We start from the raw sequence: 57671 nt of genomic DNA, 5'->3' as shown, positions 1-57671 counted from the left end.
CATGAAAGAGTCGGATTCCTTCAGCTTGGACGAGAAAGGATACGCCTAGGTCTGTTGAATTATAGGCCTTTATTTTTAAGTTACCTATTTCAAGCTTCTCGTAGGGAGCTAGGAAATTAAGGTTTTTAATAGTTTGTGAAACATTAATATCATGGCTTAAAATATATTGAATATCGGGTCTGTCTTTTTGCCATTCTAGGATCACTGGATTAAAATGGTCAGGATGACTATGAGAAGAAAAGATAACGATATTTTTAAGACTTTCTTTGATTAAGTTTTCTGCACTGCCTTGATAATAATCAAAGAGCAGCAAATTTTGATCCGTTTCTACTAAAAAGCCGCTGTGATATAGATATTTGATTTTAATGTTTGGATTCCCCATTGTTGTCACCTCGTAATGATTATACAATAAATATGGATACTTATGAGTGAACTAGCAAGTTATAGAATAGGCTTTTTTAACAGAAAATAATTGTTAGCGAACGATGAGAGGAAGGATTATAAAATTATGAAATTTAGATTTGACCATAACAACATCAATGTTTTTAACTTGGAAAAGAGCTTGAAATTCTACAAGGAAGCTTTAGGGTTAATCGAGGTTAAAAGACATGTCCCGGCGGGTGGCGAATTTATCCTTGTTTATCTCGGAGATGGTACTACTCAACATAGCTTAGAGTTGACTTGGTTGAGGGACAGAACCGAAACCTATAACTTAGGCGAGAATGAATTCCATGTTGCTTTTAAGGTCGACGATTTTGAAGCAGCTTATCAACATCACAAGAGAATGGGTTGTATCTGTTACGAAAACAAGGAAATGGGCATCTATTTCATTAATGATCCAGATAATTACTGGGTAGAAATTATCCCTTGATCCGCACGAGAGAAAAAGCAGCCTCTTCCAAACTGGAAGGGGCTGCATGTGTATGGCACGTAGATAAAATGATGCTCTTACCGTCGAGCTTCGTCTTTTTTTTCCGCTATGAAAGCATTAATACTTGATTTGCGGCGATCATTTTTAGCTTCAATAGCTTGCTTCTCATCAGATGGAATCTCATCTGCATGGTCATCTAAGTAGTCCTCTGCTTCCCGCAAATTAGCTAAAGTGTGGTCGATATGATTTTGTAGGTGTACTTCATTATCCGCTCGATTATCCGGTTTGGCCAAGTATAATCCCTCCTTTACAATCATGACTACTCATTTATGATAATCTAAATCGAGAGATTCTATACTAATAGATATTAACCTAGCTGTTATTGTTTGCAAAATTGATCCTGCGACAACCAAAGACAGGTTTCCCCTTACTTCGCAGGAAATTTATGAGATGATTGAGGTCCTATGTGTTGAAGTGTGATGTGAACTCATTTTTGTTAAAGGCCGATGATATAGAAAATTAAGGAGGTCTTGCTATGAAAAAGACTATTAATTCCATGTATTTTAGCGCGACAGATACGACTAAAAAAATAGTATCCGGAATAGCAAAGAGAATTTTAGAGAATATGGATAGGGAAATAACCATCAACAATATCGATTTTACGTTACCGGGTGTTAGATTAAAGTCAGTGTCTTTTTCAGAAGAAGATGTCGTCATTATTGGAGTTCCAGTCTATGCAGGAAGAGTTCCTAATGTATTACTAAACTATTTAAATACTATTAAAGGTAATGGTGCCTTAGCAATCCCTGTAGTTGTTTATGGTAACAGAAACTATGACGATGCTTTAATAGAATTAAAAGATATTCTTGAATTTAACGGATTTAAAGTTATTGCAGGGGGGGCATTTATTGGAGAACACTCATTTTCACTAACTCTTGCCAAAAACAGACCGGATGAAAAAGACATGAACATTGTCGGTGATTTTGCCGATCAAATACATACAAAAATAACAACTCTAGATGAATTTCTAACTGTAGTTGTGAAGGGAAATCAACCGTATAGAAAACATTATATGCCTAAAAATAAAGATGGTAGTCCTGTGGATATTAGAAAGGTTGCACCAAAAACTAATAGTCATTGTATTGACTGTAAACTGTGTGTCAATGTCTGTCCTATGGGTTCCATTGATTTTGAAGATGTTTCTACCTTAAAAGGAATTTGTATTAAATGTGGGGCGTGTATCAAAAAATGTCCTAACCAGGCAAAGTATTTTGATGATAACGATTATTTAAGACATAAACAGGAATTAGAAATCGAGTTTGCTTCTCGAAGAGAACCGGAATTATTTATATAAATTGCTAGCGTTGGGCCTCTCGCAGTTTTGGCAGTTCTTGCTCAAATTGTATTCCAACCTAACGTTATCGTGAAGCGAACGTTTCAGATGATGATGTGGTTCGGCGTAATCGTCGGTGTCGTGGGTACCTTTTTTCATCTAACCGGCAATGCCACCTCAAGTCAGGAGAGTCTACACAGCCTCCTGATTGAGGGCTCTCCCATAGCTGACCCGATTGCTTATGCGATTGTAATCCGTCACGTAAATCACGAGATCCGCCAAGAGTAGTAAGGAATTTTCCGCCTGCTTATTCCCGCTCTCAATGGAATCAATTCCAGAAGTGTCAATAAAACTTAGACCCTCCGGAGTAGCCCAAAAAAGCTCCAAGTATTCTAAATTTGGATCCTGACATAACGCCTGGAACTGCTCACGATCTATATTTAATGATTTTCCCGGTCTGATGTACACTGAATTCATACTTGAAGACAGTGGACTAACTGGCAGAAGGTTATCCTCATCCATTAACACGTTTAGTAACCTAGATTTGCCTGAAGAAACATAGCCATAGCACGCTACAACAACTTCTTGACATTCAAGTTTTAATCTAAGCGTATTAAGAATCTCAGCATTCGGCTTGTCTCCGTACCCTATAAAGGTTTCATAGAGATTAACCAGATATGAAACCAAGTTAACTTGACTAGGTTCTTCAGTAGCCATAATTACCCCCATTTTCATTTCTGCCTATTCATCAGTCACATTTCTTTTTGTTTCAGCCAATATTGACTATCCCGTCCGTATATTTTCGCTATAAAGCTACAATTTACCTTCATACTTAGCCTACAGTACCTAATCTGACCTGAAGTTTCACCAACACCAGGCAGGCATACTTGTCTACGCAGGGATTATGTAAAATACATCTGCAGAAGCGGTCAAGTTATTAATAAAGCATGGGGTATAGAATGACAAGCAACTTACCCTTATGGGAAGGCTGCTTGTCGGAATACTTCCATCGGTTATCACATCTTATGAGGGGGAAATATTATGTTCGGCTGCTTTATGGGTGCAAAACTTCAGGATCATTATCTAGGTTCGTCAAAATTTCTTTGGCTGGATCACCATTTTCCTTATCTTCCAATGCATAAATAGTACTAGTCTTTGTTAAAGCGCCATGTTGAATCTCAGATACCAGTGTTTTCAAGTTACTAATCAATCGTTTTCCTTTCTGAATCCAGCTCTTACTGGTATTAACCGTAACTTGGGTTTTGTCTTCGACATTTTGCCAAGCACTCAGTGCCTTGTCTTTAATTTCAACGGCTTTTTCTCCTATTTCGTGGGCCTGTTCTATAAGATCTTGGCGCAATTCCTGTCCGCTCTTTGGTGCAAGTAATAAGCCCATCGCTGCTCCTACAACACCTCCAAACATAGCCGCCTTAATTACCTTTTTACCCTTGTTATTATTTGCCACCTCTTATCCACTCCTTTTAATCATTCCGTTTTTTCGCCATGAAACAACCAATTTATACCTCGATATTTTCTTGCAGTCATCGGATCCACCATAGTGTTCACAATTGATATGTGACTGGCTCAAGAGGGGCCACCACTATGCAAATTCAGAACTTGCACCGTGGTAGCATATTATCATGGTCATTTATTTTCGGCCTTATTTATTATATGCTCTCCTCTGGAAAACGCCTCTTATCTAGAGGTGAGTTATAAAGGTTAAATGCGAGTTTAAGAAATATCTGTTGGTTGCATGAAAATGAACATTACATCAGGAGAGGACATAAAATGAAGTTAGAAATTATTTAACTTGTTGTCCGGATGTAGGAGGCTGACAATGTTAAACAATGATTTTACTAGGTCAGATAGCCGGAGGGGACACAAATGTCCCTTTACAAGTGTTGTGATACTACAAAAGGATTTAACCGGGATAGTTCATGCTTGTCCGGTTTCAGATGTTAATATAATAGGAAGTCGAACATATTCGGTGAAAGGTGTAACAAAGCAACTTTCTTCCAACGTTATTGTACTTGGAGGGGAAGATTCATCAACGCCAGTACAGGTGACTAGTGTCTCTTCGGCTAAGAGAGTGAATAGGGTGCTATGTATCCTTATAACAGTGGGTGGTATTTTGTTATTTACCAGACATAGAAGGCTGATTGGGTTAGCAAAAGCTTGGGCAGGATATTTATTATTGCGGTAATGGTTTAGAAAAAATAGCGAGCTTTTTTCTGAATTGAAACTCGCTTAATTAAAGAACGATAGAAAAAAATGAGCTCTTCGCTTACTTAAGTAGCAAAGAGCTCTCTTTAGTACTCGGAGGCACTTGTAGTGAGCCGTCTTTTAAGGTTGAGCCAAGACTGAGTTATCATAACTTGGTGAAAATTAGCAAGCAGATGGGAGTTTAGACAAATTCCATAATTCTTTCATAGGAACGTTTAGTATCCTCGTATCCCTGGTGAAGCAGTCTGTAAAGCTTTTGGGGATCCTTTTCTAGTCGCCCGACCTCTAATTCTTTGGTAGGCCTTATTACAATGGCCTTGCCTTCGTCTTCAAGGTGTTCGATATAATCCAAGGTTTCATTGTAATTCTTATAACGGTTTTGCATGGTTTCGATTAATTGAGGGTATTTTCTATAGGTTAGTTTAAGTAGAGCGTTGAATTTTCCAGGACGCTTTCTATAGCCTTTGTTTCTGGTTAAAACAATAATATTCTTGGTATTGCCATCTTCGATGGATTTTTTTATGGGTATGGAATCGGATATTCCACCATCTAAAAGCTCATAACCCTTATAGTTGACAATAGGCGATAGCATTGGCAGAGAAGCGGACGCCCTTAAAGCCTGGAATTGAGCGCCTAAATCGTCCTTATTCAGATATAGCGGTTTACCAGTTTGGCAATCAGTTGCTCCGACCAAAAAAACACCAGGTGATTCATAAAAGGTCCTAAAGTCAAAGGGAACATGCTGATTGGGAATTTCGTCAAAAATGAAATCCATACCAAAGTATGATTTGCTCAAGATTAAATTTCGTAAACTCATGTACCGCCAATTCTTAACGAACCCAATAATGACCTTTTCATTTCTCCTCTGCTGCCTAGAAATATAGGAAGCTGCATTACATGCCCCAGCTGATACTCCTATTACATAATTGAAATATAACTGGTTTTCCATAAAATACTCCAAGACTCCACAGGTATATAGTCCCCTCATACCTCCGCCTTCGAGCACAAGCCCTACATTTTCCATATGAACACCCCACTATTTTATCCCACTCCGAAAAGGCCGGAGAAGTAGGCAATAAAAAAATCACTAAATCAAGCTACTACATTAAGCAAAGTGGGAACCACTAGTCGATCTCAATTATTTAGTAGCCCCGAAACCTAAAACAACTATAGCATGGCAACATTTAACATACAACCATAGGTAACCGTTCTGATTTGGCTTAAAAAGCACCCCGAGGGTGCTTTTCGTCTAATCTATGCCCTTATACCTTTATAGACAATAATACCTTTCTAGTTTATACCGATTAATTTTGCAAACTCTTCGACATCCTTGACATTCTGAGTTGGGTTATCATCTTTATGCTGGTCATAATATTCATCAAATAGCTTGGGATAATCCTTACGATAAGGAATCTGGCTGACAGCCGGAGTTCCTAATGGGGAGCCTTCAATAGTTACAGGCGCCTTAGTTGTATCGGGTATAAAGGCTTGGGTTATATCTCCGGATACCTCATTAAAGTCGGGTAACATTTTGTCGCCTGCAAGAACCTGTTTCATTCCATCCTGCAGAGAAGGATTAATACTATAAATATACGCCATAATTTCTTTAATCTGTTCAGACGTCAATCGTCCAATCCAGGGTTGCATTTTGAATGGAGCATATTCCTGATTGCCAATGTCTGTGGGGTCATCATACATAGAGCGAATTACGGCATGTTCAATTTCCTGTTTTAGAATAATTGGATAAAAGACATTGTTGGCGGCTAAGTCTTCACCATCCCAAGCTGGGACGACTAAATCCTTAGATCCTGGATTTTCAACGCCACCTTTTCCTTCAGGGCCATGGCAGGCAAAACATCCTTCTTGGGCAGCAACTTGTTTCCCGGCAGCTATCATCTGTTTTCCGTCCTGTTGAAGTGCAACCTGATTAGCCATGTCCATCTTCATAAAGGATCCGGGAGAGTAATTAGTTGCAAAATACCATACACTCCACAACGGAATGACGATATAGAGAACTTTCAGGATCAGAGGAATCCGATTCTGGGCCATTGTAATTCCCTCCTTTTATCTCAATGTTTGCAGGTAGGCGAGTAAATCATCTTGATCCTTGTCACTTAAATAACTAAACGGTGGCATCCAAGTACCTGGATTTAATTGTTCGGGATTTTGAAAATGCATTTTTTGCCAAGTTATTGAAGGCCAGCGCGTCCATACATGACTTAGATCCGGTCCTCGTCGATGTTGTTCAATCAGCACTGGATTTTGTGCTGCATACCACGCAGGTGTAGTTACCGATCCTATTTCTCCTCGGCGAAAGAATGTGGCCAAATTTTCCTCACCGGTTCGCACGACCTGAGAGTGACACCACACACACCCTTCACGCATGTAAATTTGTCGACCCGCATTTTGTTGATCAGTATAGTGTACCGTTTCCGCTGTTTCTTTAATATTCTGCGCACTGATTTCAGGAACGATATAGGTTGTCACGACAGCAAAGGAAAAAAACAACAGAAATCCTAACAATAAATAGCCAAGATGTTCTTCATACTTAAACATTCAAACCAGCCGCCTTTCGGAGATTCACAGGAGAACTTGCATTCATCCTCAGGCTCATAAGGTAATTTACCGCAAAAATCACTTGTGCAATGCCAAAGGCTATCCCACTAATCGCTAGAACGACCATATGGGGATGAACAGCTCGAACCGTTGCATCAATCCAGTGCATCCCGGCATTGGTATTTTGCCAGTTAGCTCCTTGGATTAGACCGGCAATCGTAAGACCTGAGAAAATCCCTAAGATCCCAAAGAGGGATAGACCAAAGTGCCAGCTCTGAAGTCGTCGGCTATACCACTCTCCGCCAAAAATTTCGGGAGCAAAAAAGTAAATTGCCCCAATAAGAATAAAGGTAAATCCTCCACCTAAGGCCAGCATGGCATGAGCCGGAACCCATTGGCTAAAATGCAGATACTCAGAGACAAAGCGCAAGGCCTGAAAAGATCCTTGTAAACTGACCACAAAGTAAAAAAACAACCCAGTCGTTATAAACGCAAAGGCTGGTTCCTTGAAAAATAGATCCCATTTAGAACCAATCGTTTTGTGGATATTCCAAAGAGCGGATGTCACAGGGATGACCATAAGTATACTGAAAACCGTCGCTTCAGTCATGAGCCAGGTGGGAACTGGTCCGGCCAGAGTATGATGTGCCCCAACTGCAGGATAGCACAGCACCAACGTCCAAAATCCAATGATTGATAATTTGTGATTATAGATCGGATTTTTAGTCATTTGTGGGATAATAAAATAGGAGGCCCCAATTCCTAGAGTCGTAAACCAAAGTCCCAAAATATTATGTCCTAAAAACCAATTTGCCACATTATCAAAAACACCAAAGAAAGGGTTGGAGAAGAAATCTAACCACAGGCCTTTTCCTAAAATAATGATAAGTGGCATCCAAACAATTGAACCGGCAAGATACCATAAAGCGACATTAAGTCTCTTTTCTCTGCGTAGGATTAACGTCTTCCATACAACAATGTTTAAAAGAATAAACGACAAAATCATAAGGGCGTCACTGGGCCAGATCAGAGATGCATACTCACGAGCGCGTGATTTTCCCATATCCAAGGCAATAACCCCAATCAGGATTGCCAGATTCCATGACCAAATTGCTGTAATCGCTAAACGAGGTTTAGCTAACGCTACGCCGGTCAGCTTTGGGACAATGGCCAGTAAAGTTCCTATAAACCCAATTGAAAGCCAGGCAAAAGCCAATGTATTCACATGAATCTGTCTAAGCTTACCAAATTCTACAAAGGGTCTTAGCCACACGGGCAAGGAGTACATAATCTCTGGATGAGCATAAATTATCGACTCCCACGCCCCAATAATCACTCCGAAAATCAACCAGACTACTGCACTTGAAAAAGCCAAACGGACTACTCGACGATTTTCTTCAGTCATTCCCAATTCTCCTTTCATTCAATTTTCTTCACAATAATTAATTCGACAAATAATATAGAATCCCTTCCAATTCATATAAATACTTAAATTAGAATCATTCACTCTATGCGATAACATTTCTCACATTAGCTGCGTGGAAATTCTCTAAGCGGGATATATAAGCTTGGTTCGAGACCCATGAATTTGTTCCTCAAGAAAGAAATTGAATCATGATTCATCACTCCAAAAACAAGGCTGGAAGCATGAGACTTCCAGTCTTGTTTCGATATATGCAGCCACGAGTATTGGACAAGGTAGTTGAATATATAGATGGGAAATTATAAGATAAATTCAAATTAACGATTGGAAGGAGTCGATAAGATGATCATTGAAACTATTCTGGATATCATTGGAAATACACCCGTGGTTAGTCTAAAAAAACATACTGGATTGAATATTTTTGCGAAGGCAGAATATTTGAATCCTGGCGGAAGTATCAAAGACAGAGTGGCGAAACATATGATTGAACAGGCAGAAATTAGAGGAGTATTAAAATCCGGTATGACAATTATGGAACCTACTTCGGGTAATACGGGGATTGGCATTGCTTTGGTCGGAGTCCAAAAAGGATATAGGGTAGTCATTGTTATGCCGGAAAATATGAGTGAGGAACGAAAAAAGATTGTTTTGGCTTTGGGTGCGGAGCTTGTTTTGACTAAAGCCGAAGAAAGCATTGGTGGATCAGTGTCGGAAGTTGAGAGACAAAAGTCAAAGGATTCTAGTATTTTTGTTCCCCAGCAGTTTGAAAATCCTGATAATCCTCAAATTCATTATCTATCTACCGCTTCAGAGATCTGGGATCAAATGGAGGGCAAAGTTGATGTTTTCGTTTCTGGGTTGGGTAGCGGAGGAACGCTGGCAGGGGTTGGCGGATTTATTAAAGAAAGAAATCCAAGGGCTAAGATAATTGCAGTAGAACCTAAGAATGTTTCTGCACTTCTGGGGCACGAGCCGGGATTACATAAGATTCAAGGGATCGGTGACGGTTTCATTCCCAAAGTGCTCAATGTAAATCTCATTGACGAAGTCGTTGAAGTTACTGATGATGATGCAATTAATACAGCTAGGGTTCTGGCTAGAGCTCAAGGTATTCTAGCAGGGACTTCATCAGGTGCAAATGTTTGGGCTTCTATTAAAATGGCTCATTACTATGGTGCGGATAAAAACATTGTCACCGTTTTGCCTGACAGAGTTGAACGATATTTCAGTACATCCCTGATCTAAAAAGAAAAAAACTATATTAAAGAAGCAATCTTCAAGAAGCACTTGGAACCTAAATTCCTCTTTGAAAATAATACTGTATAATTTATGATTATGGTTTGTTCACTGCCACCTGATGTGGTATATTGCCTAAAGAGTGTTATGGGATATATTTCAGTTTATTATAGCACCTGAATTGTTCTAACAAGCAAATAGTCAGTTAGCATAAGGAGGTAGCAGCACATGCCAGATTCTATAAAAAACATAGTTTGCGTTGGTCGCAATTATGTTCAACATGCTCATGAACTTAATAATGCGGTTCCGCAAACCCCTTTGTTGTTTACTAAGCCAACCCATGCTTTAGCTGAGGCTAATGGACGTGAGATAATCTTTCCAGGAGATCGGGGCCAAATCCAATATGAGGTAGAACTTGTATTCCATATTGCGAGGGAATATGAGCTTGGGATTAAGGTAGATGACCTTGTGGACCAAATGGCAATCGGTATTGATTTCACTTTGCGTGATGTTCAGACAGAGTTAAAAGGCAAAGGTTATCCCTGGGTGCTTGCCAAAGGGTTTATTAACTCAGCCGTAATTACCCCTTGGCAGCCTTTTCCAGGACTTAAGGCTATGATGAATTTTGACTTTTCTTTAGACAAGAATGGACAAGAGGTTCAACGGGGTAATATAAAAAATATGATTTTTGACTTACCGACAGTCATTGAATATACCGCAAAGCACCTTGGACTGGGTCAAGGGGATATCATTTTTACGGGTACTCCTGCGGGAGTAGGACCTGTATTTGACGGAGATCTGTTTTCGAGTAAATTGGCAGATAAAGAGTTGGGAAACTGTATCATAAAGCTCTCGAAGTAATTCGTTCAGCTAGATTGGACCACTCTTTATTGTACCCTGTCGTTACCTTCATTCCTTTGCCTCGGTTATTTCAGAAAAGGATTATGCAGCTTGTCTTAACCTTGTTGATGAACTATTAAAGGATCTCCCGCGTATGCTTGTGGTTAGCTCGATCGACGAGGAGGAAAATGTGTAATGGATTTGGATTATGCAATGCTTGGACAGTTAACCCAGATATTTGGTCCGTCCGGTTCCGAAGAAAGGGTCGCGGAATTCATCTCCACCCAACTGCGCTCTTACTGTGACGAACTAAAGTCAGACACTTTAGGCAATCTCATGGTCCGGCGTCATGGAACGGGTAAGAGAATTATGGTTGCTGTGCATATGGACGAAATCGGGTTGATGATTACCCATATTGATAAAGACGGGTTCTTGCGTTTTACCCCTCTCGGAGGAGTGCGTATCCCCAACCTTGTGGACAAAGAGTCAAGTTTAGCAGTGGGAAGGTCGGAACGATCGGGGTTGAAAAATTAAGAAACCCAGTGATTTTAAGCTGGATAAACTCTATCTCGATATTGGGGTATCCTCTCGGGAAGAGGCTGAACAGGTTGTCCGCATCGGGGAAACGGCGGTTTTTGTGGGGGATTTCGTAGAATCTGGATCAAGAATTATTTCCAAGGCCCTCGATGACCGCATTGGATGTTTTATAGCGATGGAAGCACTTAAACGGACCAAGTCCACCCATGAATTAGCGTTTGTCTTTACAGTACAAGAAGAAATTGGGACTCGCGGTGCTAAAACGGCAGCCTATGCTCTCGAACCTGACTTGGCAATTGCTGTGGATGTCACAGCGACCGGGGATACCCCCAAAGCACATCCTATGTCTATAGAACTAGGGCTAGGCGTTGGGATTAAGGTGCTTGACCACTCCATGATTACATCGCCTCAGGTTAAACGTTGGATGGCCATGGTTGCCACGGAAAATAACATTCCTTTCCAGTGGGAGGTTTTGGAGTATGGAGGAACGGATTCAGGCGCGATTCATCTGTCTAGGGGCGGGGTGCCTTCAGGAGTTCTTTCGATTCCCACGCGATATGTTCACAGTCCTGCAGAAATGCTTGACAAACGTGATGTTGAATCAGCTATAAATTTACTTGTGGCATTGTTAGAACGAGCAACTGAATTATAGAGGGGACCGTTTATCCAAGTTTAAATATCCCCACTGAAATAAGTGGGGGTATTTCGTAAACCTAGTATTTTACAGAGTCATGCGACGGCTCTTTGTTGAGGATTTTTCTGTGTTTTCTTATGGGAGGCACTTGACAGAGAGCCAAATTAAGTTATAATAAAGGTAGAAAGACTTAATTATAAAGATTCAGGTTGCAAATAACTTATTGGTAGCGTGCTAGGTAAAGTTTCGATTCATCGAAGGTTTAAGCATTGCAATTAGTTAAGTTTTGATGCTGAATTTTCGAAGAATTGGAGCCACCTAGAAGGGTGGTTTTTGTAGTTTAAAAAAAAAGTTTTCCCGCAAAGTTCCTCTTCTCATTTAGAAGTAAGTCAGTTGGTCATTAGTAGTTTGGTCATCGGAAACTCTGTTAGTGGTTAGTGGTTAGTGGTTAGTTAAAGTTGGTGGTTAGTAATCAGCAGTCCGTTTTGTTAGACAAAATGGTTAGTCAGAATTTGTAGCTAGGAAGAGTGGTATGACTTTCGAGTGTAGGATCGAATCGAAGTTTTCCCTGTGGTGACTTTTTTCAGAATTAAATCCCAGTTAGACCTAAAGTCATTGAAGAAATAGTGGAGGATTTGTCCAGATTAGTTTCATTACCTTTAAAACTATAGTTTTTGACTGGTTCACGTTAGTTAGGTTAAGTGGATTCCCTTACTGGTTGGTTAGAGCAGATCATTTATCTGGTTTAGTTTTCGTAGTTGTAAGGTGTAGTTGTTACGAACCTCAATACTCCGGTTAATAACGTTTTGTAAGTTTGTTGAAGATTAATCTAGAGCCGTGTATCCATTAATTCTGGAGGAACTTTGCGGGATTTAATTTTAGAGGTAAAGGCTATTCGACGAGTAGCCTTCTTTTTTATTCGTAGAAATGAGGTGGGTGGTATTCGCTTTCAGAGGTCGATGTGAGGCTGAAAAAGCTACTCACAGGCTAGATTGAGGTGGAGGTGTCTGAAAATGGAAACTAATTATCGAGTTGCTTATGATAAATACTGGCAGGATTTAAAGAAGAAGGTGCCTGAAGAAATCGCAACACAGCTGGCGGTTACTTATTATAGTGATACCCGTCAATTTGTCGTTACGTTCTTTAATTCCGAGTATATTCTGGATTGTAATACCGAAACAATCTGCAGGAAAGTTGACGGACACGTACCAGAAATTATGGCATCGATCATAATACTTAATTACTTGGCCTATGCAAGACCACCTCGGAAAACTGTTAAAAAATGGGTTAGCCTTAAAGAAATACCGAACGGTGGCATGTTGTTCTATCCAGCGTTTCATAAAAATTCGATTATTGGTCTCATCAAGACGTTTGGACTGCAATCTAAACAACTATTAACATGTGCAGCTACCTTGGGGGGGCAACCTGCATCTTTTGGTGATGCGTCCGCCATTTTCCAGGCCTTTCCTGAAATCCCCTTGTGTGTGATTGTTTGGGAAGGAGATGAAGATGTTCGAGCCAATGCCACCATTCTATTCGAGCCCTCCATTGAAAACCTGTTGCACATTGAGAGCGTTATTGGCCTGGGTATGTATTTGGCGAGAAAATTAATGCGGGGGGCAACTACATAGTACCCAAAGCTAGGATAGTCTCTGCCTGTTTGGGTATGATCATTTTTGAACGCATTATTCTGACCTTTCAGGGCAAGCTAAGTCTGATGGAGGGTCTATATGGACAGTTCTTGGGTTTCTCTCTTACCCTTTCTCGTGGTTATTCCTATTGCAATACTATCCAAACAAGTTCAACCGGGATTATTTGCGGGTTTAATCTTAGGGTGTTACCTTATACAGCCGGATCTTTTTGGCGGAATTAAAACATTGATCTCCTATATTACGGTCAACCTAGCTAAACCCAACAATATCCGTATGATCACGTTCCTCTATGTGTTTGCAGGACTTATTAGCTTAACGAAGATGACGGGGGGAATTAAAGGCTTTGTTGACCTTGTGGGGCGTAGAGTAAAAACCAAACGAGCTGCTATGTTGCTCATTTGGGTTTCAACATTAGGAACCTTTAATAATCCTAACTTTAGGATTGTAACTATTGCACCCATTATGAAGATTTTAAAAAAGAGATTACCTATTTCATCTCAGAAGATAGGGTTTGCCATTGATGTTACCTCAAATCCTGTCGTTGTGCTCGTACCTATTGCGACAGCCTTCGTCGGTTATATGGTGTCCTTGATCGGGACAGCCCTGCAGAATGTTGGTATCAATGATCGACCTTACACTATTTATATTAGGAGTATCCCCTTTAATTTCTTTTCTCTTGTCATTATTGCTATGGGAGTTTACTATAGTTTCTTCAAAGACTTAGACAACGTTTCAGAGGGGCATGATGAGAAAGACCCTGATGCTCAGAAAGAAGAAGAAGAGCTTAAAAAATGTCTGCAGGCTTATGAAAAGGATACCCCTAGTAAGCCTTGGAACCTCTTATTGCCCCTTAGTATTGTACTGTCGATGACTCTTTTTTTGAGTTGGTGGGATGGGCACACGCAGGCGAGTGGGTTTATTGACGCGTTTGTGAAAGCAGATCCACTGAGTGTCATGCTCGAGGCGTTGTTTATTACATTGATCGTATCCATCTTTTTTTATCTCATCCAGCGCTACAGCATCGCCAAATTAGTGACTCATTTCGTAAACGGGGGTAACGAATTAGTTCCCGTTATCCTCATGTTGACCTTGGTTTGGGCTTTGTCAGCAGTGTCTGAGGATTTGGGTTTTTCCAGTTATATTGCAACCCATTTGAATGGCTGGATTCCGCCCGCTTTGATAGCCCCTGTAGTTTTTTTATTAGGATGCGTCCTTTCTTACTTTATTGGATCATCCTGGGGGACTTGGGGGTTGTTAATGCCCCTTGGGGTTACACTTGCCTATCAGGCTGGGTCCAATATTGTTCTGGTTATTGGGGCTATCTTTGCCGGCGGTACGTTTGGGGCTTTTGCTTCCCCTTTAAGTGATAATTCTGTAGCATTGTGTTCAATTCTTGAGGTTCCCTTGATGGGATATGCCCATTTCAAGTTGAAGCCGTCACTGATCGCTGCAGGCATTAGCGTCATTTTATTTGGGATTGCTTCCTATTTTTAAGCAAATTCTTCAACAGACCCTTTCGAAGTGAAAAAGAAAGGGTCTGTTTTCTTCAATCTTATAAACTATTGTTATTGTACTTCATTGCATTCCATAAATATTAGACAAGTTAGCATTCATTTGTAAGAAGTTAAAGGAAATAACACTTTTATGCCGAAATACTATTATAATTTGTAGTAAGGGTTTGGGAAATTAAACTGATTTCTATTGGAGGAAACAAAGTGCGAGAAGTAAGTGTTGGGCGCCTTAATGAAGGTGATGTCTTAGCAAAGGAGATTTACACCTCAAACGGTAAGATATTACTCGGTAAGGGCGTGGCTCTGACCGTACCATTTATTAATCGCTTGCGGGATTTAGGTGTCCATGGTATATATATTGATGATGATTTGACCAGTGATATTATCATTGAGGATGTTATATCGGATCAACACCGTTACGAGGCTATGGCTACCATTGAAAAATCTTGTAAAGCTATTCAAATAGGAAAGGATAACGAATCAGATCTACAAGGATCAATAAGAAATATCGTGCAGGATATTCTCTTTCAAAAGGAAATAATGATTAGCCTCATGGATATTCGTAATATAGATAATCGATTATATGCTCATTCTGTAAACGTCTGCGTATTAGCTAGCGTGCTTGGCAAAGGGCTTGGCTTACCTGTTGATAAGCTCAATGAACTTGCGTTAGGTGCCTGCTCCATGATGTAGGAATTGTCAATTTGCCGAAAGAAATTGTTAATAAGCGAGGCCCCTTAACACAGGAAGAAAGGGAGTTATACCAAACTCACACAACACAGGGCTATGATCTACTCCGTAAAAAGAAAGACTCTAGTATTTTTATTGCCCATATGGCTTATCAACATCATGAATGGACAAATGGCAAAGGTTATCCACGACAGATAAAAGGCACGGCTATTCACCCTCAGGCTGAGATTGTTGCGGTTGCTGATTTCTATGATTGTTTGATCCATGGTTCTCCTGGCATTCCAAGAGTATTACCCCATGTAGCCTGTGAAATTATGATGGCAAACGCTGGGGTGCGTTTCCGCCAGGAGCTAATTCGGATATTTTTACAGTATATTGCTGCCTATCCAACCGGATATACTGTTAAGCTTAATAATGGTGAGACGGGTGTTATTGTCGGACAAAACAAAGGGTTACCAACTCGCCCAATCGTTCGTGTTTTTGAAGGTAAGATAAATCTCAAGCAAGTGCGGGTTCTCGAACATAATCTCGTGAATGAACGAACCCTTTTTGTCGAATATATTATTGAATAGTTTAGAAGTGAGTGTCACAGCGACTGGAGAAAATGAGGATAGGAATCGTAGAAGGGTTTCAGGAAATTGAAGCTAAAGGGTTTGAAAAACATGACAGAAGTAACTGCCGCCATTATCTTAAGAGATAAAGCAATACTCATAGCCCAACGGGCGCTAGACCAAAATTTAGCTACCAAATGGGAGTTCCCGGGGGGTAAAATTGAGTCTGGAGAGACTCCTCAAGAATGTTTAAAACGAGAAATTAAAGAAGAATTAAACGTAGATATTGAAGTTTTAGATTTCTTCGCTGAAAGCATCTATACATATAATAGTGGTACAATTAAGCTAATGTCTTTCTGGTGTAAGTGGCTTTCCGGTGACTTGACATTGAACGTTCACAGTCGCATTGAATGGGTTAATCGTCATGAGTTAGACTTATATGACTATGCCCCTGCAGATATACCACTTGTGGAAAAGCTAAAGACAATTATGAGTTAAACGAAGCCCCTCCTCTTATAGTAGGGAGGGGTTGAAAATTGGATAAAACAAAAGGGAGTCCTAAAAATGTACAGTTTTAAGAACGACTACAGTGAGGGAGCGCATCCAAGAATATTGGAGGCCTTGATTGAATCAAACTTTAAGCAGGATGAAGGGTATGGAGAGGATTGTTATACGAGGAAAGCAGTTGATCTGTTAAAGGAAAGAATGGGGAGAAACGACCTCGATATTCATCTGCTCTCAGGGGGTACGCAAACAAATCTTACCGCTATTTCGGCATTTTTAAGGCCTCATGAAGCTGTCATTGCCGCCAATACGGGTCATATTTTGGTACATGAAACCGGAGCAATAGAGGCCACTGGGCATAAAATTATATCCATAGAAGTAGAGGATGGGAAACTTAACGATTCCCACATCAAGGCGGCACTTGATTTACATACTGACGAACACATGGTGAAGCCCAAGTTGGTCTATATTTCAAATCCGACGGAAATCGGCACAATTTATAATAAGTACGAACTGGAACAGCTAAGTAGGTTCTGCAAGGAAAACAATCTTTTTCTGTTCATGGATGGAGCTAGGTTAGGTTCAGCTTTGTGTTCAGAAGAGAGTAACCTGGAACTCTCTGATTTAGGAAGACTTGTGGATGCTTTCTATATTGGAGGAACCAAAAATGGAGCACTTATTGGGGAAGCGTTAGTGATTTGTCGCCAATCGCTTAAGGAAGATTTCCGATTTCATATGAAGCAAAAAGGGGCACTCCTCGCTAAAGGAAGACTCTTAGGAATACAATTTCTTGAGCTTTTTAGAGATAACCTTTATATTGATCTGGCCAAGCATGCCAATAAAATGGCAGACATACTCAGGGCGGAAATTAGCAGAGCAGGCTTTAGGTTCTTAGTAAACTCGCCATCAAACCAACTATTTCCTATACTACCCAATCGATTGATTACAGATCTACAGAAGGATTACGCATTTTTTGTTTGGTCAAAGGTTGATGCTGAAAACTCTGCGATCCGCCTTGTCACCTCTTGGGCGACGAAAGAGGAAGCGATATTAGCCTTTATTGAGGACATGGAAAAGGCCCTTGAGGGTGATAATGTCATTCTAAAATAATGGCTGCGACCGGGCAATTTTTTGCCGCTTCTCTAGTGGATTCTTCAGAAGCTTGTGGAATGGGATTGAGATAAGCTTCAGCAATCTCGTAGCTATTCATCCTGAAAACCTGTGGACAAATCTCTTCGCAGGCACCGCAACCAATACAATCTGAATTTACGATAGCATACATAGTGTCAGGCTCCTTTCTAGTACAATCGGTTAATTATTGCTAGAATACGTGGAAACTTGTTCGTAGTCAATGCCAAAAAAGGAAACAGTGGAAACATGGGGACAGGGAAACATGGGGTAGGGGGAAACGCGGGGACAGGGGGAAACGCGGGGACAGGTACACTGTTTCCTCATGAAACAGTGTACCTGTCCCCGCGTTTCCACAGTTTCCCCCGTGTTTAGTAATCTCATGTAAAGGGGATTAGAATTTGTTTATTATTGAGCGCTTTGAAGGAGAATGGGCGATCATCGAAACGGATTATCGTCGCACGTTTAATTTACCCCGATGGGTTTTGCCGCAAGGTATTAAAGAAGGGGATGTAATAAGCATTCAGGTGGGTATTGACTTTGATGCGACAAAGGAACGTGCAGAAATATCTAAACGCATGTTAGATAACCTGTTCGATGAGTAGGGAGGAGTACTTCATTGCTATTTCATAACAGGCGGTTTATCCTACCGCTGATTATCATGTCTTTATTGCTTCTTGCTGGCTGCAGTACAGCAAAACCGATAACTCCTAGCATAGCGTCCAACCAAACGGATAAAAGCAGCCTTTTACAAGTTCATTTTATTAATGTTGGCCAGGCGGATAGTATTTTAGTGATTGCTCCTAACGGTCAGACAATTCTTGTCGATGGTGGAAATACGGATGATGGACCCGGGGTAGTAAGTTATCTTAAATCCCAAGGAGTCAAGGAGCTTTCTGCCGTTGTCGCCACTCACCCTCATGAAGACCATATTGGTGGGCTAGATACCGTGATTCACAGTTTTCCACCAAAACAGGTTTATATGACCAATGGTCCATCTAATACAAAAACGTTTGAGGATTTTTTGACAGCAGTTAAAGCCAGTGGTGCTAAAGTAATAAGAGTTAAGGCTGAAGTTAAGTTGGATGTTCCGGGAATATCGGGAATATTCCTAGCACCTAATAGTGATCAATATGAAGATCTCAATAACTACAGTGCTGTCTTAAAGATCACCTCTGGTAAGGTTTCTTTTCTATTAACAGGGGATGCCGAAGATATTTCGGAAGCAGAAATGCTGAAACATGGGCTGGATTTACAGGCCACAGTGTTAAAAGTTGGACACCATGGGAGCACGAGTTCAACAACAAATGCATTTCTAAAAGCTGTTTCTCCAAAGTACGCTGTGATTTCTGTAGGACTTAATAATGATTATGGGCATCCTACACAAGTTACGTTAAGTAAATTAGCCAATGCTAAAGTGCAAGTCTATCGGACGGATCAGGATGGAACGGTCGTTGCCACTACGGATGGAGATACACTAACATTCACGGCATCCGGTTCCTCGTCCTCGTCCTCATCCTCATCCTCATCCTCATCCTCATCCTCAATCGCTCAACCTGTACAGAACGCTCCAAATATATCTTCAGGTTCGGTGATGATATCAAGCATAGATTTAAGAAACGAAATTGTTACCATAAAGAATAGTAGTGAGAAAGTGATCGACCTAACTGGATGGAAACTAGTTAGTGAACAAGGCAATCAGACCTATACTTTCCCTTCGGGTTTAACCTTGTCAGCGGGTGAGACTCTAAAGGTTGTCAGCGGAAAGAATGCACAGGCTGAAGCAGGAACCAATGTCTTAGTTTGGACAGTATTGAATATTTGGAATAATCAAGGTGATTTGGGATCACTTTATAATGAGCAGGGGCAGTTGGTATCCCAAAAATAAGAAACTATTGCAGGGATCTAATAGTACAAATAAGGGGAGATGGCAGGAATGGAGTTATCTAATCACCAAGAAAAAGTTGGACAACCTAAGATAAATAAGAAATTGGCTAAAAGACAACTATGGATTGAGTACGTAAAAGGAGCTGTAACAGTATTAGTTTTTTTAGCCGGATTAGCACTAGTTAGTAATTACATTAATATTTATTTTGCAATAAAATATGGTTTTGTTTTGACCGCGCGGCCATGGTACAGTAATTTAGTGCTTTTATTTTGCGTTGTAGCTTATATCTTTGTGTTTTTCTCTATCTATAAAAAACTTGGGTTTAAATTAACGGAAAGAATAGATGATCTTAGAACAATGATAGATCGCATGGAATAAAATCATGATGGACTAGTACCTCAAAAGTACAGAAAAATGGATTTTGTCCTCTACTAAAGATAAGGAGTGTAAGTATGTTTTTTAAAAAGAAGATCAGTTTAAGCTTATTCATAAAAATGATTGCTGATGAGGTTTTAAAAGTTCCGTCCTACACTTATGATGATTATTTAGCGATTGACCCCGATTCTTTATTATCACCAAAAGAGTTTGAAGATTTCATTGGCAGCCTATCTTCTTTAAGGCTTTTGATCCTCTATGCAATGTTAGTAGATCATAAAAACAAAGGACAACTTAAGGCTTTGAGGAATAATCTAGATAAGACCTTCATCGAAGCATTGGCGTTGTCGTATCAGGATATTGTCGTTGACCATGATGAAGCACAGAGGCTTTCAGAGGGCTTCAGTTTAGAGCTAGATCATCTCAGGAGTTATTTGACGGGCCTATCTGAAAAGGATTTAGCGGAAAAAGGATTCACCCCTTATGCTTGTTTGTACTTTACGTCTAAGTTTGCTGAGCCCTCAGAGGAAAGTGTCAAAAATGGAGTATATATAGCGCTCATTAACACTCAGAGGAAAATAATGAAAGAGTATTTTGGCAAAGCCATTGAAAAAGTGAAAATCATAGACTAGCTGAAGCTGGACCCTTAATATAAGCTCGGTACTTATATTGCTGGGAGAAATTATTTGCCATAGTATTTTTTTATTATTCCATTAAATAAAGGAATTAATGAGAGAAAAGCGAATTACTTTCCAAAGACATTATTTGGGGGTTTTTTTACAATGTTAAAAGACCTATTTTATAACGTTACTACGATTATTGCGGTTATTAGCATTGGGAATCAAATTCTCATAAATGAAGAAATTACTCCCTCTTCGCCTTTGAAATTAAGACTATTTTTTAGTTCAATGGCAGGTGTATTAGGGATACTTTTGATGGTCAACAGAGTCCAAGTCATGTCGGGTGTAATTTTAGACTTCCAAAATATAGCAATTATGCTATCTGCAACATACTGTGGTTTTGTTGCTGCATTTATGACAGGTTTAATCATTGGGGTTTTCCAGTTGGTTTATGTTGGTTTAAACTATTCATCTGTTATAACAGCCATTACAGTCATTTTGACGGGTATAGGTTGTGGACTAATAGCTAAATACACTGCAAGTAAATTGAAAACCTGGGTATTGATGAGTATCTATGTTGCAATAATACTTAGTTTGTCATATGTGGTTTTGATCGAAAACCAATGGATATTACTTGAAACAATCACCACCTACGGGATTGGGACAGCCGTAGCGTCAACCCTACTTTATCTTTTCATTAGACATCTTGACTTATCAAGATTTCTTTATAGGAAATACCAAGCTGATTCTATAAGAGATCATCGTACAGGACTTAATAATGTCAGGCAGTTTGATAGTGAGCTTAATAAAATAATGAACCAATTAACGGATCGTAGTATCATAACATTACTGTTTATTGATATTGACTTCTTCAAGAAAATTAATGACAATTATGGACATCAGAATGGGGACAAAGTTCTTGAGGATTTAGGTAAAATCTTATTAAGCTCATGTAGTTATTCCGATATATTGTCTCGAAATGGTGGGGATGAATTTTCAGTTTTAATGACTGATTGCCCAAGAGATAAAGTATTGGAGGTGGCAGAGAGGATCCGTTCAGGCGTACAAGAGCATAAATTTTATTTAATTAATGGACAAATCATAACTATCACGGTGTCCATTGGAGTTGCAATCTATCCAGATACTGTTCAGGATATCAATAAAATAGTAGAGCAGGCAGATTGGGCATTATATGAGGCTAAACAGGCAGGTAGAAATAGAGTGTTTATGGAAGTACCTGCGCTTTAATGGGTAGTTTTTTGCGAAGTATGGCATAGTATATTACAAGTGCTAACAGAGCAAAGATAGCCGAGCCGCCGTACATATATACGTAGCCCATTTTTTGTGCAATAAAGCCAAGAGTAACGGCTCCTAGTCCAATGCCTAGGTCCATGGCAACGGCAAAGGTTGCGTTAGCTGACCCTCTACGTTCGGGCGGCGATAAGGATATTACTAGGGCGTTTAAAATTGGCTGTACTGTTCCAAAACCAAGGCCGTAAACGACAGCAACGAGCAGAAATACGGGCAAGGAAGATGCCCAAGCCAGTAAAAGTAGGGCTGCAGCAATCAGTACTATTCCAGGCACCAGGAATTTCCGGGCACCATATTTGTCCGCCAGTTTTCCGATGCTCGGACGGCTAACCAACAATACCAAGGCATAAACCGTAAAAAATATCCCTATGTTTTTAACTCCTCGGAAATCTGCGTAGGAAGGTAAAAAACTTACTATTCCACCGTATGTTAAGGTGATAAAAAACAAAACCAGAGCCGGAGGAATTGCGGATTTTTCCAAAATCACACCTTTTGCAAGTTTGGCTTTTTCATCTGGCTGATGCTTAATGGGTGTTTCATAATTGATAAAAAAAGAGCCAACCAATCCGAGGGTGGCTAAAATTGCTGCGCCTGTAAACAAGACAAAGTAACTGCTGTACTTCACTAGGAATAGACCCAATGCTGGCCCAACGGACATGGCGATGGTGGCTGCTATTCCGTAATAGCCCATTCCTTCAGCCCTTCTGTCAGCGGGTATCACGTCTGAAGCCATAGTTCCAGTAGCCGTAGTAGATGCACCCCATCCAATACCGTGAACGACTCTTAGCGAGAGTAAGGTAATAATTGAGAAGGCCAGGTTGTAAGCAAGTGCTGAAATAAGGAAAATACCAACCCCGATGATGAGTATTGCTTTTCTTCCCTTTTTATCAAGTAAGTTTCCAAACCAAGGACGTACCAAAACAGCCGAGAGAGTAAACAAGCCAACAATTGTGCCGGCAACGGTTTCATTACCTCCTAGGGTTTGGGCATATAAGGGAAGCGTTGGCAGGAGCATGTACATTGATAAAAACATTAAAAAAGATACTGTCAAAATTAAAAAGAAGGTCTTATTCCATATCTGGCCTTCAAGTTCGGGACTAGCTTTGTGCATTTTAACCCTCCTCAAGATATACATATGACCTGCGTCGTTGTATCAGTCCCAAAATTATTCGATGTTCAACTTTAGTTGAATGAGCTCACTGGAGTTTTATTATATTATAGCCTCAATCTTCATAATACTGAAGTTTATCATTTTGAAGTGGTTTAAGGACACATTTTTATTATTTGATTTTATTATCATAATAAATTCCTATAGGAACTATAAGTCTAGCTAATATAAGTAATCCATTAAATAAATGCAAAATACTCCAAATTACGACATAATCGCTTAATATCCCCTAAACTTACCATATTGTATATTGATGATACTATATGAGGACGCTATAGACAGAACGTTTGCCTTTGTGCTAATCTTCAAATAACAAGGTATTACGTTGGTTTTGTGTTTGGAGGCGACCTAAAAGGAGATGAGGAGGTTAAGACATGTCTAAACTAGTAGAAATAAATGGGGCAGAAAGACAACGGTGGTACTGCATTAAGAACCAATATGGTTTACTTGTTCTCCTAGTTTCGATGGGTATGATGCTCGTCTTATTAGGGGGTTGCGCTCTAGTAGCTAAAACGACGCAGACTTCAATAATAAATCAGCACGAGACTTACGTTGTTGGAGAAGCGTTTAAGATGGGAAATCTTCAATACACGATAAACAGTATAAGGACTTCCGACGGGGATGCAGATAGAATCAAACCACCTAGAGATGGTAAAACATTTCTTCTTGTGGGTCTTACTGTAGAAAATCAAGGAAGGGCTGATGCTGAGATTAGAAGTATGATCGGCTTTAACCTGAAAGATCAGGAGGGCAGAAGGCAAGACTTTAGTATGGGGGCTTTTCTTTCAGTTAAAGATGCGATAGACGGGACAATTCCAGCAGGAGGAAAGATGACGGGCGAATTAGGGTATGAGGTGATGAAAGGTGCTCAGACATATAAATTAGCAATAATTCCTGATCCTTTAAGTTTAAGAACTGAAATTGCAACCGTTGAAATCCCCATACAATAATTGAGTCAGTGATAAGAGAGACTATTTTTTAGTGGACTCGTTAACTAAGATGAAAAAATTCAATAATTAAGAATGAGTGGAGGCAGCGAAAGCGATCAGGTTAATCCTGATTGCTTTTGTTATTGTCGGATCAATAGAAATAACGTCAGCATCTCTTCACTGATAAAGGAATATTTAGGAGATATGTAGAAGTATGTTTTTAATTATTCATCTTTAGCATCATGAGTGGTGGAATGAACACTAGGAAATGAGATAGTTTCTCCAGGGGAGTGTAGGGTGTGGATAAGTTTGCGATAAATGAGGTTAAAATACAGGCGCTAGCGTATGATCTAGCGGAAGGTCTGTTGCTTTTTGACCGAAATGGGGTAGTGCAATATCTGAATCCAGAGGCAGAGAAGCTTTTAGGGTGGAATATGTCAGAAACTCTAGGGAAACGAACTCATAAAGATTTACACGATCCCTCTAAGATACAAGATGATGATATGTGTTTTTTTGATCGTGCACAGACAACCCAAACGGTAGTTCGTGTGGAAGGAAAAAAGATTTATCGGCCGGATGGAAGTGCATTTTTTGCTTTGGTTGTTGCTTACCCTTTTGCTGAAAATGGGACCTTTGACGGGTGTGCTGTGGCACTCTCGGATATCAGCGAATCGGTTCAACTGCAGGAGGAATTGGAGGAAAGCTTAGCGAGAATCCGGCAGCTAAAATACACGGAACTTCGGGAAAGTATTCTCTATGGAATTACGCAACGGGTCCTGACTGAACAACCTCTTTCGGACATCTTCAAATACCTCTGCAACGAATTGGTTCAAACCCTAGGCTATCCAGTCGCGTATGTGGCACTGAAAGAGGATGACGGCTCGGCTCGTATCGTGGCTCAATGCGGTTTGACGAGGGTCGAGGTCACATCTTTCCAAATGCGTTGGGATGAAACCCTGCAAGGAGAGGGAGGTTTCGGTAAAGCGATTCGTAGCGACCTACCCCAAATATACAACTTGAAGGATAATCCCTATAATAAAGCTTGGAATTGGATCTATAAAAAGCGCTCATTGCGATCAGTGGCCATTTTTCCGATTTCTTCAAATAGCCGGGTTTTGGGAGCTCTCATTTTGTATTCTCGGAAAGAAGAGTACTTTGATATCCCAAGTATAGAGCGAATGCAAGCCTTTGCGGATCAACTTGATTTGGCACTCTGGACGGATGAAGTACGACGAAAACTCCGCCTTCAGAACACGGCCCTCATTGCTGTTACCCATGCTATTGTCATTATGGATGGCACAGGAAAAATACTTTGGGCCAATCCAGCCTTTACCAAGCTGACGGGCTATGAACTGAAGAAAGTGTTGGGGCAAACTCCGCGCTTTCTCCGTTCTGGATATCAGGATCAAGCCTTCTACGAACGGATGTGGAAAACCATTTTGGCCGGTCAAATCTGGCAGGGAGAGCTGATTAACCGCCGTGCAGACGGAACACATTACAGTGAAGAAATGACGATCACCCCAGTGAAATCAGAAGTTCAAGAGATCACACATTTTATTGCTGTGAAGCAGGATATCAGCGAACGTGTGACGAACCAAAGGGCCTTGCGTATCAGTGAAGAACAATTTCGAGATATGTTTGAAACCATGAACAGCGCTGTCGTAGTGTTTAAATTAACCGATGATGGGCAGGACTTTATCTGTACGGATATTAACGGGGCAGCTGAACGTGTTGAAAAAATATCTCGCAAAGAAGCGATTGGATCTTTGATTATTAAAGTTTTTCCACTGGTCAAAGAATTAGGGCTATTTAAGCTCATGCATCAAGTTTTCCGCACAGGAGAGAGGGCTAAATTTCCTGCCATTTATTATAATAATCAACGCGCTACCGGTTGGAGTGAAGGGGTTATATATAAGGTGGCTACAGGCAATGTAGTCGTTCTATATGATGATGTTAGCCAACGTATTTTACACGAAAAGACACTCTGGCAGGAGAAAGAACGTGCTCAGGTGACCTTAGCCTCGATCGCGGATGCTGTGCTTACGACCGATGTCCATGGCAAGGTCACTTATCTCAATCCCGTGGCTGAAATGATGACGGGTTGGACGAATGATGAAGCTCAGGGATTAGCGGTCGAGAGCGTGTTTGACATTTTTCATGAAAGCACTGCACAACCTATGGCTCAACCAGTTTGGCAATGTCTCAGGGAAAGTCGCGTGGTTGAATTGTCCAATCATGCAGTACTTCGGCATCGGGGTGGACGACAGCTATTTTACATTGATGACTCAGCGGCTCCTATCCGCGATCGGGATGGGCAGATGATCGGTGCGGTCCTTGTCTTTCGCGATGTTACTGAAAAACGGGAACTGCTTCGTCGATTGTCACATCAGGCCCATCATGATGCACTAACTGACTTACCAAATCGCCAATTATTAAAAGAGCGTATTCTGCAAGCCATCCTTCAGGCACGCCGCCAACAAGGGCAAGTGGCAGTCTTCTTTGTCGACCTGGATGGCTTTAAACTGGTGAATGATACACTCGGGCATGCTGCAGGGGATAGTTTACTTTGTCAGGTCGGAGAACGTTTTAAAGCGGTTTTGCGTCAGGAAGACACAGTCGCCAGACAAGGGGGGGATGAATTTCTTATCCTGCTACCTAAATTGCCTTCTGAACAACAAGCAGCCCGTGTTGCTCAAAAACTTTTAGATGTTCTGGCACCTCCTTTTACACTTTTTAAGCAGGTAGTTTACCTCACAGCAAGCATAGGGATAGCTCTCTACCCGGTAGATGGAGAAGATTCTGAGATTCTTATCCAACATGCTGATATGGCCATGTATCAGGTTAAAACAGAGGGACGCAACCACTATAACTTCTATACCCGCGCTTTGAATGAACGTATGGCGGAGCAACTTGCCTTTCAAAATGAGATGCGTCAGGCTCTGGAACGGAAAGAGTTTATCCTTTATTACCAGCCACAGTATTGTCTGAGCGATGGTCAGTTATGCGGGATGGAAGCACTTGTACGCTGGCAACATCCAGAACGTGGCTTTCTTCCTCCTGGGAAGTTTATTTCGATTGCCGAAGATAGCGGTTTAATCCTGCCCTTAGGAGAATGGGTCTTGAGAACTGCATGTGCCCAAAATAAACTGTGGCAGGACTTGGGTTACCCTCCTGTGCGAATATCAGTCAACCTTTCGGCTCGTCAATTTCGGCAAAAAGATCTTGTTCAACAGATTGCAAGGATTCTCCAAGAAACAAATTTGGATCCCCAGTGGTTGGAACTGGAGATCACCGAGAGCCTCAGCATGGAAAATGTAAGGGTAAGTGTGGACATTCTCAAGAAACTTAAGAATATGGGGATTTATCTTGCTATTGATGATTTCGGTACTGGTTTTTCATCCCTTAGCTATTTAAGCCGTTTTTCATTGAATACGTTAAAAATCGATCGCTCATTTATCTCTGAGATAAATGAGAGTTTAAATAGACAGGCTATAGTTTTGACCATTATTCAGCTGGCTCAAAATCTTGGTCTGAAGGTCATAGCAGAAGGAGTAGAAACTAAGTCTCAGTTGGATTTTCTTCGGACCAAAGGGTGTGATAAAGCACAAGGTTTCTTTTTTGCTAAACCGGCTCCCGAAGAAGAAATTCCCTTATTTTTTTCGAAGAATTGTAGGGTAATTAGTGATATCCTTCTTTAGTAAAGAGGTTACTCTGGAAATGCATTGAATTAATGAGGTTGGGTAAACCTAGAATTAGATATTTTTTTCATTGGAGCAAATTACATGCAAACATATAAAGAGTTCGATGCTCATTTGATGAGCGACCATAAACCGTCAAGCTACTTTAATGAATTAGCCAAAACGGGAATATTTAACGAAAAATACCCTTACACGTTACTGGGTGATTTAATGAAAATACCCCAATCTCCAAAATATCACCCGGAAGGTAGTGTTTGGAACCACACAATGTTAGTGCTAGATAATGCAGGGGAAAGGAGACATCTTAGTAAGAATCCTAAGGTGTTTATGTGGTCTGCTTTGCTTCATGATTTAGGTAAAGCATCCACAACCAAGTTAACAAAGGGGAAAATAACCTCATATGACCATGATAAATGGGGAGAGCGGCTTTCCTTCAAATTTCTTAAGGAATTAACCAGTGAAGATGAATTTATAAATCAAGTTTCCAAAATGGTAAGGTGGCATATGCAGATACTTTTTGTTACAAAGGGTTTGCCTTTTGCAGATATCCGAAGAATGGTCTCTGAGGTCTCCATAGATGAGATAGCCTTACTTGGCTTATGTGACAGATTGGGAAGAGGAGACATGACTCTTGATAAAAAACGGGAGGAGGAGAAAAGTATCAGGATTTTTTTAGAAAAATGTAATTCTCTACTTTCTTGTTCGCATTAGGAATAGGGAAAATTATGATGACCAAAAGACAATGCTTACTGTAAAAAGTAAGCTTTTTCTTTTTGGGAATTTAGCGTTAAAGACAGAAGCTCGTTGAAATAAATGACTATTTGAACTACAATAATATGTAATTGCAGTAGCTTAGGGTGGGAAAGAAGAGGATAAAAGTTAAAGAAAGTAAAGAACGTTGGTATTATGGCTGGTATATAGTCATTGCTGCTTCGTTAATAACCTTGCTTACCGTTGGATTTCGGCTGGGGGTGGGTCCCTTTGTCAAACCAGTCATGGCGGACTTAGGGATGACTCGAACAGAATTATCTCTGATTATGGCGATTAGCGCACTTATTTATGGGTTGGGGATGCCTCTAGCTGGGTTTCTTTTGAAACGCTACAACACTCGATTTGTATTGATAGCAGGCGTGATTATGGTCTGTGTAGCTCTAGTCTGGGCAATCACGGCTAAAGGGCTGATACCCTTTTTACTGTCATTTGGTATTCTGCTTTCACTAGGACTTTCTTTTTTAAGTCCAGTCGCCTTGACACCGATTGTTAGCAGCTGGTTTGTTCGGCAGAGGGGTAAAGCGCTTTTCAATTTATCCACAGGATCAATGGCTGGAATTGCGATTATGACCCCACTTGAGACGATACTTATTAATTCTTTGAGCTGGCAGAAAACGCTGTTGCTATTTGCAGGGTTGTTTATTTGTGTCGTGATTCCCTGTGCTCTGTTTGTGTTTCGAGATGAGGTACCTGCGGGGGCCGATGGGGAAAGAAGCGAAGTAGCAGTAAGTATAAAGTTAATGGGTCGGTATCACAATTGGAAATCACCTGGAGGGACGCATTCCAGACTAAAGCCTTTTGGCAGATTGTGATGGGCCTTTTTGACCACCGTTATTCTGCTGATCGCAAGTGGGATATCTTATCTGCTGCCCGGACAGCTTAACATCCAACATTCGGCAGGGGTAATAACTTCGAAATAGGCTATCCGCTGTTTATTTGAATAAGAAAGTGAGGAACATTATCTTGAAAATGACTGGAGCAGAGGCAATTATAGAGTCTCTGAACAATGAAAAGGTCGACGTTGTGTTTGGCTATCCTGGTGGGGCAGTCTTAACACTTTATGATGCTCTGTACCAAGCAGACTTTAATCATATTCTAACGAAGCATGAGCAAGGGGCAGTCCATGCTGCCGATGGTTATGCCAGGGCGACTGGAAAGGTCGGGGTGGTTATTGCTACTTCCGGCCCTGGAGCCACTAACCTAGTGACCGGAATTGCGACCGCTTACATGGATTCGATTCCTTTGGTGGCGATTACGGGTCAAGTTTCTGTGCCATTAATCGGTAGGGATTCGTTTCAGGAGGCAGATATTCGTGGTATCACGACCCCGATTACGAAACACAACTATTTGGTCAAGAAGGTTGAGGATTTACCTGGGGTTTTAAAAGAAGCTTTTTATATTGCGCGAACAGGAAGGCCTGGTCCTGTGGTCGTGGATGTCGCTAAAGATGTCTTTGCTGCTTCGTTTGATTATGAATATCCCACAGAGGTAAAGCTACGTGGATATCGTCCTGTCTATGAAGGGAATTTGGAAACGATTGCTAAGGTCTTTGAGGAATTGAGATTCGCTAAGCAACCTCTTATCTTCATAGGGGGCGGTGTTAATCTCTCTGATTCCTCAGAGGAATTAAAGAATATGATTGAACAGACTGGGTTCCCAGTAATTTCTTCGTTGATGGGTTTGGGTTGTATTCCTTTTGATCATCCTCAGTTCCTAGGCATGGTTGGAATGCATGGAACTTATGCCGCGAATATGGCGACAACGGAATGTGATGTGCTATTAGGAATCGGAGTACGTTTTGATGATAGAGTCACAGGCTTGCTGGACGAGTTTGCCGCAAACGCTAAAATTATTCACTTTGATATCGATCCAGCTGAAATTAACAAAAATGTTTTAGCACATTTACGCGTTGTCGGAGATATGAAATGGTCTATACCTGCCCTATCCCAACGGATTAAGCTTGTTTCTGATGAGTTGAAAGAGCACGTTCAATCTTGGGTGGAGAAATGTCGCATATGGCAAGATGAGAAGCCTTTAAGCTATGAGCAGGGTGATTTGGTCATGCCCCAAGCTGTGGTCGAGAAAGTCAGTCAGTTGACACAGGGGGATGCAGTGATTGTGACCGATGTCGGACAACATCAGATGTGGGTTGCGCAGTACTTTGGTTTTAAAAATTCACGGTCCTTGCTTACATCAGGTGGTTTAGGGACGATGGGTTATGGTCTTCCCGCTGCCATAGGAGCGCAATGTGGTTTGCCAGATAGACCGGTGATTCTCTTTATCGGTGATGGTGGGATGATGATGAATTGCCAGGAGCTGGCAGTGGCTGCAGAGTATGATTTGCCGGTTAAAGTCCTAGTCTTTAACAATCAGTGTTTGGGAATGGTCGCCCAGTGGCAGAGGATGTTTTACGGTGGGCGCTATTCACATACTAGTCTCAAGAGGTCGACGACTGATTTTGTGAAATTAGCTGAGGCTATGGGTGTCAAGGGTTTAAGGATCCATAAACCGGACGAACTGGACAGGGTCTTGAAAGAAGCGTTGTCTATTTCTGGTCCGGTGGTTGTTGATATTCGGATTCCAGAAGTGTTAGACGTACTGCCCATGGTTCCATCTGGTGCTCGCTTAGATCAGATGATTATAGGGGGTAAAGAGGGATGAAGCATACACTTGCCGTTTTAGTAGAAAATAAACCCGGGGTTTTAACTCATATTTCCGGACTAATTAGCCGACGGGCCTTTAATATTGAAAGTATTGCCGCAGGGTATACAGAGGAACCCGATACCACCAGGATCACGATTGTGGTAGAGGGGGACGAAATCGAACAGGAACAGGTTGTCAATCAGTTATCAAAATTAATAGATGTCATTAAAATTAGTGACCTTACGGCGGTAGAATCAATTCAGCGGGAATTAGCTTTGATTAAGGTCAAAGCAAGTGCTGCGACACGTTCAGACATTATCAATATTGTTGAAATCTTTCGGGCAAGTATTGTCGATGTTAACAAGGAGACCATGGTGATTGAGCTTTCCGGTGATGAAACCAAGATTGATGCCTTATGTCAAGTACTAGAAGATGACCATGGAATTATTGAAATTGTACGAACTGGTAAGATTGCTCTTTCTCGAGGGCCTGTTCCGGCAAAGGATCAAGGTATCTGATTGATGAGAAGTATTTGAGAGAGAATAGGTAGCTCTCCTTAGTGAAACATCAAAGGTTGAGCGGGGCAATCCCGCTCTTTTTTCATGTACGCCACGCATGGCGAGTAACTAGGTGGTAAATTTTAAGACTGAAATAATTATTGACATATGTTCAAAACAAAGTATAATAACTTTTAAGGGCATATGTCGATAACCAGAAGGAGGAATTAAAGAATTGCTACAAGACCAAAGCAGCTTGAAAGCAGGCTTGATATGATAAGTAAGTAATTTAAAGCTTATCTAAGCAAAATAAGCAAAATAAGCAAAATAAGCAGCATAAGTGGCAAGTGGGGCACCCCTGTTACTTTTGTTAATAAAAATTGAGGTGAACGTAATATGCCAAGACCAAGAAAATGGAGAAAAGTGTGTTGCTTGCCAGAAAGCAACCGATTTGGGCCACTAAATGCTGAGATTAATCAAGAGCATTTTGTTACTATGAGCATTGATGAGTATGAAACGATACGGCTCATTGACTTAGAAGGGTTTACGCAGGAAGAGTGTGCTGACCAAATGCATATTGCACGCACAACCGTTCAGCGTATTTATAATGATGCGAGAAGAAAGCTTGCTGAGTCTCTAGTCAAGGGGAAAGTTCTCAGAATTGAGGGCGGTGATTATAAGCTTTGTGACGGACAGGAAAAAACCTGTGGTTGTGGCGGATGCCGTAGACATCGATGCGGTAGCGAGTTTACGAAAGAGGATAACAGAGGTGAATAATAATGTATTCTCAAAAAGTGATTGAACACTTTATGTGTCCCCAAAACGCCTATAGTATGCCAGATGCCAATGCTCAGGGAACCTTTGGGGATCCTTCATGTGGAGATGCAGTTATTCTATTTTTAAAGGTCCAAGATAATTATATCCAAGAGATCAGTTATCTTGTGTTTGGTTGTTGTGCATCGATTGCCACATCCAGTATAACGTCTGTTTTAGCTAAGGGGAAAAGCTTGGAAGAGGCCTTAAATATTACAGAAGAAGATGTTATCAAAGCTCTCGATGGGCTCCCCGAAACAAAAGTACATTGCTCTAACCTTGGAGTGAGTGCCTTGCGTAAGGCGATCGATAATTATTATTCAAACATTAAAACAAGTATTAAGGAGGATCCGGTATGAAAATTGCAATTCCAGTTGATGGTAAATCAATGGAAACCAGTGTTTGTCAGTCCTTTGGTCGTACCCCTTATTATTTAATTTACGATACAGAATCAAAGGAAAGCATTTTTCTTGATAATAGTGCGGTAGCCAGCCAAGGTGGTGCGGGGATCAAGGCTGCACAGACCATTGTCGACAACAAGGTCAGTGCCCTGCTTACCCCAAGATGTGGCGAGAATGCTGCTGAAGTCATTAAAGCGGCTAATATAAAATTATACAAGACGTTCAATGATTCGATTAAGGATAATATTGACGCTTTAAATGAAGGAAAGCTTTCTTTACTGGAAGATATCCATGCCGGATTTCATGGTCACGGAGGCAAATAGTATGAAGATAGCTGTGCTAAGCGGCAAGGGCGGCACAGGGAAAACACTAATAGCTGTTAATTTAGCTGCGTCAGCCAAGGAATCAACCTATATTGACTGTGACGTTGAAGAACCAAACGGGCATCTCTTTTTCAAGCCGGAGGAGGTTCAATCAGGAAGAATCTCGATCAAGATTCCTTTTGTAGATGAAGCACTTTGTAATGGCTGCCGTAAATGCGTTGATTTTTGTAAATTCAATGCCTTAGCCTATATCAACCACAAGCTGATCGTTTTTACTGAGGTTTGTCATTCCTGCGGCGGCTGCATACTGCTTTGTCCTGAGAGAGCCTTGTCAGAGAAAGAAAAAATTGTCGGGGAAATTCAAAAAGGTGTTTCAGAAAATGTTACTGTTATTACAGGGATCTTAAATATTGGTGAAGCGTCTGGAATCCCCATAATAAAGAAACTCTTGAAGGACACCTCGGCAAGGAAAGTATTCACTTTTATTGATTGTCCACCTGGGAGCGCCTGTATTGTCATGGAAAGCATCAAGGATGCGGACTATTGTATCTTGGTAGCGGAGCCCACCTTGTTTGGGGTACATAATCTTAACATGGTCTACGAACTGGTAAAGCTGTTTGACAAACCACATGGTGCCGTGCTTAACAAGTGTCTGGAGGGGGAAAACCCTGCTGAAGAATTTTGTCTAGAAAAGGGTATTAAAATTTTGGGTAGAATCCCTTTTGACAAGACGCTTGGAGAACTGAATTCCAAGGCGCTGATTTCAGTTAGAGAGACTAAAAAGTATCGGGATAAGTTCATGTCCCTGCTTAATATTGTCACTAAGGAGGTGGAGCATGAAACAGTTATTAATCCTTAGTGGCAAGGGCGGTACGGGAAAAACAACGATTGCCAGTGCTTTTATTAAGCTATCAGAGGCTAATGCTTATGCAGATTGTGATGTGGATGCACCTAATTTGCATTTGATCATGAGTCAATCAGCGGAAGCCAAACGATCAGACTATTTTGGATCGCCAAAGGCTGAAATTAGTCAAGAATTATGCGTTCAATGTGACCAATGCAGGCAAAATTGCCGGTTCGAGGCCATACATGCGGGTGCTGTCTATAAGGTTGATAGCTTTGCCTGTGAAGGCTGTGGTGTTTGTGAAGCAGTTTGTCCGGTAGGGGCCGTAGCTCTAAGACCTAGCATAGCAGGAGAATTAATGCTTTATGTTAATGAAACGGTGTTTTCTACGGCGGAGCTAAGAATGGGGAGCGGTACCTCTGGTATGCTGGTCACTGAGGTGAAAAAGCAGACGAAATCAGCAGCTAAAGATGCTGAGCTGGCAATCATAGACGGATCGCCGGGGATAGGATGTCCGGTGATCGCATCACTTAGTGGGGTCGATATGGTTTTGATCGTTACTGAACCTTCTATATCAGGTATCAGTGATATGGAACGCATCATTAAAACTGCAGAAAACTTCCAAACGAGAATCGCCATTTGTATAAATAAATATGATACTAACCTTGAAAATACAGAAAAAATTAAGTCCTTTTGTAAGAACTACAATCTGACTTATGTTGGAAGAATACCCTATGACCCGACTGTTGTAGAAGCAATCAATAAGGGTCAAAGTATAGTTGAGTTGGATTGCGCAGCAGGACGTGCCATAATAGGTGTTTTTGATAAGACTATCAAAATTCTGAGTCGAACCAGGGAGAAAGTTTCAATCGATGGAAACTCAAATGATTATATAATTATAAAGGAGAGAATCAAATGAAAATTGCAGTTGCGAGTAAGAATGGAATGGTTACAGAGCATTTTGGTTATTGTGAAAACTTCAATATTTTTGACGCAGTGGGCATTAAAGGGAGAGCTGATTAAGACATTAAAAGAGCGGGGCAACCCCGCTCTTTTTCTTTAATGTGCCACGCATGGCGATTATCTTACTTTCGTATTATAGAGACTATTCTTTTAAAAATTCCATAAAAGGGTTTTTCATACTCACAAGTGCATTAACCATAAGTTCTACTAAACCACCGTACTGAACATTAAATTTGGACGTCGCCTCGTAGAACTCCAGAATGTCTCGAATTGCTCCTTTACAATTGGAACAAGGAGCGCATACATATTTAGGGATAGCAATATTCTCCATAGTATCCTGAAAGGCCCCAAGGATCTGGTTAAACTTCATGCGAGAGCTGACTTTGTTTCTCCATTCAGAAAAATTAAGAGAATTTGTAATGGCGAATCCACCCCCACCGCCACAGCAGTAATTGTCTACTCCATGCGGCGTCATTTCCCTAAACTGAGGACAAATAGCTTTTAAGACATTCCGTTGAGGTTCAACAATCCCCATTCCTCGAACATAGTTACAAGGATCATGAAGCGTCACAGGAAAGTTATTTTTACTAGGGTCTAACAATAATCGTCTTCGCTTGATCATATCCCAAAGCAGAGGAAGACAACTCTCAACTGGGACTTTAGCATCTCCATACAGCATGCGATCCCCTACAACAGCCGAAGCCTTATGGGCATGTCCACACTCGGCGATGACGATTCGATTGACTCCTAATTCTTTGGCGACTTTCATCTGCAGGGTAGCTAAGGATTTTGCTTGGAAATCATCATACCAGATGCCGTAATTGACGTTGTCATATCCTGCGATTTCACTACTGAGAGTCCAATTTAACCCGGCTTCTTCAAAGAGAATTGCAAAAGCAATGGGGTTTTCTGGCCAAGCCATATACTCACCTGCATTATGCAACAGAAGGATATCGGCACCTTTTTTATCCATCGGAAATTTGATCTTCAAGCCATACTTTTCTTCAATATCCTCTTCTAAAAATTCTATCGTATCTAAGAAAGCAGGCTTGCTAACTCCCGTGGAAGAACCTGTTTTTAACTGAAGCACTGTACCTTTTGTATGCAGAGGAAGCGGAGCAATGCCCAACTCTTGGCTGAAGATCTTGCGAATTTCTTTGGTGAGAATTGAGTTATCTAAGCCCAGTGGGCAGGTCTGAGCACAGCGACGGCAAAGATTACAGCGATAGGCTAACTCACCAAGTCGAGCGATCGTTTCCCAGTGCACGTCGATATCTGCTCCAACAAAACCACCTAACAGTTTTCCACTGGTGGTAAAATACTTCTTTACAATTTTTCTGAGGACTTCAGAACGGAAGATCGGACGGTATAATTCGTTTTTTCCCTGACGCTTCGTAGATGTGACAGGCAGCTGAACACGTATCACATTTTGCGCAGTATTCAAAGGACAATAAGAACGGTTCAAGTATTCCATTGTTGGCATCAGAAAAGCTCTTTTCTAAGCCCTTGAGGAACTTCCGTACAAATTCATCTTCTTCCTCTTTAGTTTTTGGGCGGGTTAAGGTATCGATACCAACGTAGCCATCTAAAGAAGTACAGAATTTTTCTTTCCATGCAGGCTTTGGATCGGTTAAGGGGGGTTCCATTCCGGGTTTATCATAAGGCGGAAATAACGGCATTAGCTGTTCCGGTACAAGTTTAATCAGTTGCTCATCCGAGCGTCCCATATCTTTTGGACGTAAATCTTTTTGATTTATCATGCTCAGCGCTCCTCTTTCCACAAAGTAAGAAGTTTACAAAGAACCCCACTTATAGGAGCGGGGGTCTTAAAAGTTAGTAAAAAGATGGGACTTATTATGTTAATAATTCATGAATTAGATATGTGAAATAAGTGGTAAATTAATTTATGCATGATAAAGAAGTTTCTAATGCATAAAATGTTGGGAAAGGCAAAAGAAATGGAGAGTATTTTCCTCTTTTTGGTTATAGGCATATGCCCCTTACGATGTTAATTATACTCTATTAAGAACATATGTCAATTATTACATTGATATAATCTTTATTATTGACTATAAGATAGGCTCAAAGAGGTCGGAATTAATTCCGACCTCTTTGACTATTTGAAATTAACGAGTGGATGAGAGTTTCGTAACCCTCGTATAAAGTTTTTGATTTACCAAACTTAAGAATCTTTTGGTATAGCTCTGGTCTTTGAGCCTCAATCGCTTTTATTTTATCTTGCAATGTGTTAAAGGGTTCTGTGATTTCTTGATACTTAAGACATACCAGTTCATTTTTGCGTTGAATGATCCGATCTGTAAATTTAGTTCGTGTCAGGGGTTGTGGTGAGCGTGGAGTATCAAGCGTAAACCAAACGCTGTTTCCAGCTTGATTGATTTCAGCTAAAGAATAGCCAGTATTCCATAATCCCTGGACAAAAGCATTGCGCATACTCGCATTTTTCAAGGTAATTGTTACATCCATCCTTAGTTGCGAAGGCTCAGAAAATTCACCAAGTTTAAACCCAGTCAGCCACCAGTGTGTCCCTTTCCTCATAAAAAGGGTTTTGTCATTCTTCCTAAGGGTAAATGACATGGGTAAAAGATCCTCATTGCTAACACAATGATAAAAGGTACCTTTAAAAAGCCCGAGAATAGTTAAGTCTAGTGCTTCAGTATAAATTCCTATTTCCCCGCCAGTAACAAAATCGTATTGTCCTTTCCATAAGCCTATCATCCATTTTCGGTCGTCATAGTCAAAATGGATCATCTCACAATCCATGATCATTCCCAAAGGTGCTGAAGCTTCATCGTATAGACGACAGTAGCCCATCTTTCTTTGCCAAGAATCTAGCTTGGAATAGAAGATATCTTGGGTTATATCATAAGAATAGCCAGCAAGTTGGATGGCTTTATCTAATTCTTCGTTCCCCGTCCCCTGCGTTAAGATGGCAGACATAAAAACCCCCCCTCAATACATTTTATTGAGTTGGGGCATAGTATGGTGCATCGAAAGGTGTAACTTATTAAAATTAGTGTAAGGATTGATGCTTTTTATTGAGCTGTAAAGTGGTGTAAGAAAATTTCTAAACTAAGATGCTTAGTTCCGACAAACATGGGTAGGATATCCCATGGTTAGGGGATAGTTTACTTTTTAATCAGAAGGGATATTTTGGATTTTGCCGAATGAAGAATATAGAAGCAAATTAGAAAAAGGTGGTAAGAAAAATTGCATGCCACTGATAAAATTCTTGGGTCGGTGCCAGAAGTTTCCCTCCGAGAGCATTTATTAAAGGTTATGAATTCTTATCTTATGGCTAAAAACGAGCCGTTTATCGGACATGAGCTGGGAATTTTGATGAGGAAAACGATCCCCGAGGATCTACAACGCTTACCATTCATCGGTGACCGATATAGGGTTGAGGGTTCTGTGGGTATGCGCAATTGGACGAATATCCCTTGGATCGCGGTTATGGAGCGGCAAAGGAGCGAGAAAACGGAGCCTGAGGAATATGTTCGTTATCTCTTCTCAGAAAATATGGAGTCAGTGTATTTGACGATTCAGCTTGGAATTACGGAGCCATTGCAGGAGAAGGAGCGAAACTGTGGTAACGAAGACTCCCGTATCCAAGCTCTGAAAAACATGCTTTCAAGAGAGCCACGTTATGACCGACATAATCTGCCTGACAATGAGGTTTTGATCGAAGATTTATGTCAGGCGATGAAAAGTTATCAGCAATACGTAGACAGGGGTTTAACCAAAGAGTCTCCAGAGCCAGAGCCTCTTGAGGCTGACAACCAGAGGGATGGTGAGGAGCCCGAAATCATCGTTTCTCCTAAGATTCAAATCGAAGCAATAAAGCGGTATATACGAAGCAGGGGCTTCTCATACCCGGCGGAAAGCATCGAGAATGTTTTTTTAGCCTTAAAAACCAAGCCTTATGTAATCTTAGCGGGTATCTCAGGGACAGGAAAGACTAAGTTAGTAAAGCTTTTTGCCGAGGCTAGTGGTGCAACGGAGCAAAATGGACAATATTGTCTCATTCCTGTCAGGCCAGATTGGACCGATCCCTCAGATCTGCTGGGTTATACGGATTTAGCGGGTAACTTTCGACCGACGAAGTTTAGCCGATTACTAGCCCGAGCCTCTCAGACAGAAAACAGGGACAAGCCCTATTTCGTCTGTTTGGATGAGATGAATTTAGCTCGGGTAGAACACTATTTTAGTGACCTTTTAAGTATTATGGAAACAAGGCACTGGAAGGAGGACCGGATTGAGACGGACTCTTTGCTATCCCTTAATGACCAAGAAGTCCTATTGCAGGAAGAGTATCAGAAGCTGAGATTTCCAGATAATGTTTATCTCGTCGGTACGGTCAATATGGATGAGACAACCCATCCTTTTAGCAAAAAGGTGTTAGATAGGGCTCAACTGATTGAATTTAGTCAGATTGACTTAGGCCGTTTTCCTGAAAGTCGATCCGAGGAAGATGGGGATAAAGGGTCAGCGGGTTTGGAAAGTGGACCGATCAGCAATTCCTTTTTTCGAAGTGATTATTTGACTCTTCAGGATGCCCATCTTGAGAATGATGTCCTGATTCGGCGGAGTACAGGACGTTTGATCGAAGTAAATCAAATTTTAGAGGGGATCTATGCTCAGGTTGGGTTTCGGGTACGGGACGAAGTCAACTTTTACCTGCTCTATAATGATCGTTACAAATTGATGACTGAAGAACAGGCTTTTGATCTTCAGCTTTTGCAGAAAATTTTGCCACGCTTACAAGGGAGCAGTTCCTCTGTGAAAAAGGCACTTATCCAACTGCTGTTTTTTGCCTTAGGGGAATCCAAGAATCTAGAGGAAATGATGGAAGATGCTTCAGGGCTTTATCTACCTTGGCAAGGAAACGGAACCTATCTAAGAGCGAAATTTCCCTGGAGTTGCAGGAAATTAGCCTATATGTTGCGGAGGTTAGAGGAAGATGGTTTTACCTCATTCTGGCTTTCTTAAAGGAAAGAATTCTACGGGATCGCTTGAATATCCTCAGGAAGAATGGTCTCTGAATTTTTGGCAGTTAGTGGACAAAGTGGAGAGGATTCAATCAAGACTCCAACCCAGTTTGATTAGTGCAAACACGATTAGAGATGGTGACCGGGTCAGGAAGGGTAGTCGTAATACTCTTAAATTTCTTATCAAGAATACAGAATGCTTGAAGAAAGATTTAAAATTGGGTTACATTCGGGTCGCAACAAATTATTATCGCCCTGTTAAACTTATCGAGACTAAACTTGTAAATAGCCATGATACACAGGAAAACCGTTTTTTGCGTTGGGTGCTAACCAGGATCAGGGAAAAGCTGTACAGCTTAAAGTTTTCATGTTATCGAAAGAGGAGGACAGTGGAACAACAGGTACACGGAAACTTCGTTCGAATGGAGAGAGCATTAGGTCGGTTACTTAGAGCAGAGTCTATGACGGATGTGGGTGAGCTGTATCAGGTGTTTGGGAATCAGGTTCTGCAAATGTCACCGAGTTATCAGGATGTCTATCGCATTTATTTAAAGATGATTTAGAATGATAAAAATGAGCACCGAGCTAGGTTCGGTGTTCATTTGTTTAAAAACAACTTTCATAAGGCATGGGTGTGGAATATAATACCAAAAAACTCTTGTTAGGAGGGCAGAATCATGGCATTGGGAGAACCCAAGCGAATGGAAGAGTTGAATTATTTTGAGTTATTAGCTTGGCTAGGTATTGGTAGTTCCCATCCGGGAGGCTTTCCTGCAACTCAACAGAATTTAGATGCTTTACAAGTGAGCCAGGAAGACTATGTACTGGACGCAGGGTGTGGGAGTGGCCTTACTGCTTGTTACTTGGCGAAGACAAGAGGGTGTAAAATTATAGGAATCGATCTTAATCCCCAAATGGTTGAAAAAGCATGTCAAAGAGCAGTGAACGAGGGAGTTTCTCATTTAGTAGAGTTTAGGGTCGCTGATGTTTATCAATTACCGTTTGACGATAACTGTTTCGATTTGGTTATGGCTGAATCAATTACAGTCTTCTTGAACAAAGTGAACGTTTATCGAGAGTTTTCTCGAGTTCTAAAGCCCGAGGGTAGAGTCGCCGATCTAGAAATGGTGCTGATGAAAGAGTTGCCCTCTAATCTTAGGACTCAAATGGAGGAGTGCTTTGGCTCTGGAACTGATCCGTTGCTATATGAGGAGTGGCTTGATGCTATAGCACAAGCCGGTTTCCAAGATGTAGAGATCAAGAATCCTCAACGAATAAAGAATAATGGAAATGTGATTGTAAATGCTCTGATGAAAGATTGGATGCTGATCAAAGATCTTAAGAATAAAGTGCTTAGCCAACCCGGCGTACTGTCACGACTGCAAAAAAATGCAGGATTTATGAAGCGTAACATGGGTTACTTTGGTTTCGGTCTTGTCTATGGACGAAAACCAACTCCTCTTCCCACAGCCATAAAATTAGGGGTCAAGGGTCATATGCGACAGGCCATTAGAACTCTTCCGAACGTTTATCGGCGCATGCTATTTTCAAATTAGGCTTGTCTAAAATGGCAACAAGGGAAAATCCACCCTCAACAAGAAATCATTGTATTTTTAAGTTATAGGTAATATAATATTAATAAGTATCCGGTAATCGAGGCAATGAAGCTTTTTTGAGGATTTTAATCTCAGAGAAAGCTTTTTTTATTACCGGACGGGGGGGTGAACTAGGAATTAAAGAAACTTAGCATGTTCATTTTTTCTTAAGCTGAATCGTACTATTTATTTTAAGAGGAGAAAGAAGGAGAGATTTAAAGATGAACTTTAAACGGAGAAGTGCTGTTCTGATTGCCTTGCTGGTATCTTGTTTATTAGTTATCGTTGGTTGCGGCAACAAGGCTACCACGACACAACCTCAAGCAGAAGCCCCGAAGGAGAAAATTAAGGTTGCGTTTGTGTACGTAGGACCAGTGGGTGACGCAGGCTGGAGCTATGCTCATGACCAAGGCCGTAAATATTTAGTTGATAAAATGCCAGAAGTGGAGACAACGATTATCGAATCAGTTCCTGAGGGCGCGGATTCCGAGCGTGTAATTACTCAGCTCGCTGAAAAGGGTAACAAAATTATCTTTACCACTAGCTTTGGTTATATGGATCCAACGATTAATGTTGCTAAAAAATATCCTGATGTCACGTTCATGCACAACTCCGGTTATAAAACCGCCGACAATGTGGGTACTTATTTCGGCCGCATGTATCAGGCCCGTTATTTGACAGGAATCGTTGCTGGTAAATCGACGAAAAGTAATACCATCGGGTACGTTGCAGCTATGCCGATTCCGGAAGTTATTCGGGGTATCAACGCTTTTACCCAAGGGGTACGTTCTGTTAACCCAACCGCTAAAGTAAAAGTAATTTGGACCAATACATGGTATGATCCTGCTAAGGAAAAAGATGCTGCCAAGACCTTACTGACTGCTGGTGCTGATGTCATTGCTCAGCATCAGGATACTCCTGGACCGATTCAAGCTGCTGAAGAAGCTGGTAAATATGGGATTGGTTACAATATGGATATGTCCAAGATGGCACCAAAGGCTGTGTTGACCTCCGCAGTTTGGAACTGGGGTCCATACTATGTGAAAACGGTGCAAGCCGTTAAAAACAAAACCTGGAAAAACGACCAATACTGGGGTCCTATGAGCGATGGTATTGTGGATATTGCTCCATTTGGCCCCATGGTAACTGAGGACACTAAGAAATTGGTGGCTGATGCAAAAGATAAGATTATGACTAAAAAATGGGATGTCTTTACTGGACCGATTAAAGACCAAACGGGAGCTGTTAAAGTTCCAGAAGGCAAAGTAATGTCTGACCAAGACATGCTTTCTTTTAACTGGTTTGTAGAAGGGGTAGACGGAACAATCCCTAAATAAAATTTGGTTGGTGATAGACCATCTTTAGGGCGGAGATTATGCTTTGGGGGTGCGGTAAGTGACCTCAAAGCGTAATCTCTTAACTTTGATTTCTTCTGATATCTTGCCGGTAAATTGTTTGTGAATTGAGGGGAACTAAGATGAACCAATCCTTAATCCAATTACAGGGGATCGTAAAAAAATTCCCAGGTGTACTGGCAAATGACCATGTAGACCTTGATATTAAACCTGGAGAAATTCACGCCATATTGGGTGAGAATGGATCAGGTAAAAGCACTCTTATGTGCGTATTAGCCGGACTTTACAAGCCAGATGGTGGCAAAATCTTGGTAAACGGAGTTGAACAAAAATTCCGTTCCCCTCGAGATGCTATAGCCAGTGGTATTGGTATGGTCCATCAGCACTTTAAATTAGTGGAACCCTTCACAGTGGCAGAAAATATTACGTTAGGTGAACAGGGGAATTCTTTTTTTCTATCGAACAAAGATCTTAAAGCTAGGATTAATGAGCTTGGCAAACGGTATGGTCTGGAGATCAATCTGAATGCTAAAGTATGGCAGCTCTCCGTAGGAGAAAAACAGCGAGTAGAGATCGTCCGTATGCTCTATCGTGGGTCCAAAGTTTTGATCCTAGATGAACCAACGGCTGTGCTTACCCCCCAGGAAGCGGGTGAACTGTTTGGGAATTTGCGGAGAATGGCTGCTGCAGGATGTGCTGTGGTTCTGATTACTCATAAATTAAATGAAGTTGAGACGATCGCAGATCGAGTTACTGTGTTGCGACAGGGAAAGTTAGCAGGGGTACTGGAACATGGCCAGATCAACGCCAAAGAAATGGTTAGTTTAATGGTTGGCAGGGTTGTGGCATCGAAGTATGATAGAGACTCTTCTCCTGTGGGTGGGGTCGTACTGGAACTAGATAAAGTTAAGGCGTCCAATGATATGGGTCTTCCCAGTTTGCGTGAAATGACCCTTTGTGTACGGGAAGGCGAAATTCTTGGTTTAGCCGGTGTGTCTGGTAACGGACAACGGGAAATGGCGGAAGTCATTGCCGGTTTGCGCCATGTTGAGAGCGGGAAAGTCCTCTTAAACGACAGGAATATAAGCAATCTCTCCCCCCGCACAATCATTGACCTAGGGGTTGCTTATGTCCCTGAAGACCGCTTGGGTATAGGACTAGTGCCAGATCTAAATGCGCTAGAGAACCTTATTTTGAAAAACTATCATCAGCCGGAGTACTCTGGGCGCTGGTTGTTGAAATCCCAGGCAGTAGAACGTAATGCTGAAACTCTGGTAAAGCAGTATCAGGTCAAGATTTCCAGCTTACGTCAGCCCGTTAAGGTCTTGTCAGGCGGCAATTTACAAAAGCTTTTATTAGCCCGGGAGATTTCCAGTTCCCCGAAATTAATGGTAGTCATTTATCCGGCAAGGGGATTGGATATCGGAGCCACTGAGGCTGTCCATAAATTGTTGTTGGAATTAAAGTCGCATAAAACGGCGATCCTCTTGATTTCTGAGGACCTTGATGAAATATTTAAATTAGCCGACCGGGTTGGGGTGATATTCGATGGTCAGCTGACGGGGGACTTTCCTGTTGAACAAGCTGACTTGGAAGAAGTGGGGCTTTTAATGACAGGTTCCTGCTCAGCCAGAGAAAGGGTGAACGTCGATGAACCGGCTCATATTTAAATTGGAAAAGCGCTTAACCCCATCGCCGGCGATGGTTTTTATCATTCCTTTAATATCCGTGCTGTTGGCCCTGTTGTTAGGAGCAATTTTCTTAGTCCTTACCGGAGAAAAACCACTGACTATCTATGCGTTAATGTTTGAAGACAGCTTGGGCTCAAAATATGGATTAACAGAGACCATGGTGAAGGCTATTCCGTTGATGCTAACTTCTTTAGGAGTTTCCTTGGCTTTTAAGATGAAGCTGTGGAACATTGGTGCCGAAGGTCAACTATACATGGGCGCTATGGCAGCAAGTTGGTTGCCCCTTACCTTTCCTTACCTGCCGGTTTATCTTATGTTACCGGGAATGCTGATTTTAGGTATGATTGCAGGAGGATTGTGGGCGCTTTTGACGGCGATTCCGAGAGCCATTTGGAAGGTTAATGAAATTATTACGACATTAATGCTTAATTACGTAGCAATTCTTTGGGTGGACTTTTTGGTCTACGGTCCCTGGAGGGATCCCAAGGGATCAAATTTTCCCATAACTGCGCCTTTTGCAGAAGCTGCTAGGTTACCGGGTTTGGGCAATTCTCGTATTCATGCCGGTTTATTTTTTGCTTTAGCGTTGGCCGTGATCCTTGCCATTGTTTTCAAGTATTCCCGCTGGGGATACACTATTAACGTGATTGGTTCAAGTGAACGAGCTGCGCGATATGCGGGTATGAATATTAAACGCAACATTTTGTGGGTGATGTTTCTAAGCGGAGCAATTTCCGGGTTAGCTGGCATGGCTGAAGTAAGTGGCATTATTGGTAAGCTACAACATGGAATCAGCCCGGGATACGGCTATACGGCCATTATTATAGCTTGGCTTAGTAAACTGAATCCCTTGGCTATCCTGATAGTCTCTGTGTTGTTCGGAGCCTTGCAAGTGGGAGGATATGCTGTGCAAGTGGAGGGTGTTCCAGCCGCAGTAGCGACAATGCTACAGGGAGCGATTCTTTTCTTTGTCCTCGGAGGGGAAGTCCTCACTAATTACCGGATGAAACTGTTCGGCCAAAAAGGAGAGGAATAAGCAGTGAACATTCAAGAATTCTTGATCCCTTTATTGGCAGCCTCAGTGATCGCAGGTACGCCGATCCTCTATGCTGCCTTGGGCGAACTCATTACTGAACGAGCTGGAATCATCAATTTAGGTGTTGAGGGAATTATGCTTGTGGGTGCAGTGTCTGGGTTTATGGCTGCAGTCACGACGGGTAACCCTTGGCTTGGTTTGCTGGCGGCTATGCTGGCAGGTGGAGCAGTGGCTCTCATTCATGCTTTTTTAACGATTACCTTGAGGGCTAATCAAGTTGTAAGTGGCTTAGCTTTAACCATTTTTGGGACAGGACTTAGCGGTTACCTAGGAAAAGCCTATATTGGAATACCGGTTCAGAAACCATTTTCGGCAATACCCCTTGGTCCCTTAGCAGAGATACCGTTCATTGGTCCGATTTTATTTCAGCATGATGCTTTAGTGTATATCAGTTATGTACTGGTCGTTGTAGTATGGTATTTCATGTATCATACTAGGCCAGGTCTGAATCTCAGAGCATTAGGGGAAAATCCGGCTGCGATGGATGCCCTTGGCTTAAATGTCTTTTACTTAAGATATATTTATGTTGTGGCTGGTGGGGCCTTAGGTGGTATAGGGGGGGCGTACTTATCCTTAGCTTATGCTCCCAGTTGGTTAGAAAACATGACGGCTGGCCGAGGTTGGATTGCGGTAGCTTTGGTGATCTTCGCTCTGTGGAATCCTTGGAGAGCCATGATGGGTGCCTACTTATTCGGCGGGATTGATGCGCTTGGTTTCCGCCTTCAAGTTTTGGGTATTCAAATGTCCCCCTTCTTCTTACAAATGTTGCCCTATTTGTTCACAGTCATAATTCTAGTCTTTGTGGTTGCTCGCCATAAAGGACGCTTGACGTCTCCTGGAGCTTTGGGTTTAGCCTATGACCGCGAGGAGAGGTAACAACAGTTTATAATTTGTTAATAAATTGTTAAGACAATTTCAAGACTTATCGTTTAAAATGTTTTAGAAAGAATTGATAAAAATGAAGCGGTATAGCTCAGACGTGGGCTTTACCGCTTCATTTTTATTGATTGTTAAATCCCCCTATGACTATGCTCCATTGATAAACGTGTTCTCGTGTTTAAGTTTAATCTTTTGGTAATGGATTTTTATAATAATTATAGATACCTTGTAAGATGGCCGCTGATACGTTACTATGAAAGGTTGGGTTTTGTAACCTGGCCTCTTCATAAGGGTTCGAAATAAAGGCGGTTTCAATCAAGACAGCAGGCATCGTGGCGTGCTTCAATACATATAATGCGTTTTCTTTTACTCCTCGGTTATTGGTTTTAAGGGTATCGATTAAAGCACCTTGAATACTGCTTGCCAGTTGGAGACTTTCATTGGGTTTAGGGTTATCCTCTGAATAAAATGTTGAGGTTCCTTGGACTGTGGAATTGGAAAACCAATCGTTGTGGATGGAGATAAAAAGGTCAGCATTACTAGCTTTAGCTAACGTCATTCTAGCCTGCAGGTCTTCGAGTTCAGAATAGTTGGCAGCCGGTGAAATATCGGTGGTTCGTGTTAAGATCACGTTCGCACCAGCCTGTTTTAAGAGGTCATTTAAAACTAGGGCAATCGCTAAGTTGTTATTCTTTTCGTAAGTTTGGTTAGGTCCTTTTGCGCCTGGATCAGGCCCGCCATGACCAGGGTCTATATAGATAGTCTTCCCTGCCAGAGCATTGGAGGGGATTCCCAGAAATGGATCGACTAGAACTTCCTTAGAGGGATCATAGACACTAACTTCGTCCCCAGTTGGTGGTGGCTCAGGATTTAAAGTCGAAGGCAGAGGAGGGAAGTCCCTTAAGTTGCTTTGGTAGCTAGAAGAAGCTTTTCCTTCAATAATGTTCTGTGTGTTAAGGTTGATAATGCCTGTTCCTCCTAAAATATAGACAGTTCCATTAACACTGGGATCAAAGGTTGACGTGGCGCTGACCTTGCTTGTAGTGGGAAGTGTCACATAGTCGGCAGAGACCCAGCCTGTTTTTGATTGGTAGGTTGTTTTATACCATTGATCTTGATGATCAAGGAGCGGAATCGTCGTATCTTTAGGGATCGTGATAAGCATTTTTCCTGTGGGGGAGGGGGTTTCCCGGAGGTTTAAGCCTCCAGCTGCACTGACTTTTCCCGTTGATGTGATGGTTACATAGTCAGAGGAAATCCAACCCGTTTTAGATTGATAGGTTGTTTTGTACCATTTATCCTGTTTTTCTGTAAGGTCGACTGTTGTACCATCTGGAACCATGACGAGTACTTTTCCAGTGGCGGAGGGGGTCTCTCTTAGATTTAAGCCTCCAGAAGCTGCGATTTTACCCTGGAGAAGTCCTTCGTTATTGGGGCTGCTAGTGTCTTTAGTCGGGGGTGCAATTGGTTCGATTTTCATATGTTCACGCATGAGAGCGTAAACTGAGGGGGGAATGTCTGCTTGTTCAGTGAGGAATAGGGGGGCTTTAAATTTTGCCGCAAGCACTGTACCGGCGACTGCATCCGGAAAGGTGATGCCCGAAGCTAAGAAAAGGTCATTGGATTGATAGATGTCCTTCATAGAGGATATGACTTTAGCATTAGTGTCGTAGCGGTCAAGACCACCTAAGCGAGTTTCTATTGTAAAGTTATGTTTCGCTAATTCCTTGGAAGGAACGACAACTTCCCCCCCGATTACAATGATGTGTTTAGGCGCCGTTTCCTTTAAGTATTGAATGACTGAATCTGGAAGGGTGGTTGAGGTAAGAATAATAGGAATTTGTTGTATTCCTGCATAGGTAGCAGCAGATAAAGCATCGGGAAAGTCATCCCCGTTGGCAAGGATGAGCGAATCATGGGCAAGCTGCTTGGCAAGTAAAATGGAGGTTTCATAACGATCCAATCCACCTATCCGTTCCCATACAATTTGAGAGCTTTCCAGCTCCTTCTCTATAGAAGGTTTCAAGCAAGCTGTCCCTCCAAGAAGAATCACCTTCTGGGGGTGTAAGCGTTGCAATTCTTGGACAACACGAGGGTCAATGGAATCTCCTTTGGTTAGAAGAATTGGGGCATTTAAGTTGACCGCGAAGGGGGTTGAAGCAATAGAATCAGGGTAATCGGAGTATTCGCTCAAGATAACTGTTTGAGCTGATTGCCAGCCTTTTTGGGATATTTTAAGGGCGGTTTCGACTCTGTCTTGTCCAGCTAAACGCTCAGTTGGGTATGACAAAGGGCTTGCGTAGCTTATAAAAGGCGTGCACAGCACGAATGTAAGCGATGTTATAATCGAGAAAACTAACTTTTTCAGAAGTGTCACCCTTTCAATTATCAAGTTATGTCGATTATACCATAAAAACTATGATTATTTGATGAATCTTTGGATTTCATTTGTTAGAAGGTGACCTTGGTCCTATATAAAAATTGATCAATATTTGATGTATCTACTTGGGGGACGGCATATATGGTAAACTATGTTATGATGGTATTAAAATCAGTGATAGAAGGTGGTTGTTATGTTTAAAATTACGGAAGATTGTATCGAAAAGATAACTTTTACAGAGTACTTTAGCTCAGATGCCAAAAAAGGGACCGAGGAATTTGAGCAGCTTATTAATAAGTTTGAATCAGAACCACAGCATAAATTCCGCATGCGAGACCATGATCAAGAAGTCTATTATATTGGTTATTCTGATGATTGTACTCGCAAAAGTGGCTTCGATCCGCTCGACATGTATGGGGAGTATTATGGTTGCATTGATATTCAATATCTAAATGCGAACGGTGAGTATGAGAGATTGTAACTCAATTAAGAAGAAGCAGTTTATAATTTGTTTATAAATTGTTTAGAGATAATTAAAACAGTTAGGTTAGACTATTTGAAGCATACTATAACTAAAAAGATACAACTATGAATATGAGGGATTACAATGTATCCAATCGATCTAAATTATAAAATGCCTCCGGAATGGACCAAGCACACGCGTACCTTTATTTCATGGCCGATACAAGCATCAATGTGTTATCCAGAGAACTACGATGCAGTTTGCCAAGGTTATGCTGAAATTATATTGGCTATTGCCGAATTTGAGCCTGTCACGGTTGTAGTGAATCCTGGCGACTTAGAGAAACTCTCTCGTTTCTCTGATCATGAGCGGATTGAACTCCTAGCCATTGAACATAATGATGCATGGTTAAGGGATAATGGACCGACTTTTCTGATTCATGAATCAGAAGATCTGGCTGGGGTTAATTGGAAATTTAATGCCTGGGGCGAAAAATATGCGCCATGGGATTTGGACGACCAGGTAGCTCCGCAAATTTTGGATTATGTTGGATTGAAACGGTTTGATGCTCCCTTGGTTATGGAAGGGGGTTCCATCCATGTAGATGGAGAAGGTACGCTTTTGACCACTGAGCAGTGTCTCTTAAACCCTAATCGAAATCCGAAAATGACCAGAGGACAGATTGAAACTGAGTTAAAGAAATTCCTTAATATTCAGAAGGTAATCTGGCTAAAAGAGGGATTAGATGGGGACGAGACGGATGGGCATATTGATAATATCGCTTGTTTTGTGGCCCCAGGGAAGATTTTGGTGCAAGTTTGTAACGATCCAGAGGATAATAATTATGCAATTACCCAAGAAAATTTGAGAATTTTAGAAAGTGAAGTGGACGCATTGGGACGAACGTTTGAAATAATCCCAATCCAGCAACCACCTAAAATATGTGATTTAAAATCGGGAAGGCGATTGACCTTAAGCTATTTGAACTTTTACTTTGTTAATAACGGAATCATTCTGCCAGTTTTCTCCGGGAAAGCCGAAGAAACTGACCAATTAGCTGTTAAAGTGTTAGAAAAGTTATTTCCCGAACGACGGATTCGCACGGTTAATGGAATGGGAATCATCCGAGAGGGTGGAAATGTGCACTGTACTACTCAACAGATGCCATGGGGAAGAAGGAATTTAAGGTGAGAAACGTTAAAGTAGCGGCCACTCAAATGAGCTGTGTTGATAATCACGACCAAAATATTGAAAAAGCTGACAGCTTAGTAAGGGAAGCCGCCAAACAGGGTGCTCAAATTATCCTGTTACAGGAGCTGTTCGAAACCCCCTATTTCTGTCAAAAGGAAAAATCGGATTATTTTGCGTATGCAACTGAGCTCGAACAAAATAAAGCGGTTAAACATTTTAGAAATGTGGCAAACGAGCTCCAGGTGGTGTTGCCGATCAGCTTCTATGAGAAGAAAAACTATGCTCGCTATAATTCATTGGCGGTTATTGATGCCAATGGGGACGTGCTAGGGAAATATCGCAAGAGTCATATTCCAGATGGTCCAGGGTATGAAGAAAAGTTTTATTTTAACCCTGGAGATACAGGCTTTCAGGTCTGGAATACCCGCTATGGGAAGATCGGAGTAGGGGTCTGCTGGGATCAATGGTACCCAGAAGCTGCTCGATGTATGGCGTTAATGGGGGCGGAACTACTTTTTTATCCGACGGCGATTGGCTCGGAGCCTCAAGATGGATCTATCGATTCCAAGGACCATTGGCAAGCTTGTATGTTAGGGCATGCTGCTGCTAATCTGATTCCGCTGGTTGCCTCGAATCGGGTCGGGGTTGAAGAAGACGACGATTCTAAGATCACTTTCTACGGCTCGTCCTTTATTGCTGGTCCGCAAGGAAATAAGATAGTAGAGGCTGGTCGTGTGGAGGAAACGGTGCTAGTGGCTGAATTTGATCTTGATCAACTTGAAACTCAACGTCTGGAGTGGGGCATCTTTAGAGACCGCAGGCCCGAGTTGTACCGAATTATAACGTCATTTGATGGAGAGTTAATGATTAAGGGGATTCGTTAAAGTGGGCGTAATCGAGCTAAGCCCGAATCATCAGGCTTGTACAATGGAGATTTTTATGATCTCGATCCTCTAATTTTTAGCCCGGCAGAAGTATGGCTGAGTAATTTAAAGAGTGGTCACTCTTTTCATGCAGGAATCCTGCGTCCAGATATCCTGGGTGAGTCTTTTGGATTAAGAAAATAATGATGGCCATGGGCATTCTATATAGTCAATTCTTTGACTTCAATAGGTGGTGGGATTTTAGATAGTTTAGAATTTTTTCCTTTTCGCCGGCTTCAACATGAATAAGAGGTTGAGGGTTTTGGGCGATAACCCCGGCCCATTTGGTATAGATGGTTTGGGTATAAAGTTTGCGAGTGATTGGGTCAATATAATTAAGACAAATGATAACGAATTGTGGATTGATGTCAGCGTGCAAGAAGTCAGAACTCTTGATACTAAGAAGCAAACTTGTAGTAGTATCTCTAGGAATATCGTTGACTACGGTATAATCATCCACAAGAATAGGTTCTTGTTGCACGTTTTCATAAAAGACGATGGTTCTACTGGAAAAATTTGTTGCTGGATGAGTTCCTACATTGTTGAACTTAAATTCGAGACTAAGTTCATCTTTAAGATGAATGGAAGGAGATTCTTTAAATGTGAAGTAGGGGCGTGCTGCTTCACGCTGAGTTTGCCAGGTAGTGACTGAGATGAAAACTGAGACAAGCGATACAAAAGCAAAAATAGCTGTTGATATCGTAACGATGGTGCTTGACCAATTATGATTTTTCAGGTCCCAAGACATAACATCCCCCTAACTCAGACGTCTAGTTTTGACTATATATATTGTTTATTGGGCTAAAACATTCATAAGTAGTGCCGAGCGCAAGCATTCTCATTTTCTTAAGCTTAAGAAGGGGATTTTTTTGTGATGTCGAAATATATTGAAATCACGAAGAATTAGGACGGTGGAGATAGTGGGGTTAGGTGCAATCTTTATGACAAGTATGGTCATGGGTTTTTCAGGGGCTGTTATGCCAGGTCCTTTGCTCACGGTCACCATCAATGAAAGCCTTCGGCGAGGTGCTAAGGTTGGACCACAAATCGCTTCTGGTCATGCGCTTGTAGAACTAGCCTTGGTGGTAGCGATTTTTTATGGTTTAGGAACCTATATCGCTTGGCCTGTTGTAAAAGGAACGATCGGAATCGTTGGCGGGATGTTCCTATTTTGGATGGCATACGGAATTTTGAAAGAATCCTTTCATGCAGTAGCTCTTGATTTTTCGGGAGAGACAATGGCTAAGGGCCTTCGTCCTTGGGTTTCAGGAATTAGTGTGACTGCCTCAAATCCTTATTGGTTTCTGTGGTGGGCGACCGCTGGGGCAGGCTCGTTGATGCTGGCCGCGAATTATGGCGCTCTTGGAGCGGTATGCTTTTATTTGGGACATGTTTTATCAGATTATATCTGGTTCACGTTTGTGTCTTTTACAGTTGCAAGAGGGAAAAAACTTTTTACACCTTTGGTTTATCGCCTTGTTTTAGGCATATGTGGAGTTTTTTTAGTCGGTCTAGCGGGTTATTTTGTTTACTCAGGGGCGAGTTTCTTAATGTCTTTCAGAGCCTAAGTCTGTGGGAGTTTGAACGAGTTCACTTTGCCACAATATTAAAGACTTTACAAGAGGTCTTGTTATTTTTTACTCAAGCAGGGAAAAAAATAGAGGATATTGGGTTAATGTGTAGAAAATAACTATTCTATAACCTGAGAAAACATCTTATTTAGTACGCTATTATGACGATTTTAAAGTGTTCTCATTAGTTCATAAAAAGATAAGTTAATTAAAAACTAGATTCTATTAAGAATGGAGTGGAATTAAACGTTGGATACCAAACTAAATTCATCAAGGTCTGTCATAAAGTACGGGATACGGCTTAAATTACAGCTGGGTTTTTTAGTGGTACTTCTACTAACTTTGCTTGTTGGGGGCGTGGGTTATTACAGTATTTTTAAGATCAATCTTGAAGCGAAAGATTTAGGTGAGCATTGGTTAAAAGCAACCACTTCCTTGGCAAAAGTAGTTGAGAATACGGAAGATACTCGGCGCTTTCTTTTGGGAGGATTTTTGATGCGTTCAGACGCGAACGCTTTCCAAGATTATAAAGTTCAATTTGCAAGTTCGAAAGCGGCATGGGAGAAAAGCTTTGCTGAGTATAGTCAATATGTAACAACTACTGAGGGAAAGGCCAGAAATGAGGCCATGAGGACATCCTTTAATATGTACATGGAAGATGCCAATCAGGTTTGGATGTTAACTGAGGCTGGAAAGGATGTTGAGGCCAGGCCCATATTAACCCAAAAGAGCAAAGAAAGCTTTGACCAGCTACTTAAGGATATGGAAGAACAGATGAATTTTATGGCCAATGGAGGGGCAGAAGCTACCCATCATGCTCAAACTACTGAAAACACAGCTTTGAGGCTTCTTATCTTGTTTGTAATACTTGCTTTGATTGTTGGGGGAGTTTTAGCGATTATGCTGGCAAGGCATATTAGTCGCCCTCTTGCTTCAGTGACAAAGGTTTCCCAAGCTGTGGCAGATGGGGACTTGACCATTCAAATGCCGAAGATTAAAAATCAAGACGAAATCGGCGTTTTATCTCGAGCTGTCAGTATGATGGTAGATTCGCTTCGAGAAGTCATTGGGGAAGTATTAACACAGTCGGAAAGTGTAGCAGCCACCAGTCAAGAATTATCAGCTGCGGCAGAAGAAGCAACTGCAGCAAGTGAACAAGTTTCAGACTCTATAGCGCAACTTGCATCTGGGGCTACAGATCAGGCCATATCCGTGAGAGATACTGGCGCGGTCATTGAACAGCTGTCTGAGAGTGCACAACAGGTAGCGGTCAATGCAGAGGTTGTTAGTCAAAGCAGTGGAAAAGCAGCCAGAGCTGCTGAATTGGGGGCTCTTCAGGCAGATAATGCTGTTCAAAAAATCGAACAGATCCGTGATGTTTCCATGCAAACTGCAGAAACCGTTTTCAAATTAGGTGACCAATCCAAGCAGATCGGGCAAATTGTCGATGTTATCAAAGGGATTGCAGATCAAACGAATCTATTGGCGTTAAATGCAGCGATTGAGGCTGCACGGGCTGGTGAGCACGGTAGAGGCTTTGCTGTAGTTGCAGAAGAGGTACGGAAGTTGGCGGAACAATCGTCACTTTCGGCAACTCAGATCGCAAGTTTAATTGGGAATATTCAACAGGAAACGGAACGAGCTGTCGGATTAATGGAGAAAGGGCAGGAAGAAGTTGACGCGGGAGTAGCGGCCGTTAATTTGGCGGGAGTTTCCTTCCAAACTATTGTAGGTGAGGTTGATACCGTCGTTGATCAGATTAGGCTGGTAACAGCTGCAGCCCAACAGATGGCCAGTGGGACGAATCAAACCGTGAAAGCGATGGAGAGCATTGGGGTCATTGCAGAGCAAAGTTCCGCAAGTACCCAAGAGATTTCCGCTACATCTGAGGAACAAGCTGCCGCCATGATTTCGGTGAGTCAATCTGCAGAAGCCTTGGCTAAGCTCGGGGAAACCCTTATGAACGCAGTTGCCAAATTTAAAGTTTAGATTAGGGTCAACAATATCTGAAAAATTCTGGTTGGACATATCAACAGTATGGTTATTAAAAGTGACGCCCCGGAGCTTCAGCTATGGGACGTTTTTTTATACTAGTCAGAAAGTATAACTTCGTTGTATACTTTCTGGAAGCATAAGGGCAACTAAGGCGGCCGCCTACGCCAAGGCTTGGCGCCAGCCAAGTTTTCTTTATTGAAAATTATCCCAATTTGACCGAATTTCAACCTACAATGTTAATAGCTAACAGGCTAGACAAGATTTACGCGAATTCGACATTTAGAGTGTGCGATAATAGAAATTAATAGAGAGTGGTGAGAGGTTATGGTGTAATATCAACTTGACAGGAGAATTAAATGAATATTCCGGTAATCGCCTTACTCTTACAAGGAATACCTGAAGGAACTGCAATTACGACTCTAGCTTTTGTAATTTCTAGAATTCCCCTAAAACTTAATAAGATTCTATTGATCGGGACCGCTTTATCCGTTTGCACATATGTCGTAAGACTGTTTCCTATCCCTTTTGGGATTCATACTATTTTGATAATCATTATCTTATTTATAGTTCTAACTATGTTTACTAAAGGGGATGTCGGTCTATGCTTTATGGCAAGTTTATTGAGTTGCTTGGCTCTTGTAATAGTTGAGACTACTTGCATATTATTGTTAATGCCTGTTTTTAGTATAACACTGAAAACTTTGGCTACTTACAATGCTAATAGAATTGTATTAGGAGAAATTCATGTACTTCTTTTATTTATTTCGGCTTTTCTAGTTAATAAAATGATACTTAAAATTAATTACTTGAACTTGTAACTAGAGGGGGAGGATCTTTGCTTAAGATTCGTAGATTTATGGGACAAGGCTCCTATTTTATCCATTTCAGGTATAGGGCTAAGTCCTATTATGTTAACGTTTAGTGGGAGAGGTTGTGTGATTTATAAAAATTCCATTTATTGCTTTACTTTTACAAGGCATACCTGAACAAATTGCAGTTGTAACTTTAGCTTTTGTAATTGCCAAGATACCTCTTAAATGGAAAAAGATTATTATGATTGGAATCGTTTTAGCATTTATTTCGTATGTAGTAAGACTGTTTACTATCTCTTTTGGGATCCATACTATTTTGTTAATCATTTTATTATTTATAGCTTTAACTTGGCTAGGCAAAGGGGATTTTAGTTTATCTCTGATTGCAAGTTTATTGAGTTTCTTAGCTTTAGTAATCATTGAATTTGTTTGTCTATCATTGTTAATGCCTGTTTTTGGAGTAATCCCTGAAACCTTATTCGCTGACCCAATTAAAAGGATTATAATTGGAGAACCTATTATTCTGCTTTTGTTTATCTCTGCCTTTTTAATAAATAAATTTATACAAAATAGAGGTAGATGAAATGAATTTTTCTGAAACTATCAGTAATAAACTTACTGAAGTAATAACCAATGAACTAAATTATAGCGAAGATAAAAAGGAAATTATTGCTTATGCCATTGAAACTGTACTATTATTCATCTTAGGCTCATTTTTTCTGATACTTTTAGGCTATTATTTTAATGCATTAATGCCAATTGTTATTGCTGCCATTTTCGGTGGCTTATTACGAAGGGTATCAGGAGGAGCACATTTTAATACCCCTTTTAAATGTTTGTCCTTTGGTTCTGTAGTTTATTGTTCTATTGGAATTTTTGCAAAAAAACTTGTTGATTATGACTTATTTAATAAGAATGTTCTTTTTTTTGTTTTGTTTATTTCTCTTTTACTAGTAGTTTTCCTAGCTCCTGTAGACAGCGAAGCAAAACCAATCCATTCTAGTAGCCTAAAATTTAAACTCAAGATTTTATCATTGGTTTTCGTAATTTTTTCATTCGTGTTGATTAGTATTGTAGATAATAAATTTATCAGTGTTAGTGTAGTTTTAGGTGTGGTTTACCAAAGCCTAACCTTACTACCTATTTTTAATAGAAGAGGAGGTGAGTATAGACTATGAAAAAGTATTTCTTTGCTACAATTGCGTCACTACTTATGCTCTTAGGTAGTGCAACCTCTGTTTTTGCGTGTGGATTTTGGTTATATCAACCCAAAACACCGAAAGCCTTGCAAAGATAATCGGAGGTTACCAGTCGAGTAAATCTTTTTAGTACCAAACAATATAAAAGCTGGGTAGGATACCCCAGCTTTTATATTGTTTCAATAAACTGCCATGTCATAAGCTTTTTTGTTATTTTTCTATTTCGGACAGTTGGAGGATAATTTGATGGGTCTTAATATTAGAGATATCTTAAAAAAGCAATCAATTATTCAATTAACATTATTAAAAGTTATATTTAGTATCCTTGCTTTTCTTATTATATTTATTCTTTTCTATGGACAGAATTTTTGGGAAAAACAAGCCATAAAATTTAATTATGATCTATTATTAAGTATTTCAAGTGTACAAATGAGAGTACAATCTCAAATCTCCACTATAGAAGAATTAAAAAAAGATAAAAACTTATCGAAGAATGACAGAATATTAAAGGTAGATGGTATTATACAATCAATTATTAATAGAAATATAAATAATGATTATATAATAGGTCACTAGCCTTGC

At 41.1% G+C, this 57671-nt stretch carries 55 protein-coding genes and 3 pseudogenes (1 of these 58 running past the window's edge); 43 read left to right on the top strand and 15 right to left on the bottom strand.

Annotated elements, in window-relative coordinates:
- On the bottom strand, positions 1-382 hold the 5' portion of the coding sequence (locus tag UF75_RS02620) for an MBL fold metallo-hydrolase (protein ID WP_045573039.1). Its footprint begins 314 nt before the window's first position; 382 of the gene's 696 nt are visible here — the first part of the coding sequence; the start codon lies at positions 380-382; the stop codon falls past the left edge of the window.
- A 126-nt stretch (positions 383-508) separates the two neighbouring features.
- Between UF75_RS02620 and UF75_RS02615 the strand changes: the two genes are divergently transcribed.
- Positions 509-871, top strand: coding sequence for a VOC family protein (locus tag UF75_RS02615; RefSeq protein ID WP_045573038.1), 363 nt, complete (start codon positions 509-511; stop codon positions 869-871).
- 77 nt (positions 872-948) lie between these two features.
- Here the strand turns inward: UF75_RS02615 and tlp are convergent, their stop codons facing one another.
- On the bottom strand, positions 949-1164 hold the full coding sequence (gene tlp, locus UF75_RS02610; RefSeq protein ID WP_045573037.1) for a small acid-soluble spore protein Tlp: 216 nt from the start codon (positions 1162-1164) through the stop codon (positions 949-951).
- Between the two features lie 242 nt (positions 1165-1406).
- Between tlp and UF75_RS02605 the strand changes: the two genes are divergently transcribed.
- The gene (locus tag UF75_RS02605; RefSeq protein WP_045573036.1) at positions 1407-2225 is read left to right on the top strand and encodes an EFR1 family ferrodoxin; all 819 of its coding nucleotides are present in this window, start codon (positions 1407-1409) and stop codon (positions 2223-2225) included.
- 171 nt (positions 2226-2396) lie between these two features.
- Here UF75_RS02605 and UF75_RS02600 read toward each other — a convergent pair whose 3' ends face one another.
- Together UF75_RS02600 and UF75_RS02595 are read right to left on the bottom strand one after the other, a co-directional pair.
- Positions 2397-2921, bottom strand: coding sequence for a GTPase (locus UF75_RS02600; RefSeq protein WP_045573035.1), 525 nt, complete (start codon positions 2919-2921; stop codon positions 2397-2399).
- A gap of 337 nt (positions 2922-3258) precedes the next feature.
- Positions 3259-3669, bottom strand: a complete 411-nt coding sequence (locus tag UF75_RS02595; RefSeq protein ID WP_242860081.1) for a YtxH domain-containing protein — start codon at positions 3667-3669, stop codon at positions 3259-3261.
- Between the two features lie 372 nt (positions 3670-4041).
- Here UF75_RS02595 and UF75_RS02590 point away from each other — a divergent pair, with 372 nt between their 5' ends.
- A complete protein-coding gene (locus tag UF75_RS02590) occupies positions 4042-4407 on the top strand; it encodes a hypothetical protein (protein ID WP_045573034.1) in 366 nt (121 codons plus the stop codon).
- A gap of 201 nt (positions 4408-4608) precedes the next feature.
- Here UF75_RS02590 and UF75_RS02585 read toward each other — a convergent pair whose 3' ends face one another.
- From UF75_RS02585 to UF75_RS02570, 4 genes are all read right to left on the bottom strand, one after another.
- Positions 4609-5451 (bottom strand): patatin family protein, encoded by an 843-nt coding sequence (locus tag UF75_RS02585; protein ID WP_045573033.1) that lies wholly within the window; start codon positions 5449-5451, stop codon positions 4609-4611.
- Positions 5452-5717: 266 nt separating this feature from the next.
- The gene (locus UF75_RS02580; protein WP_045573032.1) at positions 5718-6476 is read right to left on the bottom strand and encodes a cytochrome c; all 759 of its coding nucleotides are present in this window, start codon (positions 6474-6476) and stop codon (positions 5718-5720) included.
- A gap of 15 nt (positions 6477-6491) precedes the next feature.
- The gene (locus UF75_RS02575; RefSeq protein WP_052692963.1) at positions 6492-6983 is read right to left on the bottom strand and encodes a cbb3-type cytochrome c oxidase subunit II; all 492 of its coding nucleotides are present in this window, start codon (positions 6981-6983) and stop codon (positions 6492-6494) included.
- Positions 6976-8388, bottom strand: coding sequence for a cbb3-type cytochrome c oxidase subunit I (locus tag UF75_RS02570; protein WP_045573031.1), 1413 nt, complete (start codon positions 8386-8388; stop codon positions 6976-6978). The genes UF75_RS02575 and UF75_RS02570 overlap by 8 nt, the downstream gene beginning before the upstream one ends.
- 360 nt (positions 8389-8748) lie before the next feature.
- Here UF75_RS02570 and cysK point away from each other — a divergent pair, with 360 nt between their 5' ends.
- The 8 genes and pseudogenes from cysK to UF75_RS02530 all read left to right on the top strand — a co-directional run bounded on the left by cysK (position 8749) and on the right by UF75_RS02530 (position 17671).
- Positions 8749-9651, top strand: coding sequence for a cysteine synthase A (gene cysK / locus UF75_RS02565; protein ID WP_045573030.1), 903 nt, complete (start codon positions 8749-8751; stop codon positions 9649-9651).
- Positions 9652-9870: 219 nt separating this feature from the next.
- A complete protein-coding gene (locus tag UF75_RS02560) occupies positions 9871-10503 on the top strand; it encodes a fumarylacetoacetate hydrolase family protein (RefSeq protein ID WP_045573029.1) in 633 nt (210 codons plus the stop codon).
- 174 nt (positions 10504-10677) lie between these two features.
- Positions 10678-11671, top strand: a pseudogene (locus UF75_RS02555) (M42 family metallopeptidase).
- Positions 11672-12666: 995 nt separating this feature from the next.
- Positions 12667-13284, top strand: coding sequence for a DUF3786 domain-containing protein (locus UF75_RS02550; RefSeq protein WP_045573028.1), 618 nt, complete (start codon positions 12667-12669; stop codon positions 13282-13284).
- Positions 13285-13383: 99 nt separating this feature from the next.
- Positions 13384-14799: a Na+/H+ antiporter NhaC family protein gene (locus UF75_RS02545; protein ID WP_045573027.1), complete on the top strand. Its 1416-nt coding sequence runs from the start codon at positions 13384-13386 to the stop codon at positions 14797-14799.
- Between the two features lie 221 nt (positions 14800-15020).
- Positions 15021-16078 (top strand): annotated as a pseudogene (locus UF75_RS02540) (HD domain-containing phosphohydrolase).
- A 90-nt stretch (positions 16079-16168) separates the two neighbouring features.
- A complete protein-coding gene (mutT, locus tag UF75_RS02535) occupies positions 16169-16555 on the top strand; it encodes an 8-oxo-dGTP diphosphatase MutT (protein WP_045573072.1) in 387 nt (128 codons plus the stop codon).
- A gap of 66 nt (positions 16556-16621) precedes the next feature.
- The gene (locus UF75_RS02530) at positions 16622-17671 is read left to right on the top strand and encodes an aminotransferase class I/II-fold pyridoxal phosphate-dependent enzyme (RefSeq protein WP_045573026.1); all 1050 of its coding nucleotides are present in this window, start codon (positions 16622-16624) and stop codon (positions 17669-17671) included.
- Here the strand turns inward: UF75_RS02530 and UF75_RS02525 are convergent.
- On the bottom strand, positions 17658-17843 hold the full coding sequence (locus UF75_RS02525; protein ID WP_045573025.1) for a ferredoxin: 186 nt from the start codon (positions 17841-17843) through the stop codon (positions 17658-17660). The two genes, UF75_RS02530 and UF75_RS02525, sit on opposite strands and share 14 nt — an antisense overlap.
- Positions 17844-18090: 247 nt before the next feature.
- On the opposite strand from UF75_RS02525, the gene UF75_RS02520 reads away from it, so the two are divergent.
- The 5 genes from UF75_RS02520 to UF75_RS02500 all read left to right on the top strand — a co-directional run bounded on the left by UF75_RS02520 (position 18091) and on the right by UF75_RS02500 (position 21820).
- Positions 18091-18294: a DUF3006 domain-containing protein gene (locus UF75_RS02520; RefSeq protein ID WP_045573024.1), complete on the top strand. Its 204-nt coding sequence runs from the start codon at positions 18091-18093 to the stop codon at positions 18292-18294.
- Between the two features lie 14 nt (positions 18295-18308).
- A complete protein-coding gene (locus UF75_RS02515) occupies positions 18309-19577 on the top strand; it encodes an MBL fold metallo-hydrolase (protein WP_045573023.1) in 1269 nt (422 codons plus the stop codon).
- 48 nt (positions 19578-19625) lie between these two features.
- Positions 19626-19955, top strand: a complete 330-nt coding sequence (locus tag UF75_RS02510) for a hypothetical protein (RefSeq protein WP_045573022.1) — start codon at positions 19626-19628, stop codon at positions 19953-19955.
- Between the two features lie 74 nt (positions 19956-20029).
- A complete protein-coding gene (locus UF75_RS02505; RefSeq protein ID WP_045573021.1) occupies positions 20030-20584 on the top strand; it encodes a hypothetical protein in 555 nt (184 codons plus the stop codon).
- A 150-nt stretch (positions 20585-20734) separates the two neighbouring features.
- Entirely contained in the window at positions 20735-21820 is a 1086-nt protein-coding gene (locus tag UF75_RS02500; RefSeq protein WP_045573020.1) for a diguanylate cyclase, read from the top strand.
- Here the strand turns inward: UF75_RS02500 and UF75_RS02495 are convergent.
- Positions 21798-22994: an MFS transporter gene (locus UF75_RS02495; RefSeq protein WP_045573019.1), complete on the bottom strand. Its 1197-nt coding sequence runs from the start codon at positions 22992-22994 to the stop codon at positions 21798-21800. The genes UF75_RS02500 and UF75_RS02495 overlap by 23 nt on opposite strands.
- Before the next feature lie 431 nt (positions 22995-23425).
- Here UF75_RS02495 and UF75_RS02490 point away from each other — a divergent pair, with 431 nt between their 5' ends.
- The 11 genes from UF75_RS02490 (at position 23426) to UF75_RS02440 (ending at position 34889) form a co-directional block, all read left to right on the top strand.
- Positions 23426-24001, top strand: coding sequence for a DUF4352 domain-containing protein (locus UF75_RS02490; protein WP_045573018.1), 576 nt, complete (start codon positions 23426-23428; stop codon positions 23999-24001).
- Between the two features lie 278 nt (positions 24002-24279).
- Positions 24280-27678 carry an EAL domain-containing protein gene (locus UF75_RS26765; protein ID WP_082074977.1) on the top strand — a complete coding sequence of 1133 codons (3399 nt, stop codon included), beginning with the start codon at positions 24280-24282 and terminating at the stop codon, positions 27676-27678.
- A gap of 84 nt (positions 27679-27762) precedes the next feature.
- Positions 27763-28389 carry an HD domain-containing protein gene (locus UF75_RS02480; protein ID WP_045573017.1) on the top strand — a complete coding sequence of 209 codons (627 nt, stop codon included), beginning with the start codon at positions 27763-27765 and terminating at the stop codon, positions 28387-28389.
- Between the two features lie 146 nt (positions 28390-28535).
- Positions 28536-29261, top strand: a complete 726-nt coding sequence (locus UF75_RS02475) for an MFS transporter (protein ID WP_052692962.1) — start codon at positions 28536-28538, stop codon at positions 29259-29261.
- A 151-nt stretch (positions 29262-29412) separates the two neighbouring features.
- Positions 29413-31110 carry a biosynthetic-type acetolactate synthase large subunit gene (gene ilvB / locus UF75_RS02470; RefSeq protein WP_045573016.1) on the top strand — a complete coding sequence of 566 codons (1698 nt, stop codon included), beginning with the start codon at positions 29413-29415 and terminating at the stop codon, positions 31108-31110.
- Entirely contained in the window at positions 31107-31610 is a 504-nt protein-coding gene (gene ilvN, locus UF75_RS02465) for an acetolactate synthase small subunit (protein ID WP_045573015.1), read from the top strand. The genes ilvB and ilvN overlap by 4 nt, the downstream gene beginning before the upstream one ends.
- Positions 31611-31985: 375 nt before the next feature.
- Positions 31986-32366 (top strand): DUF134 domain-containing protein, encoded by a 381-nt coding sequence (locus UF75_RS02460; RefSeq protein ID WP_045573014.1) that lies wholly within the window; start codon positions 31986-31988, stop codon positions 32364-32366.
- A gap of 2 nt (positions 32367-32368) precedes the next feature.
- Positions 32369-32761 carry an iron-sulfur cluster assembly scaffold protein gene (locus UF75_RS02455; protein WP_045573013.1) on the top strand — a complete coding sequence of 131 codons (393 nt, stop codon included), beginning with the start codon at positions 32369-32371 and terminating at the stop codon, positions 32759-32761.
- On the top strand, positions 32758-33126 hold the full coding sequence (locus tag UF75_RS02450) for a NifB/NifX family molybdenum-iron cluster-binding protein (protein ID WP_045573012.1): 369 nt from the start codon (positions 32758-32760) through the stop codon (positions 33124-33126). The genes UF75_RS02455 and UF75_RS02450 overlap by 4 nt, the downstream gene beginning before the upstream one ends.
- A gap of 1 nt (position 33127) precedes the next feature.
- Positions 33128-33985 carry an ATP-binding protein gene (locus UF75_RS02445; protein WP_045573011.1) on the top strand — a complete coding sequence of 286 codons (858 nt, stop codon included), beginning with the start codon at positions 33128-33130 and terminating at the stop codon, positions 33983-33985.
- Entirely contained in the window at positions 33963-34889 is a 927-nt protein-coding gene (locus tag UF75_RS02440) for an ATP-binding protein (RefSeq protein ID WP_045573010.1), read from the top strand. The genes UF75_RS02445 and UF75_RS02440 overlap by 23 nt, the downstream gene beginning before the upstream one ends.
- Positions 34890-35075: 186 nt before the next feature.
- Here the strand turns inward: UF75_RS02440 and UF75_RS02435 are convergent.
- Positions 35076-36693, bottom strand: a pseudogene (locus tag UF75_RS02435) ((Fe-S)-binding protein).
- A gap of 337 nt (positions 36694-37030) precedes the next feature.
- The gene (locus UF75_RS02430) at positions 37031-37891 is read right to left on the bottom strand and encodes a DUF4474 domain-containing protein (RefSeq protein ID WP_045573009.1); all 861 of its coding nucleotides are present in this window, start codon (positions 37889-37891) and stop codon (positions 37031-37033) included.
- Between the two features lie 270 nt (positions 37892-38161).
- Between UF75_RS02430 and UF75_RS02425 the strand changes: the two genes are divergently transcribed.
- From UF75_RS02425 to UF75_RS02395, 7 genes are all read left to right on the top strand, one after another.
- The gene (locus UF75_RS02425; protein ID WP_052692961.1) at positions 38162-39940 is read left to right on the top strand and encodes a DUF3578 domain-containing protein; all 1779 of its coding nucleotides are present in this window, start codon (positions 38162-38164) and stop codon (positions 39938-39940) included.
- On the top strand, positions 39912-40502 hold the full coding sequence (locus UF75_RS02420) for a DUF2357 domain-containing protein (RefSeq protein WP_045573008.1): 591 nt from the start codon (positions 39912-39914) through the stop codon (positions 40500-40502). Before UF75_RS02425 ends, UF75_RS02420 begins: the two co-directional genes overlap by 29 nt.
- Before the next feature lie 114 nt (positions 40503-40616).
- Positions 40617-41495: a class I SAM-dependent methyltransferase gene (locus UF75_RS02415; protein ID WP_045573007.1), complete on the top strand. Its 879-nt coding sequence runs from the start codon at positions 40617-40619 to the stop codon at positions 41493-41495.
- 260 nt (positions 41496-41755) lie between these two features.
- Positions 41756-42871 (top strand): BMP family ABC transporter substrate-binding protein, encoded by a 1116-nt coding sequence (locus UF75_RS02410; RefSeq protein ID WP_045573006.1) that lies wholly within the window; start codon positions 41756-41758, stop codon positions 42869-42871.
- Positions 42872-43011: 140 nt separating this feature from the next.
- The gene (locus UF75_RS02405) at positions 43012-44559 is read left to right on the top strand and encodes an ABC transporter ATP-binding protein (RefSeq protein ID WP_045573005.1); all 1548 of its coding nucleotides are present in this window, start codon (positions 43012-43014) and stop codon (positions 44557-44559) included.
- Entirely contained in the window at positions 44540-45616 is a 1077-nt protein-coding gene (locus UF75_RS02400; protein WP_045573004.1) for an ABC transporter permease, read from the top strand. Before UF75_RS02405 ends, UF75_RS02400 begins: the two co-directional genes overlap by 20 nt.
- Before the next feature lie 3 nt (positions 45617-45619).
- Positions 45620-46552 (top strand): ABC transporter permease, encoded by a 933-nt coding sequence (locus UF75_RS02395; protein ID WP_045573003.1) that lies wholly within the window; start codon positions 45620-45622, stop codon positions 46550-46552.
- A gap of 187 nt (positions 46553-46739) precedes the next feature.
- On the opposite strand, the gene UF75_RS02390 is transcribed toward UF75_RS02395, so the two are convergent.
- On the bottom strand, positions 46740-48923 hold the full coding sequence (locus UF75_RS02390; protein ID WP_045573069.1) for an N-acetylmuramoyl-L-alanine amidase: 2184 nt from the start codon (positions 48921-48923) through the stop codon (positions 46740-46742).
- 205 nt (positions 48924-49128) lie between these two features.
- Between UF75_RS02390 and UF75_RS02385 the strand changes: the two genes are divergently transcribed.
- The 4 genes from UF75_RS02385 to UF75_RS27950 all read left to right on the top strand — a co-directional run bounded on the left by UF75_RS02385 (position 49129) and on the right by UF75_RS27950 (position 51656).
- Entirely contained in the window at positions 49129-49416 is a 288-nt protein-coding gene (locus UF75_RS02385; RefSeq protein ID WP_045573002.1) for a hypothetical protein, read from the top strand.
- 126 nt (positions 49417-49542) lie between these two features.
- Positions 49543-50589: an agmatine deiminase family protein gene (locus tag UF75_RS02380; protein WP_045573001.1), complete on the top strand. Its 1047-nt coding sequence runs from the start codon at positions 49543-49545 to the stop codon at positions 50587-50589.
- Positions 50586-51473 carry an N-carbamoylputrescine amidase gene (gene aguB / locus UF75_RS02375; RefSeq protein ID WP_045573000.1) on the top strand — a complete coding sequence of 296 codons (888 nt, stop codon included), beginning with the start codon at positions 50586-50588 and terminating at the stop codon, positions 51471-51473. The genes UF75_RS02380 and aguB overlap by 4 nt, the downstream gene beginning before the upstream one ends.
- A 36-nt stretch (positions 51474-51509) precedes the next feature.
- Complete coding sequence (locus UF75_RS27950) at positions 51510-51656, top strand: methenyltetrahydromethanopterin cyclohydrolase (protein ID WP_156146182.1); 147 nt, start codon at positions 51510-51512, stop codon at positions 51654-51656.
- A gap of 25 nt (positions 51657-51681) precedes the next feature.
- Here the strand turns inward: UF75_RS27950 and UF75_RS02370 are convergent, their stop codons facing one another.
- On the bottom strand, positions 51682-52260 hold the full coding sequence (locus tag UF75_RS02370; protein WP_045572999.1) for a hypothetical protein: 579 nt from the start codon (positions 52258-52260) through the stop codon (positions 51682-51684).
- A gap of 139 nt (positions 52261-52399) precedes the next feature.
- On the opposite strand from UF75_RS02370, the gene UF75_RS02365 reads away from it, so the two are divergent.
- Both UF75_RS02365 and UF75_RS02360 read left to right on the top strand, forming a co-directional pair.
- A complete protein-coding gene (locus UF75_RS02365) occupies positions 52400-53080 on the top strand; it encodes a LysE family transporter (protein ID WP_242860080.1) in 681 nt (226 codons plus the stop codon).
- Positions 53081-53332: 252 nt separating this feature from the next.
- Positions 53333-55072 carry a methyl-accepting chemotaxis protein gene (locus tag UF75_RS02360; protein ID WP_045572997.1) on the top strand — a complete coding sequence of 580 codons (1740 nt, stop codon included), beginning with the start codon at positions 53333-53335 and terminating at the stop codon, positions 55070-55072.
- A 917-nt stretch (positions 55073-55989) separates the two neighbouring features.
- Here the strand turns inward: UF75_RS02360 and UF75_RS29590 are convergent.
- Positions 55990-56310 (bottom strand): hypothetical protein, encoded by a 321-nt coding sequence (locus UF75_RS29590; RefSeq protein ID WP_156146180.1) that lies wholly within the window; start codon positions 56308-56310, stop codon positions 55990-55992.
- A 164-nt stretch (positions 56311-56474) separates the two neighbouring features.
- Between UF75_RS29590 and UF75_RS02345 the strand changes: the two genes are divergently transcribed.
- The 3 genes from UF75_RS02345 (at position 56475) to UF75_RS02340 (ending at position 57665) form a co-directional block, all read left to right on the top strand.
- Positions 56475-57068, top strand: coding sequence for an accessory gene regulator B family protein (locus UF75_RS02345; protein WP_045572994.1), 594 nt, complete (start codon positions 56475-56477; stop codon positions 57066-57068).
- Positions 57065-57187 (top strand): cyclic lactone autoinducer peptide, encoded by a 123-nt coding sequence (locus tag UF75_RS26755; RefSeq protein WP_082074976.1) that lies wholly within the window; start codon positions 57065-57067, stop codon positions 57185-57187. Before UF75_RS02345 ends, UF75_RS26755 begins: the two co-directional genes overlap by 4 nt.
- Positions 57188-57335: 148 nt before the next feature.
- A complete protein-coding gene (locus tag UF75_RS02340; protein WP_045572993.1) occupies positions 57336-57665 on the top strand; it encodes a hypothetical protein in 330 nt (109 codons plus the stop codon).
- Positions 57666-57671: the final 6 nt, after the last annotated feature.

This window comes from Desulfosporosinus sp. I2 (assembly GCF_000960765.1).
Classification (GTDB): Bacteria; Bacillota; Desulfitobacteriia; order Desulfitobacteriales; family Desulfitobacteriaceae; genus Desulfosporosinus.
This window is presented reverse-complemented; position numbering and strand designations above follow the sequence as displayed.

What these genes read in the sequence shown, in the direction of transcription:
- UF75_RS26755 (WP_082074976.1), top strand. Translation starts at nt 57,065, where the DNA reads ATGAAAAAGTATTTCTTTGCTACAATTGCGTCACTACTTATGCTCTTA.
- UF75_RS02405 (WP_045573005.1), top strand. Translation starts at nt 43,012, where the DNA reads ATGAACCAATCCTTAATCCAATTACAGGGGATCGTAAAAAAATTCCCA.
- UF75_RS02430 (WP_045573009.1), bottom strand. Translation starts at nt 37,891, where the DNA reads ATGTCTGCCATCTTAACGCAGGGGACGGGGAACGAAGAATTAGATAAA.
- UF75_RS02400 (WP_045573004.1), top strand. Translation starts at nt 44,540, where the DNA reads ATGAACCGGCTCATATTTAAATTGGAAAAGCGCTTAACCCCATCGCCG.
- UF75_RS02580 (WP_045573032.1), bottom strand. Translation starts at nt 6,476, where the DNA reads ATGGCCCAGAATCGGATTCCTCTGATCCTGAAAGTTCTCTATATCGTC.
- UF75_RS29590 (WP_156146180.1), bottom strand. Translation starts at nt 56,310, where the DNA reads ATGATTACTAAAGCTAAGAAACTCAATAAACTTGCAATCAGAGATAAA.
- UF75_RS02505 (WP_045573021.1), top strand. Translation starts at nt 20,030, where the DNA reads ATGTTTTTTAAAAAGAAGATCAGTTTAAGCTTATTCATAAAAATGATT.
- UF75_RS02490 (WP_045573018.1), top strand. Translation starts at nt 23,426, where the DNA reads ATGTCTAAACTAGTAGAAATAAATGGGGCAGAAAGACAACGGTGGTAC.
- UF75_RS02450 (WP_045573012.1), top strand. Translation starts at nt 32,758, where the DNA reads ATGAAAATTGCAATTCCAGTTGATGGTAAATCAATGGAAACCAGTGTT.
- UF75_RS02460 (WP_045573014.1), top strand. Translation starts at nt 31,986, where the DNA reads ATGCCAAGACCAAGAAAATGGAGAAAAGTGTGTTGCTTGCCAGAAAGC.
- ilvN (WP_045573015.1), top strand. Translation starts at nt 31,107, where the DNA reads ATGAAGCATACACTTGCCGTTTTAGTAGAAAATAAACCCGGGGTTTTA.
- UF75_RS02345 (WP_045572994.1), top strand. Translation starts at nt 56,475, where the DNA reads ATGAATTTTTCTGAAACTATCAGTAATAAACTTACTGAAGTAATAACC.
- UF75_RS02600 (WP_045573035.1), bottom strand. Translation starts at nt 2,921, where the DNA reads ATGGCTACTGAAGAACCTAGTCAAGTTAACTTGGTTTCATATCTGGTT.
- UF75_RS02615 (WP_045573038.1), top strand. Translation starts at nt 509, where the DNA reads ATGAAATTTAGATTTGACCATAACAACATCAATGTTTTTAACTTGGAA.
- cysK (WP_045573030.1), top strand. Translation starts at nt 8,749, where the DNA reads ATGATCATTGAAACTATTCTGGATATCATTGGAAATACACCCGTGGTT.
- UF75_RS02530 (WP_045573026.1), top strand. Translation starts at nt 16,622, where the DNA reads ATGTACAGTTTTAAGAACGACTACAGTGAGGGAGCGCATCCAAGAATA.
- UF75_RS02480 (WP_045573017.1), top strand. Translation starts at nt 27,763, where the DNA reads ATGCAAACATATAAAGAGTTCGATGCTCATTTGATGAGCGACCATAAA.
- UF75_RS02525 (WP_045573025.1), bottom strand. Translation starts at nt 17,843, where the DNA reads ATGTATGCTATCGTAAATTCAGATTGTATTGGTTGCGGTGCCTGCGAA.
- UF75_RS02510 (WP_045573022.1), top strand. Translation starts at nt 19,626, where the DNA reads ATGGAGTTATCTAATCACCAAGAAAAAGTTGGACAACCTAAGATAAAT.
- UF75_RS02410 (WP_045573006.1), top strand. Translation starts at nt 41,756, where the DNA reads ATGAACTTTAAACGGAGAAGTGCTGTTCTGATTGCCTTGCTGGTATCT.
- UF75_RS02500 (WP_045573020.1), top strand. Translation starts at nt 20,735, where the DNA reads ATGTTAAAAGACCTATTTTATAACGTTACTACGATTATTGCGGTTATT.
- UF75_RS02575 (WP_052692963.1), bottom strand. Translation starts at nt 6,983, where the DNA reads ATGTTTAAGTATGAAGAACATCTTGGCTATTTATTGTTAGGATTTCTG.
- UF75_RS02605 (WP_045573036.1), top strand. Translation starts at nt 1,407, where the DNA reads ATGAAAAAGACTATTAATTCCATGTATTTTAGCGCGACAGATACGACT.
- UF75_RS02370 (WP_045572999.1), bottom strand. Translation starts at nt 52,260, where the DNA reads ATGTCTTGGGACCTGAAAAATCATAATTGGTCAAGCACCATCGTTACG.
- UF75_RS02545 (WP_045573027.1), top strand. Translation starts at nt 13,384, where the DNA reads ATGGACAGTTCTTGGGTTTCTCTCTTACCCTTTCTCGTGGTTATTCCT.
- UF75_RS02380 (WP_045573001.1), top strand. Translation starts at nt 49,543, where the DNA reads ATGTATCCAATCGATCTAAATTATAAAATGCCTCCGGAATGGACCAAG.
- UF75_RS02415 (WP_045573007.1), top strand. Translation starts at nt 40,617, where the DNA reads ATGGCATTGGGAGAACCCAAGCGAATGGAAGAGTTGAATTATTTTGAG.
- UF75_RS02570 (WP_045573031.1), bottom strand. Translation starts at nt 8,388, where the DNA reads ATGACTGAAGAAAATCGTCGAGTAGTCCGTTTGGCTTTTTCAAGTGCA.
- UF75_RS02495 (WP_045573019.1), bottom strand. Translation starts at nt 22,994, where the DNA reads ATGCACAAAGCTAGTCCCGAACTTGAAGGCCAGATATGGAATAAGACC.
- UF75_RS02385 (WP_045573002.1), top strand. Translation starts at nt 49,129, where the DNA reads ATGTTTAAAATTACGGAAGATTGTATCGAAAAGATAACTTTTACAGAG.
- UF75_RS02420 (WP_045573008.1), top strand. Translation starts at nt 39,912, where the DNA reads ATGGTTTTACCTCATTCTGGCTTTCTTAAAGGAAAGAATTCTACGGGA.
- UF75_RS02455 (WP_045573013.1), top strand. Translation starts at nt 32,369, where the DNA reads ATGTATTCTCAAAAAGTGATTGAACACTTTATGTGTCCCCAAAACGCC.
- mutT (WP_045573072.1), top strand. Translation starts at nt 16,169, where the DNA reads ATGACAGAAGTAACTGCCGCCATTATCTTAAGAGATAAAGCAATACTC.
- UF75_RS02445 (WP_045573011.1), top strand. Translation starts at nt 33,128, where the DNA reads ATGAAGATAGCTGTGCTAAGCGGCAAGGGCGGCACAGGGAAAACACTA.
- UF75_RS02440 (WP_045573010.1), top strand. Translation starts at nt 33,963, where the DNA reads ATGAAACAGTTATTAATCCTTAGTGGCAAGGGCGGTACGGGAAAAACA.
- UF75_RS02340 (WP_045572993.1), top strand. Translation starts at nt 57,336, where the DNA reads ATGGGTCTTAATATTAGAGATATCTTAAAAAAGCAATCAATTATTCAA.
- UF75_RS02590 (WP_045573034.1), top strand. Translation starts at nt 4,042, where the DNA reads ATGTTAAACAATGATTTTACTAGGTCAGATAGCCGGAGGGGACACAAA.
- UF75_RS02585 (WP_045573033.1), bottom strand. Translation starts at nt 5,451, where the DNA reads ATGGAAAATGTAGGGCTTGTGCTCGAAGGCGGAGGTATGAGGGGACTA.
- UF75_RS02560 (WP_045573029.1), top strand. Translation starts at nt 9,871, where the DNA reads ATGCCAGATTCTATAAAAAACATAGTTTGCGTTGGTCGCAATTATGTT.
- UF75_RS02550 (WP_045573028.1), top strand. Translation starts at nt 12,667, where the DNA reads ATGGAAACTAATTATCGAGTTGCTTATGATAAATACTGGCAGGATTTA.